At 60.9% G+C, this 57,001-nt stretch carries 49 protein-coding genes, 4 pseudogenes and 1 riboswitch (1 of these 54 cut by a window edge); of the genes and pseudogenes, 29 read left to right on the forward strand and 24 right to left on the reverse strand.

Features of this window, described 5'->3' with window-relative positions:
• The 4 genes and pseudogenes from ASD52_RS40440 to ASD52_RS28615 all read left to right on the forward strand — a co-directional run.
• Positions 1–609: pseudogene (locus ASD52_RS40440) on the forward strand (ISNCY family transposase); the annotation flags it as partial.
• A gap of 1 nt (position 610) precedes the next feature.
• Positions 611–945 (forward strand): annotated as a pseudogene (locus ASD52_RS40445) (ISNCY family transposase); the annotation flags it as partial.
• A gap of 686 nt (positions 946–1,631) precedes the next feature.
• Positions 1,632–2,180, forward strand: a pseudogene (locus ASD52_RS28610) (IS30 family transposase); the annotation flags it as partial.
• Between the two features lie 210 nt (positions 2,181–2,390).
• Positions 2,391–2,813: a DUF4864 domain-containing protein gene (locus tag ASD52_RS28615; protein WP_057208602.1), complete on the forward strand. Its 423-nt coding sequence runs from the start codon at positions 2,391–2,393 to the stop codon at positions 2,811–2,813.
• Positions 2,814–2,826: 13 nt separating this feature from the next.
• Here ASD52_RS28615 and tgt read toward each other — a convergent pair whose 3' ends face one another.
• From tgt to coaD, 5 genes are all read right to left on the reverse strand, one after another.
• Positions 2,827–3,957, reverse strand: a complete 1,131-nt coding sequence (gene tgt / locus ASD52_RS28620) for a tRNA guanosine(34) transglycosylase Tgt (RefSeq protein WP_057208604.1) — start codon at positions 3,955–3,957, stop codon at positions 2,827–2,829.
• Positions 3,958–5,040, reverse strand: a complete 1,083-nt coding sequence (gene queA / locus ASD52_RS28625; protein ID WP_025427067.1) for a tRNA preQ1(34) S-adenosylmethionine ribosyltransferase-isomerase QueA — start codon at positions 5,038–5,040, stop codon at positions 3,958–3,960.
• 78 nt (positions 5,041–5,118) lie between these two features.
• Positions 5,119–5,628: a peptidylprolyl isomerase gene (locus tag ASD52_RS28630; RefSeq protein ID WP_025427068.1), complete on the reverse strand. Its 510-nt coding sequence runs from the start codon at positions 5,626–5,628 to the stop codon at positions 5,119–5,121.
• A 22-nt stretch (positions 5,629–5,650) separates the two neighbouring features.
• A complete protein-coding gene (locus ASD52_RS28635) occupies positions 5,651–6,223 on the reverse strand; it encodes a peptidylprolyl isomerase (protein ID WP_025427069.1) in 573 nt (190 codons plus the stop codon).
• A 35-nt stretch (positions 6,224–6,258) separates the two neighbouring features.
• The gene (coaD, locus tag ASD52_RS28640; protein ID WP_025427070.1) at positions 6,259–6,753 is read right to left on the reverse strand and encodes a pantetheine-phosphate adenylyltransferase; all 495 of its coding nucleotides are present in this window, start codon (positions 6,751–6,753) and stop codon (positions 6,259–6,261) included.
• A 362-nt stretch (positions 6,754–7,115) separates the two neighbouring features.
• On the opposite strand from coaD, the gene ASD52_RS40660 reads away from it, so the two are divergent.
• Complete coding sequence (locus tag ASD52_RS40660) at positions 7,116–7,244, forward strand: hypothetical protein (protein WP_255569870.1); 129 nt, start codon at positions 7,116–7,118, stop codon at positions 7,242–7,244.
• A gap of 122 nt (positions 7,245–7,366) precedes the next feature.
• On the opposite strand, the gene ASD52_RS28645 is transcribed toward ASD52_RS40660, so the two are convergent.
• From ASD52_RS28645 to ASD52_RS28655, 3 genes and pseudogenes are all read right to left on the reverse strand, one after another.
• Entirely contained in the window at positions 7,367–8,764 is a 1,398-nt protein-coding gene (locus tag ASD52_RS28645; protein ID WP_025427072.1) for an MATE family efflux transporter, read from the reverse strand.
• A 149-nt stretch (positions 8,765–8,913) separates the two neighbouring features.
• Positions 8,914–10,206, reverse strand: a complete 1,293-nt coding sequence (locus tag ASD52_RS28650) for a tetracycline resistance MFS efflux pump (RefSeq protein ID WP_025427073.1) — start codon at positions 10,204–10,206, stop codon at positions 8,914–8,916.
• 167 nt (positions 10,207–10,373) lie between these two features.
• A pseudogene (locus ASD52_RS28655) lies at positions 10,374–11,282 on the reverse strand (LysR family transcriptional regulator).
• Between the two features lie 115 nt (positions 11,283–11,397).
• Here ASD52_RS28655 and ASD52_RS28660 point away from each other — a divergent pair.
• The gene (locus ASD52_RS28660) at positions 11,398–12,393 is read left to right on the forward strand and encodes an aldo/keto reductase (RefSeq protein WP_025427074.1); all 996 of its coding nucleotides are present in this window, start codon (positions 11,398–11,400) and stop codon (positions 12,391–12,393) included.
• A gap of 221 nt (positions 12,394–12,614) precedes the next feature.
• On the opposite strand, the gene ASD52_RS28665 is transcribed toward ASD52_RS28660, so the two are convergent.
• Entirely contained in the window at positions 12,615–13,562 is a 948-nt protein-coding gene (locus ASD52_RS28665; protein ID WP_025427075.1) for a neutral zinc metallopeptidase, read from the reverse strand.
• 102 nt (positions 13,563–13,664) lie between these two features.
• Positions 13,665–14,186, reverse strand: coding sequence for a DUF2306 domain-containing protein (locus ASD52_RS28670; protein WP_057214355.1), 522 nt, complete (start codon positions 14,184–14,186; stop codon positions 13,665–13,667).
• A gap of 90 nt (positions 14,187–14,276) precedes the next feature.
• Between ASD52_RS28670 and ASD52_RS28675 the strand changes: the two genes are divergently transcribed.
• From ASD52_RS28675 to ASD52_RS28685, 3 genes are all read left to right on the forward strand, one after another.
• Complete coding sequence (locus tag ASD52_RS28675) at positions 14,277–15,140, forward strand: LytTR family DNA-binding domain-containing protein (protein WP_025427077.1); 864 nt, start codon at positions 14,277–14,279, stop codon at positions 15,138–15,140.
• 521 nt (positions 15,141–15,661) lie between these two features.
• A complete protein-coding gene (gene carB, locus ASD52_RS28680; protein ID WP_025427078.1) occupies positions 15,662–19,153 on the forward strand; it encodes a carbamoyl-phosphate synthase large subunit in 3,492 nt (1,163 codons plus the stop codon).
• Between the two features lie 209 nt (positions 19,154–19,362).
• A complete protein-coding gene (locus ASD52_RS28685) occupies positions 19,363–19,683 on the forward strand; it encodes a hypothetical protein (protein WP_038576103.1) in 321 nt (106 codons plus the stop codon).
• On the opposite strand, the gene ASD52_RS28690 is transcribed toward ASD52_RS28685, so the two are convergent.
• Positions 19,684–21,174, reverse strand: coding sequence for an MFS transporter (locus tag ASD52_RS28690; RefSeq protein ID WP_025427080.1), 1,491 nt, complete (start codon positions 21,172–21,174; stop codon positions 19,684–19,686).
• A 295-nt stretch (positions 21,175–21,469) separates the two neighbouring features.
• Here ASD52_RS28690 and greA point away from each other — a divergent pair, with 295 nt between their 5' ends.
• A complete protein-coding gene (gene greA, locus ASD52_RS28695; protein ID WP_025427081.1) occupies positions 21,470–21,946 on the forward strand; it encodes a transcription elongation factor GreA in 477 nt (158 codons plus the stop codon).
• Positions 21,947–22,033: 87 nt separating this feature from the next.
• Positions 22,034–23,089: a glycosyltransferase family 4 protein gene (locus ASD52_RS28700; protein ID WP_025427082.1), complete on the forward strand. Its 1,056-nt coding sequence runs from the start codon at positions 22,034–22,036 to the stop codon at positions 23,087–23,089.
• 23 nt (positions 23,090–23,112) lie between these two features.
• On the opposite strand, the gene ASD52_RS28705 is transcribed toward ASD52_RS28700, so the two are convergent.
• The 4 genes from ASD52_RS28705 to ASD52_RS28720 form a co-directional block, all read right to left on the reverse strand.
• Entirely contained in the window at positions 23,113–24,135 is a 1,023-nt protein-coding gene (locus ASD52_RS28705; protein ID WP_057214353.1) for a glycosyltransferase, read from the reverse strand.
• A complete protein-coding gene (locus tag ASD52_RS28710; protein ID WP_025427084.1) occupies positions 24,132–25,163 on the reverse strand; it encodes a glycosyltransferase in 1,032 nt (343 codons plus the stop codon). The genes ASD52_RS28705 and ASD52_RS28710 overlap by 4 nt, the downstream gene beginning before the upstream one ends.
• Positions 25,164–25,181: 18 nt before the next feature.
• Positions 25,182–25,991 carry a glycosyltransferase family 2 protein gene (locus tag ASD52_RS28715; RefSeq protein WP_025427085.1) on the reverse strand — a complete coding sequence of 270 codons (810 nt, stop codon included), beginning with the start codon at positions 25,989–25,991 and terminating at the stop codon, positions 25,182–25,184.
• 83 nt (positions 25,992–26,074) lie between these two features.
• Positions 26,075–26,545, reverse strand: coding sequence for an Lrp/AsnC family transcriptional regulator (locus ASD52_RS28720; RefSeq protein WP_025427086.1), 471 nt, complete (start codon positions 26,543–26,545; stop codon positions 26,075–26,077).
• Between the two features lie 847 nt (positions 26,546–27,392).
• Here ASD52_RS28720 and trxB point away from each other — a divergent pair.
• The 5 genes from trxB (at position 27,393) to ASD52_RS28745 (ending at position 32,316) form a co-directional block, all read left to right on the forward strand.
• Complete coding sequence (gene trxB, locus ASD52_RS28725; protein WP_025427087.1) at positions 27,393–28,367, forward strand: thioredoxin-disulfide reductase; 975 nt, start codon at positions 27,393–27,395, stop codon at positions 28,365–28,367.
• Between the two features lie 115 nt (positions 28,368–28,482).
• Positions 28,483–29,379: a LysR family transcriptional regulator VtlR gene (locus ASD52_RS28730; protein WP_038577011.1), complete on the forward strand. Its 897-nt coding sequence runs from the start codon at positions 28,483–28,485 to the stop codon at positions 29,377–29,379.
• A gap of 616 nt (positions 29,380–29,995) precedes the next feature.
• On the forward strand, positions 29,996–30,286 hold the full coding sequence (locus ASD52_RS28735; RefSeq protein WP_025427089.1) for a metalloregulator ArsR/SmtB family transcription factor: 291 nt from the start codon (positions 29,996–29,998) through the stop codon (positions 30,284–30,286).
• Positions 30,287–30,326: 40 nt separating this feature from the next.
• Positions 30,327–31,448 (forward strand): alkene reductase, encoded by a 1,122-nt coding sequence (locus ASD52_RS28740; protein ID WP_025427090.1) that lies wholly within the window; start codon positions 30,327–30,329, stop codon positions 31,446–31,448.
• 67 nt (positions 31,449–31,515) lie between these two features.
• Positions 31,516–32,316, forward strand: a complete 801-nt coding sequence (locus tag ASD52_RS28745) for an aminoglycoside phosphotransferase family protein (protein WP_025427091.1) — start codon at positions 31,516–31,518, stop codon at positions 32,314–32,316.
• Between the two features lie 2 nt (positions 32,317–32,318).
• Here ASD52_RS28745 and ASD52_RS28750 read toward each other — a convergent pair whose 3' ends face one another.
• On the reverse strand, positions 32,319–32,888 hold the full coding sequence (locus ASD52_RS28750) for an XRE family transcriptional regulator (protein WP_025427092.1): 570 nt from the start codon (positions 32,886–32,888) through the stop codon (positions 32,319–32,321).
• Positions 32,889–32,924: 36 nt separating this feature from the next.
• On the opposite strand from ASD52_RS28750, the gene ASD52_RS28755 reads away from it, so the two are divergent.
• Positions 32,925–33,434 (forward strand): GNAT family N-acetyltransferase, encoded by a 510-nt coding sequence (locus ASD52_RS28755; protein ID WP_025427093.1) that lies wholly within the window; start codon positions 32,925–32,927, stop codon positions 33,432–33,434.
• A gap of 151 nt (positions 33,435–33,585) precedes the next feature.
• A complete protein-coding gene (locus ASD52_RS28760; RefSeq protein ID WP_234907880.1) occupies positions 33,586–34,467 on the forward strand; it encodes a lytic transglycosylase domain-containing protein in 882 nt (293 codons plus the stop codon).
• Here the strand turns inward: ASD52_RS28760 and ASD52_RS28765 are convergent.
• The gene (locus ASD52_RS28765; protein WP_025427095.1) at positions 34,457–35,491 is read right to left on the reverse strand and encodes an NAD(P)H-binding protein; all 1,035 of its coding nucleotides are present in this window, start codon (positions 35,489–35,491) and stop codon (positions 34,457–34,459) included. The genes ASD52_RS28760 and ASD52_RS28765 overlap by 11 nt on opposite strands.
• A 94-nt stretch (positions 35,492–35,585) precedes the next feature.
• Between ASD52_RS28765 and ASD52_RS28770 the strand changes: the two genes are divergently transcribed.
• Entirely contained in the window at positions 35,586–36,500 is a 915-nt protein-coding gene (locus ASD52_RS28770) for a LysR family transcriptional regulator (RefSeq protein ID WP_025427096.1), read from the forward strand.
• Between the two features lie 46 nt (positions 36,501–36,546).
• Here the strand turns inward: ASD52_RS28770 and gyrA are convergent, their stop codons facing one another.
• Positions 36,547–39,321 (reverse strand): DNA gyrase subunit A, encoded by a 2,775-nt coding sequence (gyrA, locus tag ASD52_RS28775; RefSeq protein ID WP_025427097.1) that lies wholly within the window; start codon positions 39,319–39,321, stop codon positions 36,547–36,549.
• A 334-nt stretch (positions 39,322–39,655) separates the two neighbouring features.
• Between gyrA and ASD52_RS28780 the strand changes: the two genes are divergently transcribed.
• The gene (locus ASD52_RS28780) at positions 39,656–40,285 is read left to right on the forward strand and encodes a MarC family protein (RefSeq protein ID WP_025427098.1); all 630 of its coding nucleotides are present in this window, start codon (positions 39,656–39,658) and stop codon (positions 40,283–40,285) included.
• A 262-nt stretch (positions 40,286–40,547) separates the two neighbouring features.
• On the opposite strand, the gene ASD52_RS28785 is transcribed toward ASD52_RS28780, so the two are convergent.
• Positions 40,548–41,096, reverse strand: coding sequence for a single-stranded DNA-binding protein (locus ASD52_RS28785; protein WP_025427099.1), 549 nt, complete (start codon positions 41,094–41,096; stop codon positions 40,548–40,550).
• Positions 41,097–41,376: 280 nt separating this feature from the next.
• On the opposite strand from ASD52_RS28785, the gene uvrA reads away from it, so the two are divergent.
• The 5 genes from uvrA (at position 41,377) to ASD52_RS28810 (ending at position 51,294) form a co-directional block, all read left to right on the forward strand.
• Positions 41,377–44,298 carry an excinuclease ABC subunit UvrA gene (gene uvrA, locus ASD52_RS28790; protein WP_025427100.1) on the forward strand — a complete coding sequence of 974 codons (2,922 nt, stop codon included), beginning with the start codon at positions 41,377–41,379 and terminating at the stop codon, positions 44,296–44,298.
• Between the two features lie 44 nt (positions 44,299–44,342).
• Complete coding sequence (locus ASD52_RS28795; RefSeq protein WP_057208748.1) at positions 44,343–44,816, forward strand: GNAT family N-acetyltransferase; 474 nt, start codon at positions 44,343–44,345, stop codon at positions 44,814–44,816.
• Positions 44,817–44,851: 35 nt separating this feature from the next.
• Entirely contained in the window at positions 44,852–45,655 is an 804-nt protein-coding gene (locus tag ASD52_RS28800) for a DUF72 domain-containing protein (RefSeq protein ID WP_025427102.1), read from the forward strand.
• Between the two features lie 684 nt (positions 45,656–46,339).
• Positions 46,340–50,143 (forward strand): vitamin B12-dependent ribonucleotide reductase, encoded by a 3,804-nt coding sequence (locus ASD52_RS28805; protein WP_057208619.1) that lies wholly within the window; start codon positions 46,340–46,342, stop codon positions 50,141–50,143.
• A gap of 716 nt (positions 50,144–50,859) precedes the next feature.
• Positions 50,860–51,294, forward strand: coding sequence for a GNAT family N-acetyltransferase (locus ASD52_RS28810; protein ID WP_025427104.1), 435 nt, complete (start codon positions 50,860–50,862; stop codon positions 51,292–51,294).
• A gap of 225 nt (positions 51,295–51,519) precedes the next feature.
• On the opposite strand, the gene ASD52_RS40665 is transcribed toward ASD52_RS28810, so the two are convergent.
• Together ASD52_RS40665 and ASD52_RS28815 are read right to left on the reverse strand one after the other, a co-directional pair.
• A complete protein-coding gene (locus ASD52_RS40665; protein ID WP_255569869.1) occupies positions 51,520–51,648 on the reverse strand; it encodes a hypothetical protein in 129 nt (42 codons plus the stop codon).
• A 393-nt stretch (positions 51,649–52,041) separates the two neighbouring features.
• Positions 52,042–52,284 carry a hypothetical protein gene (locus ASD52_RS28815; RefSeq protein WP_025427105.1) on the reverse strand — a complete coding sequence of 81 codons (243 nt, stop codon included), beginning with the start codon at positions 52,282–52,284 and terminating at the stop codon, positions 52,042–52,044.
• Positions 52,285–52,537: 253 nt separating this feature from the next.
• On the opposite strand from ASD52_RS28815, the gene ASD52_RS28820 reads away from it, so the two are divergent.
• Together ASD52_RS28820 and ASD52_RS28825 are read left to right on the forward strand one after the other, a co-directional pair.
• Positions 52,538–53,458 carry a J domain-containing protein gene (locus tag ASD52_RS28820; RefSeq protein ID WP_057214350.1) on the forward strand — a complete coding sequence of 307 codons (921 nt, stop codon included), beginning with the start codon at positions 52,538–52,540 and terminating at the stop codon, positions 53,456–53,458.
• Complete coding sequence (locus tag ASD52_RS28825) at positions 53,455–53,769, forward strand: chaperone modulator CbpM (protein ID WP_057208621.1); 315 nt, start codon at positions 53,455–53,457, stop codon at positions 53,767–53,769. Before ASD52_RS28820 ends, ASD52_RS28825 begins: the two co-directional genes overlap by 4 nt.
• Here ASD52_RS28825 and ASD52_RS28830 read toward each other — a convergent pair.
• A complete protein-coding gene (locus tag ASD52_RS28830) occupies positions 53,733–54,200 on the reverse strand; it encodes a nuclear transport factor 2 family protein (protein WP_025427107.1) in 468 nt (155 codons plus the stop codon). The two genes, ASD52_RS28825 and ASD52_RS28830, sit on opposite strands and share 37 nt — an antisense overlap.
• 432 nt (positions 54,201–54,632) lie before the next feature.
• On the opposite strand from ASD52_RS28830, the gene ASD52_RS28835 reads away from it, so the two are divergent.
• Positions 54,633–54,989 carry a hypothetical protein gene (locus ASD52_RS28835; RefSeq protein WP_025427108.1) on the forward strand — a complete coding sequence of 119 codons (357 nt, stop codon included), beginning with the start codon at positions 54,633–54,635 and terminating at the stop codon, positions 54,987–54,989.
• 28 nt (positions 54,990–55,017) lie between these two features.
• Here ASD52_RS28835 and ASD52_RS28840 read toward each other — a convergent pair whose 3' ends face one another.
• Together ASD52_RS28840 and ASD52_RS28845 are read right to left on the reverse strand one after the other, a co-directional pair.
• Positions 55,018–56,004, reverse strand: coding sequence for a DUF1775 domain-containing protein (locus ASD52_RS28840; protein ID WP_057214347.1), 987 nt, complete (start codon positions 56,002–56,004; stop codon positions 55,018–55,020).
• A 95-nt stretch (positions 56,005–56,099) separates the two neighbouring features.
• Positions 56,100–56,483 (reverse strand): hypothetical protein, encoded by a 384-nt coding sequence (locus ASD52_RS28845; protein WP_057208627.1) that lies wholly within the window; start codon positions 56,481–56,483, stop codon positions 56,100–56,102.
• A gap of 161 nt (positions 56,484–56,644) precedes the next feature.
• Positions 56,645–56,732: riboswitch (glycine riboswitch) on the forward strand.
• A 146-nt stretch (positions 56,733–56,878) separates the two neighbouring features.
• Here ASD52_RS28845 and gcvT point away from each other — a divergent pair.
• Positions 56,879–57,001, forward strand: the start of a protein-coding gene (gene gcvT, locus ASD52_RS28850; RefSeq protein WP_025427111.1) for a glycine cleavage system aminomethyltransferase GcvT. Its footprint extends 1,017 nt past the window's final position; the window shows 123 of its 1,140 coding nt (coding positions 1–123); the start codon lies at positions 56,879–56,881; its stop codon lies beyond the right edge, outside the window.

Genomic DNA, 57,001 nt, shown 5'->3' on the forward strand with positions numbered 1-57,001 from the left:
CGGTTTGTACGATCGGAAAGTGCGTTCAGCTACTTCGAGGCGCTGGAACTCTATCTGAAGGCGCATGGTGCTCCAGTCGCCTTCTATTCCGACAAGCAYTCGGTGTTCCGGGTTGCGAAGAAGGAYGCCAAGGGCGGCCAGGGCATGACCCAGTTCGGGCGTGCACTTTGCGAGTTAAACATCGAGATTCTTTGCGCAAACTCGAGCCAGGCCAAGGGCCGCGTCGAGCGGATGAACCGGACGCTRCAGGACCGGTTGATTAAGGATCTGCGCCTGGAGGGCGTCTGCGGCATGGACGACGGCAACGCTTTCCTGCCTCGGTTCATGGAGCGCTATAACCRSCRGTTTGCCATTACCCCTGCCAGATCTGATGATCTGCATCGGCCGCTGAACCTTGCCCCGGATCGGCTGCGCGACGTGCTATGCAAACGTGAGCAGCGTTATGTCGGTGCCCAGTTGACGTTTTCGTTCGAGCGCCAGCGGATCATGCTGGAAGAGAACGAGGTGACGCGCGGGCTGGTCGGTCGCTATGTCGAGACCTACGCGCTTGCCGACGGCAGGCTGGATGTGCGTTGGAAGGGGCATTCCCTACCCTACCGGGTGTTCGACNGCGGGCTGGTCGGTCGCTATGTCGAGACCTACGCGCTTGCCGACGGCAGGCTGGATGTGCGTTGGAAGGGGCATTCCCTACCCTACCGGGTGTTCGACAAGGACCAGCGGGTGACGCATGCGGCGATCACCGAGAACAAGCGGCTCGGTGAACTCCTGACCTACATCAAGGAACGTCAGGAGCAGCAGACGAAGCCCGCCGTGAAGACGAACAGCGAGAAGAACGGCTACGTTCGACGCGCGCGCGGCCCGGGACGTCGGAAGGATTTCATGAACGATCCTGCGGTCATTGCCCGGCGGCGACAGGCGCTCTCTGACCTCGATGCGGCGGAATGACCGGCTGCTTCAACTGTCCAAGCTAAAGCCGAAGGGGAGCGTCNTGCGGTCATTGCCCGGCGGCGACAGGCGCTCTCTGACCTCGATGCGGCGGAATGACCGGCTGCTTCAACTGTCCAAGCTAAAGCCGAAGGGGAGCGTCTCATCCGCCCCCTCCCTTCCCTTGCAACCCGGTCCAGCCGGTCCGGTCGGGGGCTTGCCTCAGCGCCAGTGGAGATGTCGAGTGTCGCATGTCTAAATGGCTGACGACGCGCCGCCCAAAGTGACATTTCTACTTTGCGCCAACGTGGACAGTTCAACCTTGCTGCCACATCTCGTGTAGCCGGGTACATTCTATTTTCAAGTGCGACATGCCAATGATTTCAATGGTTTCCCCTTGGAGATTTTGGAATGACCGGCTGCTTCAACTGTCCAAGCTAAAGCCGAAGGGGAGCGTCTCATCCGCCCCCTCCCTTCCCTTGCAACCCGGTCCAGCCGGTCCGGTCGGKGGCTTGCCTCAGCGCCAGTGGAGATGTCGAGTGTCGCATGTCTAAATGGCTGACGACGCGCCGCCCAAAGTGACATTTCTACTTTGCGCCAACGTGGACAGTTCAACCTTGCTGCCACATCGTGTAGCGGGGTACATTCTAATTCGAAGTGCGACTTGCGATAGATACCAATGGGTTGTCACGCGCAAGGAATGGCTCATGAGACGCACCTACTCCCAGATCGATATGGATGAACGCCGCAAGATTGCCCGCTGGCGATCGGCTGGCATCAGCGTTGACGTAATCGCTGAGAAACTGCACGGACATCGTTCGACGATTTTCCGCGAACTCAGGCGCAATACTTTTGTTGATCCGCAGATGCCAGACCTTAGCGGCTACTATTGCGTCACCGCCAACGCGATGGCGCGTGAGCGCAGAGCCAAGCTACGCAAGCTTGCTCGTTTCTCGCATGTGCGCCAATCGGTGATCGAGCGCATCATGCATGGCTGGTCGCCGCAGCAGAACGCCGGCCGCATGCGGCTGGAGCGCGATCCAGTTTCTGTCAGCCATGAGACGATCTACAAGTACGCCTATTCCGCGGATGGGCACGCGATCAAGCTCTGGCGGCATCTGCCGGAGCACCGCGCCAGACGTCGGCCGCGGCATGCCAGGCGTCGTCATGGCAGGCGGTTCAGCCCGGATGTCAACATTCTCTACCGTCCCGACACCGTCGCCGAGCGCAAACAGTTCGGCCATTGGGAATGCGATTGGGTGCGCTCAGGTGACAATTGCGAATATCACTAAGTTATGATGTTTGAAAGATTAATTTAGAAGTTCCGTTTAAGGCATTGAATATGAACGATATTGTATATATGTGCTTGGTGTGAAGAAGCGCACGGCGCTGTCCGCGCCATTTCCAGAACGTGCAAACGACCTATGCTTTCAGGAGCAGGCAGAAACGTCTGGTGGAGATCGGTGATGATCAGGACATTTGCCATTGCCTTCGGTATCGCAGCGCAACTCGCAGGCGCGGGCCTTTGTCGGGCGGAAGAACCGGTCGATACGGCACGCTCGATCATCCAGGATCAGATCGCGGCTTTCCTCAATGACGATGCGGACGCCGCCTACTCCTTCGCTTCGCCGGCGATACGCGGCAAGTTTCCCGACAAGACGGCCTTCTTCGACATGGTCAGGCGCGGCTACCAGCCGGTCTATCGGCCCGGAAATTTTGCCTTTGGCCGCTCCAAGGTGGTGGGCGATCAGGTCATTCAGGAGGTGCTGATCTCGGCTCCCGATGGTAAGGACTGGACGGCGGTCTACCAGCTGATGAAGCAGCCCGACGGCAGCTACAAGATCAACGGCGTCATGATGCTCCAGTCGGCCCCAGGTCCGGAGATCTGAGCAGGTCTGGTCCTCAGAGTGGCGCCAGATCCCCTCGCCGCCAGGTTTCCTGGGTTTCGGCCATGAAGTCGGCAAAGCGGCCCTCTTCGATTGCCAGGCGAATGCCCGCCATCAGTTCCTGGTAATAGGCAAGGTTGTTCCAACTGAGCAGCATGCCCCCGAGTGACTCATTCGAGCGGATCAGGTGGTGCAAATAGGCGCGCGAATAGTCGCGCGTCGCCGGGCACGAGGATTGTTCGTCTAGCGGCCGCAGGTCTTCGGCATGGCGCGCATTGCGCAGGTTGATGCGGCCATGGCGGGTGAAGGCCAAACCATGTCGTCCGGAGCGGGTCGGCATGACGCAGTCGAACATGTCGATGCCGTGTGCGACCGACCTTAGGATATCGTCGGGCGTGCCGACGCCCATGAGATAGCGCGGCTTTTCGGCAGGTAGCTCGGGGCATGTGATGTCGAGCATTCTGAGCATCACCTCCTGCGGCTCGCCGACCGCAAGTCCACCGACGGCGTAGCCCTTGAGATCCAGCCCCTTCAGGGCTTCCGCCGAGCGCACGCGCAGTGCCGGAATGTCGCCGCCCTGGACGATGCCGAACATCGCCTTGCCCGGTTGGTCACCAAACGCCACCTTGCAGCGTTCCGCCCAGCGCAATGACATTTCCATTGCCCGCTCGATCTCCTTGGGCTCGGCCGGCAAAGCCACGCACTCGTCCAGCTGCATCTGGATATCGCTGCCGAGCAAGCCTTGAATTTCGATCGACCGTTCCGGCGACATGTGGAACAGCGCGCCGTCGACATGGCTCTTGAAGGTGACGCCCTGCTCGTCGAGCTTGCGCAGCCCGGCAAGCGACATCACCTGGAAGCCGCCGCTGTCGGTGAGGATCGGACCCTGCCAGCGGATGAGGTTGTGCAGACCGCCAAGCCGCGCCACGCGTTCAGCACCAGGGCGCAGCATCAGATGGTAGGTGTTGCCGAGGATGATGTCGGCGCCGAGATCCTTGACCTGATCGAGATACATCGCCTTGACCGCGCCGACGGTTCCGACTGGCATGAAGGCAGGCGTACGGATGGTGCCGCGCGGCATGGAAACCTCACCGAGGCGCGCCTTGCCGTCGGTTGCGTGCAGCTTGAACTGGAAGGTTTCGGTCATCTAGTCTTTCCGAAAAAGCAGGCTGGAATCGCCATAGGAATAGAAGCGGTAGCCGCTCTCGATCGCGTAGGTATACGCCGCGCGCATCGTCTCGAGGCCACAGAAGGCCGAAACCAGCATGAACAGCGTCGATTTCGGCAAGTGAAAATTGGTCATCAGCATGTCGACGGCGCGGAAGCGGTAGCCGGGCGTGATGAAGATGCCGGTCGGGCCTGACCAGGGATGGATGATACCGTGTTCGTCCGCCGCACTTTCGATCAGCCGTAGCGACGTCGTACCGACGCAGACCATCCGGCCGCCCCTCGCCTTGACGGCATTGAGGCGTTCGGCGGTTGCGGCATCGACCTGGCCAATCTCCAGGTGCATCACGTGGTCGTCGGTATCATCGGCCTTGACCGGCAGGAATGTCCCGGCGCCGACATGCAGGGTGACGAAATGACGTTCGATGCCGAGTTCGTTCAGCCTGGAAAACAGCCGCTCGGTGAAATGCAGGCCAGCGGTAGGGGCGGCTACGGCGCCCTCCTCACGGGCGTAGACCGTTTGGTAGTCGACGCGGTCCTGAGCATCCTCTGCGCGTTTGGAGGCGATATATGGCGGCAATGGAATGTGCCCGACGGCCATGATCGCTTCGTCGAGCAGCGGTCCGGCGAGATCGAAGCGCAGCGTCACCTCACCGGCGTCGCCCTTTTCCTCGACAGTTGCGTCGAGTGTGCCGAGCATGCAGCTGTTGCCGCCGTGGCCAAAGGCAATGCGGTCGCCGACCTTGAGGCGGCGTGCCGGCCGGGCAAACGCCTTCCAGCGATCCGGCGCGACCCGCATATGCAGGGTCAGCGAGACGGGCGTGGTAATCTCTTCGCCGCGTCGACGAATGCCTTCGAGCTGCGCCGGAATGACCTTGGTGTCGTTGAACACCAGTGCGTCGCCGGGACGCAGGAAGGACGGCAGGTCGAGCACGCCGTGATCCGTCAGGAGTTCCGGCGCCTGCGGGTCGACGACGAGCATGCGGGCGCTGTCGCGCGGATTTACGGGCCGCAACGCAATCGAGGTTTCCGGAAGGTCGAAGTCGAACAGGTCTACGCGCATGGATCGTTTCTGAAAAAAAAGCAAACCCGCCCCAGGGCCTTTCGGCGCGACCGGGGCGGGTTTGTGCATTAGCGCAAATCAGGCGTCGGCGGCAACCCGCATGGACACGATGGTGTCGGGATCACGCACCGGTTCGCCGCGCTTGATCTTGTCGATGTTGTCCATGCCTTCGATGACCTGGCCCCAGACCGAGTACTGCTTGTTCAGCCACGGAGCATCGGTGAAGCAGATGAAGAACTGCGAATTGGCCGAGTTCGGCATCTGGCTGCGCGCCATCGAGCACGTGCCACGAATGTGGCTGACGTTCGAGAATTCAGCGTTCAGGTCCGGCTTGGATGAGCCGCCCATGCCGGCACGCGACGGGTTGAAGTGCTCGCCGCCGGTCTTGCCGTACTGGACGTCGCCGGTCTGTGCCATGAAGTCCTCGATCACGCGGTGAAACACCACGCCGTCATAGGCGCCTTCGCGTGCCAGTTCCTTGATTCGGGCGACATGACCCGGAGCCACGTTCGGCATAAGCTCGATGACGACCTTGCCCTTGGTGGTCTCCATGATGATCGTGTTTTCCGGATCTTTGATCTCGGCCATGGGTTTTCTCCTTCTGTTGACTTTACTTGCCGACCTTGACGCTGATCATGCGGTCGGGATCGGCGACGGAGCCGTTGTTGGCGTCGTCACCGAGTTTGATCTTATCGACGTTCTCCATGCCGGAGACGACCTTGCCGACGACCGTGTACTGGCCGTTGAGGAAGTCGCCCGGGGCAAACATGATGAAGAACTGCGAATTGGCGCTGTTGGGATCCTGCGAACGGGCCATGCCGACCGTGCCGCGCTCGAACGGTACGTCGGAAAATTCGGCCGGCAGGTCCGGCTTGGACGAACCGCCCGTGCCCGCAGCCTGGGGCTGGAAGCCGTTTTCCATGTCGCCGTACTGGACGTCGCCTGTCTGGGCCATGAAGCCCTTGATGACGCGGTGGAAGGCGACGTTGTCGTATTCGCCGGCTGTTGCAAGCGCCTTGATCTGCTCGACGTGCTTCGGCGCGATATCAGGGCGAAGCTCGACGACAACAGGGCCATCCTTCAGCGTGATTGTGAGGAAGTTGTCGGCCGACTGCGCAAGCGCCGTTCCCGTCCAGGACGCAAGCGTGACGGCACCGGCGAAAGCGAGGTGGAGGATTTTCATGGTTTCTCCCTGAGTGGTGAATGGAGTGTGGCGGCTCAGGCCTTGCGTTTGGCCTGCAGCGCCGCGTGAACAGCCTTGGGCACGAAGGCACTGACGTCGCCGCCCATGGCCGCGATCTGGCGGACCAATGTGGCTGTAATGGGCCGCGATGCCGTGCCAGCCGGCAAAAACAAGGTCTGGACATCCGGCGCCATCTGCCGGTTCATGCCAGCCATCTGCATCTCGTAATCGAGGTCAGTGCCATCGCGCAAGCCGCGCACAAGCAGCTTTGCGCCGCTTTGCCGCGCAGCGTCGACCACGAGATTGTCGAAGGAGACGACGTCGATGTCGGCGGCACGCTCGGGCAGAAACTCGAGCAGCGACTGGCGAATGAGGTCCGAGCGCTCGTCGAACGAGAAAAGCGGCGCCTTGCCCGGATGGATGCCAATTGCCACGATGACTTTGCGCGCCACGTTCAGCGCCTGAACAAGTACGTCGAGATGCCCGTTCGTCATCGGATCGAAGGAGCCGGGGTAGAATGCCGTCGTCATCGCACCTGTTTCCGTTTGGTGAAGCCTTTTGTCATGGACGGCGACAGATCGCAAGAGTTGTGCAGGAGCGCGGGCCTGTTCCCTGGGAAACAGTGGCACCAAAGAAATGAATGCTAGATGAATGCCATGTTCAAGAGTGTTTCACGTTGCAATCGGTAATGTGAAGCAAGAAAGAACGGAACCTTTTTGAAGATACTGCCGTTTAGGAACCTGAAAGGATGACGGCTATGGGACTTGCTCTGTTTTCGATGACGATGTTTTTCGCAATGATATTTGCGACGATACATGCACTCCGCGACGAGTCCCGTGAGCAACGTGACCGTTCAAGCAACCGTAAGATCTTCGGCTAAAGGTATCATGTCATGGCGACAGTCTTCATGACCGCCGCGGCGGTAATCAGTTTCGTCTTTCTCGTCGATTTTGCCCGCACGATACGCGACCTCCAGCGCGATCGACTGGGCTCCAATGAGACCGGCGGGTTCAACGTTTAGAGACCTTGAGAAACTTCCTCCAGGAGTTTCGGAATAAGCGACCGACATTCTCCCCTGATGTGGTCGCCTTTTGTAAGCCGGACGGCATCCCCTGCCCGTCCGGCTTTTTCTTTGGTCGATGCTTAAGCCGCCGTCACCTTGTGGTCGCGGATCATCCGGAAGAACCGCCAGTTCAGGAACAATGCTGCAGCGGCAAGTCCCAGCACGAAGCCGAACCACACGCCGATGCCGCCGAACTTGAGCGGGAACGCGAAGGCCCAGGCGCAAAGGAACCCGATCGGCCAATAGGAGATCATCGCCAGGATCATCGGCACCTTTGTGTCCTTGAGCCCGCGAAGCATGCCGGCGGCGATTGCCTGCAATCCGTCCACCAGCTGGAACGCGCCGGCGATCACGATGAGCGGAGCGGCAAAGGCGAGCACTTGCGCGGCATCCGGCCGGTTGGTGTCAAGATAAAGGGCGGCGAGCTGGCTCGGGAAGAGAGCGAAGATGGCGCTGCCGATGATCGCAAAGATGGCTCCGAGCACCAGTGCCGAGATCGCGGCACGCCGGACGCCGAGCATGTCGCCACGGCCGTAGGCAAGGCCGACGCGCACGGTTGCCGCCTGCGCAATTCCGAGCGGGATCATGAAGGCGAGCGAGGCGAACTGCAGCGCGATGCCGTGTGCGGCAAGCTCGATCGTGCCGATGGTTCCCATCAGCAACGAGGCGACGGTGAACAGGCTGACTTCGGCAAGAATGGTCAGCGAGATCGGTATGCCGAGATAGACGACTTCCCTGAAGGCGGGCCAATCCGGGCGCCAGAAACGCACGAACAGCTCATACTGGTTCAGTTCCGGTTTGCTCTTGATATAGGCGATGGTCAGCACCGTGCCGAGCACGGCCACGCCAAGGGCGGCGACGGCCGCGCCGAAGATGCCCAGCTGCGGAAAGCCGTAGTGGCCGTAGATCAGCACGTAGCAAAGCGCTGCATTGAGAACCAGCGTTGCCAGTGTGACATAGAGAATGATCCCCGCCCGCTCCAGACCGCTCAGGAACGCCCGCAGCACCATGAAGATGAGGCCGGGAAAGATCGCCCATTGCGCAATGTGCAGATACTCGGCCGCGAGTGCCGCGACCTCCGGCTGCTGGCCGGCAAGCAGCAGGATCGGTTCCGCCAGCCAGAGCACCGGCGCCGTCAGCACGCCATAGCACAGCACCACCCAGAGACCCATGCGCACGGAGCGACGCACGGAGACCTTGTCGCCCCTGCCCTGGGCTTGCGCGGCCATCGGTACGACCGCGTTGGCGAAGCCGCTGCCGAAGATGTAGATGGTAAAGTACATCTGCGTCGCCAGGATGATTGCCGCAAGCTGCGTTGCGCCAAGCTTGCCCACCATCAAGACGTCGGTTGTGTTGATCGCAAGCTGCGCCAGCTGTGCGCCGATGAAGGGCACCCCGAGATAGAGGCTTGCACGATAATGAGTGCGCCATGAATTGTCGGTTTGCACCGGGGTCGGGCTCGCAGTGGCGGTCAGCATGACGGATTCCTGGATGTCGACGCGGCCGAAATGCGGCAGGTCAGAACGAAGGCAAGGATGACCGAAATAGATCACGGCCGGCAAAAGAACCAGTAACAAAGCTCCGACTGCTCAATTTTTCATCCAAAGATCACGAATATTGATCAATTTCAGTGCATGGCACTGCGATCGGAGTAGCGCGGTTCGGCCATGGACACTGCGGGCTCGATATGTTCAGCCGCGACCGCGAGCCGTTTTGGTGCCTTGAGCCAGAACACCGCGAGCGCACCGACGACGAAGCAACTGGCGAGTGCATAGGGGGCGCCTGAGAAGGAGACCGTGGTCGTCGGGCTCGTGAAGTAGCCGAAGATCTGGGTGAAGATCAGCGGGCCGATGATCGTCGTGATGCTGCCGATACTGGTGAGCGCCCCTTGCAACTCTCCCTGCGCCGACGGCGGCACATGGCCGGCGGCGATGCTGCGCAGCGGCGGATCGGCGAGGCTTTCGAGCGCGGTGGCGATAATCACGGCATAGATCATCCAGCCCTGCCAGGCAGCAGCGTAGCCCGCGGCACCGAGTGCCGTGAAAATCAGGCCGAGGACGGCCGTCCGCCACTCGCCAAGCCGCGGCACGACGCGCGGCAGTACGAACGCCATCACCATGGCACCGCCGATGCCGAAGATGCCGAGCGACAGGCCGATTTCCCCCTCGCTCCAGCCGTACCGGTAAGACGATACGAACGACCAGACGGACGGATAAACCGAATGCGCCATCCAGAACAGGAAGAACACCAGCCCGACCCAGCCGATGCCGGGATAGTTGCGCATCTGCCTGAGCGCGCCGAGTGGATTGGCGCGCCGCCATTCGAAGCGGCGACGATGCGCCTTGTCCAATGTCTCCGGCAGCAGAAAAACGCCGAGCAGGAAGTTGATGAAGGAAAGTGCCGCGGCACCATAGAACGGCACACGCGGACCCAGTTCGCCAAGCAGCCCGCCAATGACCGGCCCCAGTGCAAAGCCGGATCCGAACGCGATTCCGATCAGGCCGAAATTCTTCGCCCGGTTTCCGTCATGGCTGATGTCGGCGATATAGGCCGAAGCGGTGCCGAAGCTGGCGCCGCTGATGCCGGCGAGCACACGGCCGACGAAGAGCATCCAGTAGCTGGTCGCGAGAGCGCAGATCAGATTGTCGATGGCGAAGGTGAGCACGGAGGCAAGCAGGATCGGCCGGCGTCCGAAACGGTCGCTGAGGTTGCCGATGAGGGGCGCGAACAGGAACTGCATCGCGGCATAGACGAGCAGCAGCCAGCCGCCGTCGATCGCCGCGTCGCTGACATTGGCGCCGGTCAGCTCCTCCAGATAGGTGGGCAGCACCGGCACGATGATGGCGATGCCGATGATGTCGAGAAGCAGGATGAGAAAGACGAGGAACAGGCCGCGCCGCACGAACTTTTCGTCGAGCATGAAACTCTCCCTGCGCCATCCGTCGCCAGCGCGGAGACAGAACGTGAACGACGTTACCAATTTAGGTGTAACGCATGATTTTAGTCGAAACAATACGTGAACATCTCAAAGTTTTTTATGAGAACAATCGCGTTTGTTGATCCATTGCTCCCCAAAATGGCCGCCATTCAGCGCACCCCTGACCGTTGCTCGGCCTTGAGAAAGTCGACGAAGGCTCGAAGCGGCGCCGGCATGTGGCGGCGGCTGGCATAGTAGAGAAACGGCCCTGGAAAGGGCGTCACCCATTCGTCGAGGATCGTCACGACGGCGCCGGATTTGAGATGCGGCGCCAGGAACTCCTCGAACGTCCGGATGACGCCGAGACCTTCGACTACAGCGGCAATTTCAAGATCGACCGAGTTCGCGATGACGACAGTCGGAGGGGCGATCGAGATTGCTGCGTCTCCGTCACCGAACTCCCAGGCTAGGCTGACGCCGCTTGCGAAGCGATGCCGGATGCAGGCATGCTTCAGAAGATCGTGCGGGTGTTGCGGCAAGGCCGTGTCGCGCGAGATAGTCCGGCGACGCGGCAGTGATGTAGCGTTGCTGCCGCGGTCCGATCGGAATGGCGATCATGTCGCGCTCGACCCGCTCTTCGTAGCGGATGCCGGCGTCGAAGCCGGCGGCAAGGACGTCGATGAAGCCGTCGTCTGCCGTCACCTCCAGCAAATGGCAGGATTTACCTTCAGAAAGCGCCCAATGATCGAGGGCAGGATCACGCGCGCGACGACCGTGGGCACGTTCAGTTTCAGGGTTCCTGCGGGACTGTCGCGCAATTCGCTCACCTGGTCGAGCGCGCCGGCAATCTCCCCGAGTGCCGGCTGCAGGCGCTCGAGTAGCCGCATGCCGGCTTCCGTCGGTGTTACACTGCGGGTCGTGCGGTTGAGGAGCCGCACATCGAGTTTGGCTTCGAGCCGCCGCAGCGCTTCGCTCAGCGACGAAGCGGAAACGCCCCGCTTCTCGGCGGCAGCGCGAAAGCTGCGCTCGCGCGCAACGGCGGTGAAGGCATCGAGGTCGGCGAGAGGAAGATCGTTCATTGTGCGAAATGCCGTACGGCTTGTTCTGACTGTACGGGATTATCGCACGATAGGACCGGGCGTAACAATGGGGACGAAGAAGGGCGCAAAGGCGCGCCGCCGAAGGAGAACGAGAATGGATCAGGTTTCGCTCGGAAAAGTCGGCCCTATGGTTTCCAACATCGGCCTTGGCTGCATGGGCATGTCGGGCATGTATGGCCCGTCGGATCGTACGGAAAGCATCGCCACGTTCCATGCGGCGCTCGATGCGGGAATTACGCTCATCGATACCGGCGACTTCTATGGCATGGGCCACAACGAGATGCTGATTGGCGAAGCGCTCAAGGGCCAGGACCGCGATCGGGTCGTTCTCAGCGTGAAGTTCGGTGCCTTGAGAGACGCTGGTGGCAGTTGGGTGGGCTATGATTGCCGACCGAAGGCGGTGCGCAACTTTCTCGCCTATACCCTGCAGCGGTTGGGCGTCGACCATATCGACATCTACCGCCCTGCCCGTCTCGACCCGGACGTGCCGATCGAAGAAACAGTGGGCGCAATCGCTGATCTGGTGCAGGCAGGTTATGTCAGGCATATCGGGCTTTCGGAAGTCGGATCCGAGACCATCCGAAGGGCAGCGGCCGTCCATCCCATCGCGGATCTGCAGATCGAATATTCGCTGATCTCGCGCGGCATCGAGGACGATATCCTGCCCACGTGCCGTGCGCTCGGTATCGGCATTACCGCCTATGGCGTGCTGTCGCGCGGCCTGATCAGCGGCCATTGGCAGAAGGATGCGGTCGCACGTGGCGACTTCCGCGCGGCCAGCCCACGTTTTCAGGCGGGCAATGTCGACACAAATCTGGCCCTTGTCGACGCGCTGAAGCGCGTGGCGGATGCGAAGGGCGCCACCGTGGCACAGATTGCGATCGCCTGGGTCGCAGCCCAAGGCAAGGATATCGTGCCGCTCATCGGTGCACGTCGTCGCGACCGGCTGGCCGAAGCGCTGGCATCGCAAGCGGTACATCTGACACCGGAAGATCTGGCCGCGATCGAGCGGGCGGTGCCGAGGGATGCGGCCGCAGGCGCGCGCTATCCCGAGGCGCAGCTCGCCCATATGGACAGCGAGCGCCATTAGAGCATTTCCAGGAAAAGTGCGAAGCGGTTTTCCGTCAGGAAATGCGTGAAAACATGCAGCAATTCAAAGTGCTACAGCGATCTTTGCGCGTCGAATAAGACGCGCAGCGCTGTAGAGTGTTCTCTGCAACTTTGTCTAACCCAGAGCGCTCTAATCCCGGGTAACGAAAGGGGCCGACAGTTCTCGCCGGCCCCTTTGCTTTTTCCCTGGACGGTCTGGAATCAGACCTGGCCGGAGAAGGTGTCGCAGGCCGCCATCTTGCCGCTGTCGAAGCCGCGCTTGAACCAGCGCATGCGCTGCTCCGATGTGCCGTGGTTGAAGCTTTCCGGGACGACGTAGCCCTGCATGCGTTTCTGCAGCGTGTCGTCGCCGATCTGGGTGGCGGCGTTCAGCGCCTCTTCCAGATCGCCCTGCTCCAACAGGCCCTTCTGCTGGGTATACTTGCCCCAGACGCCGGCGAAGCAATCAGCCTGCAGTTCGACGCGAACCGACATCTGGTTGGCTTCGGCTTCACCCATCGACTGGCGCATCTGGTTGAACTTCGGCAGCACGCCGATCAGGTTCTGAACATGGTGGCCAACTTCATGCGCAACGACATAGGCCTGCGCGAAGTCGCCAGATGCGCCGAACTTCTGCTCAAGCTCGTCGAAGAAACCCATGTCGAGATAGACCTTGCGGTCACCAGGGCAGTAGAACGGGCCGGACGCTGCCGAGGCAAAGCCGCAGGCGGAGCGCACGGAGCCGCTGAACAGCACCATCTTCGGCTCTTGATATTGTTCGCCGCTCGCCTGGAAGATGCCGTTCCAGGTGTCTTCGGTTTCGGCCAGCACCGTCGACATGAAGGCTTTCATCTCTTCTTCCTGCGCCGATCCGCGGGGTACCGGCGAGCCATCGCTCTGCTCGAAGCCCGGCTGCGCGACCGGACCGCCGCCGCCGTTCAGCACCTGCAGCATGTCGATGCCCAAGGCCTTCAGGATGAAATAGAGCACGACCAGAAAGATGATGGTGCCGAAGCTCATGCCGCCGCCGGCGCCACGCATGCCTCCGCCACCGCCGGGCATGCGGAAGCCACCACCGCGGCCGAATGGATTACCGCCCAGACCGCCGCCGGGGCTCGCCCCGCGCTGGTCCTCAACGTTTCCGGATTGGCGGCGGCCTTTCCATTCCATGATCTGTCCTCCCGGCATGGATCGATACGCAATATCGGTCAGACCTTTTATATGCCGGGCCGAATGCCGTTGTAAAACGCAATCAGGCCCGTAAGGTTGCGATCAAGCTAATCTTTTCGAGGACTTGCGGCGACCGAAGAGACGACCCTGTCGGATCGACAGGACGGCTGCGGAAATGAGCAGCGCAGCCAGCAGAGCCGCCATCACCGCTGACTGCCAGATCGAAAGCTCGGAGAACAGGCTCGCATGCAGCAGCCTTCCGGGCAGCAGTGTGAAGAGGCCGGCAACGACAATGCCGCCGAGATACATGCCAGCCACATGCCCGCGATGCGCGGGGATGTCGTGCCGCCGGGCGGCCGCAATCGTCTGCCAGCTGCCGAAGAGCACATAGATCGACAACAGGTGAATGGGGTTGAAACCGCCGACCAGCTTGATTTCATGGATGAAGAACGTGGAGAATGCGGTCACGACCATGAGTGCGAGCCAGATTTTGCCGAGCAGCCTATGCAGGCGTGTGCCCTTCGGACGGGCAAGCAGGAAAGCACCAAGGATGGCAGCCGGGATGACGGTCGCGACGTGCAGCTGCACTGCGAACGATGCATGGAGAAGAGGTGAAAATGTCATGAAAAATTTCTATGCTGTTGATTTTCCCCGAACTTGCGGCAGGCTCCGGGCTGCGCTCAAACGCTTTGACTGGAACGGACGGAAAACTTCGTGAAACGCCCATTTCTGCAATCCACGCTTCGTGAGCTGCATCTTGTCGTCAAGGCGCCACGCCTCTGGGCAACCTTTGCTGCAGTCGTGCTGATCTTTTGGGTCACGGGGCCCTATGGCACTGCCGAACGCCTGGCTGTCGTGCCGCGGCTCGGGTTCTGGCTCGTGCTGCACGCCGTCACCTGGGCGATCGCAATCGTTTCGGCCGTGCTTGCCAATGGCCTGCTGCGCGAAAAGGTTGCCTCCGGTTTCGTTCGCATGATGATCGGTGCAGCCGTTGCCAGCATACCGATCGGCCTCGTGACCACCGCGATCGGCTCGGCGACCTTTTCGGCCATTCCAACAGTCGCTGACGTCATGACGGACATCGCGACCGGCCTGTTCCTGTCGCTCTTGTTCTGCACCTTGACCTGGATGACGATGAACACTGAATTCGCCTTGGAGCTGAATGACGCCGGCACCACCGCAATCGCGTCCGACGAGGCCGGGCAACAGACGTCCCGCAACCCGGCTCTTCTCAAGGAGACGGGCCGGGTACCGCTGCTTCTGCGCCTGAAACCCGCCAATCGCGGCCTGCCGCTGCACGTGACGGTTAGCGATCACTACACGGAAGTGACGACCACTCTCGGCCGTGAACTCGTCCTGTTGCGCTTCGCCGATGCGCTCGGTGAACTCGGCCCGGTGGCGGGCCTGCAGGTCCATCGTTCCCATTGGGTGGCGGACGCGCATGTTGCACGCCTCGTCCGTGATAACGGTCGCATGACGATCCTGCTTTGCGATGGAACCGAAGTGCCGGTGAGCCGCACCTATGCTGCGGCCGTGCGGCAGCGCTGGGGTTATCGCCTTCCTCGATCGCGTCCTTGACCGTCCCGCTTTGACAATCCTATTGGCACCAGGGAAATTGTGGAGGGAGGCATGGTCATGAAGGCGTTGCGGCTCGAGGCGATTGACGACCTGTTCCTGGGTGAAGTGAACTTCCTGCGTAAGGTGGACGCCTGCTCCCGGCCCTGGTGACCTGCTGGTGCGCGTCGAGGCGTGTGGCACCGACAGGCACCTCTTGCACGGAGGATCGCGCGGCACGTTTCGCTCGATGAAGCCGCCAGCGTGATTGCCCATCCGCCTGCTGCCGGCGAGGTCGAGGTTCTGGTGGTACCGGGCGTGATTTGACGGCCCGCATGCGGCTTTGGGACCGCCGTCCGACACGTTGCAAAAGCCCATGCCGAAATATGTCGGCTTTCCTGTCGATTCCGGAATTTTCGGGGTTTCGCTTGCAGATACATTTGCCTATAAGCCGCTTCTAGCCTGAAAAGACCATCAATGCGTGCCCGGCCGGTGACCTCCCACTTTGGCCGGTTTTTCGCGCAGCTAGAAACGGATGACCGACCATGCCGAAGCGCCAAGATATCAAATCGATCCTCATCATCGGCGCGGGGCCGATCGTCATCGGTCAGGCATGCGAATTCGACTATTCCGGCACCCAGGCCTGCAAGGCGCTGAAGGAGGAAGGCTACCGCGTCATCCTCGTCAACTCCAACCCGGCAACGATCATGACCGACCCGGGTCTGGCGGACGCAACATACGTCGAGCCGATCACCCCGGAAGTCGTTGCCAAGATCATTGCCAAGGAGCGCCCAGACGCACTGCTGCCGACCATGGGCGGCCAGACCGCGCTCAACACCGCGCTGTCGCTGCGCCGCATGGGCGTTCTCGACCGCTACAATGTCGAGATGATCGGCGCCAAGCCGGACGCGATCGACAAGGCAGAAGACCGCGCGCTCTTCCGCGAGGCGATGGCCAAGATCGGCCTGGAGACGCCGAAGTCGCGCCTGGCGAACGCCACCGACATCAAGGACCACGACCGCAAGGTGCATGAGGCCGAACGCGCCGAACTGAAGGGCCGCCTTTCCGGGCCGGAACTCGACACGGCGCTCGACGAACTGGAAAACCAGTGGAACCTCGGCGAAGGCGATCGCAAGCAGCGCTACATGAACCATGCGATGGCCATCGCCGCGCAGGCGCTCGACGATGTCGGCCTGCCGGCGATCATCCGCCCGTCGTTCACACTCGGCGGCACCGGCGGCGGCATCGCCTATAACCGCACCGAATTCTTCGACATCGTCGGCAGCGGCCTCGACGCATCGCCGACCACCGAAGTGCTGATCGAAGAATCGGTTCTCGGCTGGAAGGAATACGAGATGGAAGTCGTCCGCGACACGGCGGACAACTGCATCATCATCTGCTCGATCGAAAACATCGACCCGATGGGCGTGCACACCGGCGATTCGATCACCGTTGCTCCGGCGCTGACGCTGACGGACAAGGAATACCAGATCATGCGCAACGCCTCGATCGCGGTGCTGCGCGAGATCGGCGTCGAGACCGGGGGCTCGAATGTGCAGTTCGCCGTCAACCCCAAGGATGGTCGTCTCGTCGTCATCGAGATGAACCCGCGCGTTTCGCGCTCCTCGGCTCTCGCTTCCAAGGCAACCGGCTTCCCGATCGCCAAGATCGCGGCCAAGCTCGCCATCGGCTACACGCTCGACGAACTCGAGAACGACATCACCGGCGGCGCGACGCCGGCATCCTTCGAGCCGTCGATCGACTACGTCGTCACCAAGATCCCGCGCTTTGCCTTCGAGAAATTCCCAGGCGCCTCGCCGGTCCTGACCACTGCGATGAAGTCGGTCGGTGAAGTCATGGCGATCGGCCGTACCTTTGCCGAATCGCTGCAGAAAGCGCTGCGTGGCCTTGAGACCGGGCTCACCGGTCTCGATGAAATCGAAATCCCTGACATGGACGAGAACGGCGATGGCCGTAACGCTATCCGTGCCGCGATCGGTACGCCGACGCCGGACCGTCTGCGCATGGTTGCCCAGGCGCTGCGTCTCGGCATGAGCGAGGCCGAAGTTCACGAGGCAAGCAAGATCGACCCGTGGTTCATCGCCCAGTTCAAGGCGATCGTCGACATGGAAGCGCGCGTCCGCGAGCACGGCCTGCCTCAGGATGCTGAGAACCTGCGCATGCTGAAGGCCATGGGCTTCTCCGATGCCCGGCTGGCAACGCTCGGCGGCAAGCGCCCGAAGGAAGTGGCAGAACTTCGAAACGCGCTCAACGTCCGCCCGGTCTATAAGCGCATCGACACCTGCGCCGCCGAATTCGCCTCGCCGACCGCCTACATGTACTCGACCTACGAGACGCCTTTCGTTGGTGCGGCCCGCTCTGAGGCTGATGTCTCCGACCGCAAGAAGGTCGTCATCCTCGGCGGTGGTCCGAACCGGATCGGCCAGGGCATCGAGTTCGACTATTGCTGCTGCCATGCCGCCTTCGCTTTGAAGGACGCTGGCTATGAAGCGATCATGATCAACTGCAACCCCGAGACCGTTTCGACCGACTACGACACGTCGGACCGGCTCTACTTCGAGTCGCTGACCGCTGAAGACGTGATCGAGATCATGCGCGCCGAGCAGGAAAAGGGCGAACTGGTCGGCGTCATCGTGCAGTTCGGCGGCCAGACGCCGCTGAAGCTGGCGGAAGCACTGGAAAAGAACGGCATCCCGATCCTCGGCACCGCACCCGACATGATCGACCTTGCCGAAGACCGCGACCGCTTCCAGAAGCTGCTGATGAAGCTCGATCTCAACCAGCCGAACAACGGCATCGCCTATTCGGTCGAACAGGCACGCCTCGTTGCCGCCGAAATCGGCTTCCCGCTGGTCGTGCGTCCGTCCTACGTTCTCGGTGGCCGGGCCATGCAGATCATCCATTCGGAAAGCATGCTGCAGACATATCTGCTCGATACAGTTCCGGGCCTCGTTCCGGAAGACATCAAGCAGCGTTACCCGAACGACAAGACCGGCCAGATCAACACGCTTCTCGGCAAGAACCCGCTGCTGTTCGACAGCTACCTGAGCAACGCCACGGAAGTCGACGTCGACTGCCTCTGTGACGGCAAGGATGTGTTCGTCTCGGGTATCATGGAGCACATCGAGGAGGCCGGCATTCACTCCGGCGACAGTGCCTGCTCGCTGCCGGTTCACACGCTCGACAACGCGATGGTCGACGAGCTGGAACGCCAGACGACGGCGCTGGCCAAAGCACTCAATGTCGGTGGTCTGATGAACGTCCAGTTCGCGATCAAGGACGGCACGATCTACGTGCTCGAAGTCAACCCGCGCGCCTCGCGCACCGTGCCCTTCGTCGCCAAGACCATCGGTGCGCCGATCGCCAAGATCGCTGCCCGCGTGATGGCCGGTGAAGCGCTGGATGTGGCGATCGCCGCCTACGGCGAAAAGCCCGACCCGCGCAACCTGAAGCACATCGCCGTCAAGGAAGCCGTGTTCCCGTTCGCCCGCTTCCCCGGTGTCGACACGCTGCTCGGCCCGGAAATGCGCTCGACTGGCGAAGTCATCGGCCTTGATACCGACTACGCGCTTGCTTTTGCCAAGTCGCAGCTCGGTGCCGGCGTCGATCTGCCGCGCGACGGAACGGTGTTCGTATCCGTCCGCGACGAAGACAAAACCCGCGTCCTACCGGCGATCCGCATTCTCGTCGACATCGGCTTCAAGGTGATGGCGACCGGCGGCACCGCCCGCTTCCTCGGTGAAAACGGCATTGCCGCCGTCAAGGTCAACAAGGTCCAGGAAGGTCGTCCGCATGTCGAGGACGCGATCCGCAACCGGCAGGTCCAGCTTGTCATCAACACGACGGATGGCAACAAAGCGATCTCGGATTCCAAGTCGCTTCGCCGCGCGACATTGATGCAGAAGGTGCCCTACTACACCACCATGGCAGGTGCAGAGGCGGCAGCGCGCGCGATCAAGGCGCTCAAGGCCGGCAACCTCGAGGTTCGCCCGCTCCAGAGCTACTTCAAGGCCTGATCGAACGACGGCTGCGCGCATCTTTGGGTGCGCGCAGTTGGGCCGCTGACGAGCGGCGGCTCGATGCTCAGCCGAAATCGCTCTACGAGTGCGCAATCTCCCCCTCATTGTTGTGAACGCCACCTGAACGCCGGGTTCAGCCTAGGTTCGGTCGCCGGGTGCTTACATGCCCACATGCGCTCCCAAGTCGGAAAGATCCGGCACTGCGCATGGGATGGGGCAACATCGTGCAGGTCTATTTCTTCGATTTGTATTGGGGCGACGAGCGCTTTGTCGACGAGGACGGCATCAGCCACTTCGACGAAGGTTCCGCCCTGTATTACGGCCAGCGAATTGCCGACAAGATTGGCCGCGATGCCGACTATGGATCGCTGAGGGTCCATGTGCGCTCGGGCAGCGGCGAGATTCTGGCGACGATTGCGCCGTCAGACGGTCGTGGCCGTGAACAGGACGCTTTGATCGGTCGAGGCAGCCTTGGCGTATTCCGCCGCCCCACCGAAACCGCCGCCGCCCTGCCCACGGCCTGGTGATCAATCGACCGTCACGGGCCGCTGTGCCCGAGCCTCGCTGCGTGTTGGCCTTCGGCTGCGCGCAAGCCGGACAGTCCTGATGCCGAAGAACAACGACGCAACCGAGATCACGCAACTCAAGGCAAACACCGCTAACAGCGCGTCGCGCATGACGGCCAACCGTGCGCCTTCATCGAAGCCGCGTATGTTGGCGGTCAGCCCGAAGACGGCTGCGCCGACTGCGTAACCTGCGGATTGCAGCGTCGGCAGCAGTGCCGAAGTCTTGTCTCGCTCAGGGGGCGGCGACACATCCATCAGCAATTGGCTGAGCGTGCCCCAGCAGACGCCGAAGCCGGCACCAATGGCAATTTGACCTGCGAAAACCAACCGAAACTCCGCTGTCGCGATCGCGACCGTCAGGCCGATGAGCCCGAGGCAAAGCAGCAGTGGCCCGACCCAGATCAATCGTACACGCAGATCATGCGAGCGCAGGCTCGCCACCAGAATGGCGGTCAAGCTCCACGACATCGCCATCAGCGCGCTCGAGAATCCGGCGGCCGTCGGGCCGAAATTCCAGAGGTGTTGCAAGCCGTAGACGAGATAGACGGAGCCGGAAGCCTGCGCCAACGGCATCAGCAGAATGATCCAGAGGCCGGTGCCGAGCGGGCGCCCGATCGAAAATGCGCCAAGCGGGAGAATTGAGTGCCTGGAGCGACGGTCGAGATGCACAGTGTTGACGAGAACGGCGATCGCTACGACCACGAGCGCCGCCATGGCAAATCCGTTCTGGAGCATATTCGAAACCGAGATCAGCAGTATGCCCAGGCCAAATGCGATCAGGCGAAAAAGCGGAATGGGTTGCACGATCTGCGCCGAAGCCGACCGTCTGGGTACGATGGCAAGGACCAGCGCAATAAAGATGGCGGCGGCGGGAATGTTGACGAAGAAGGCCGCACGCCATGACCAGTGTTCGGTGAGAAATCCTGAAATGAGCGGACCGGCAAAGGCAGCACTTGCCCAGACGATGGCCTCTGCACCGAAGACCTTCGGCACGAGCCGAGGCGGGAAAAGCTCCGGGATCAGTGCATAGCAAATAGCGGCAATGATGCCCTCGCCCAGCCCTTGAAACAGCCTTCCGACCAGGACCTGCGGCATGCTCGTCGCCAGCGTCGCAATCACTGTGCCGGTGACGAAGACAAGCGCTGCTGCGATCAACGCATTGCGGGCGCCGAAGCGCGCCTTGAGATTGGCAGCCAATGCCCCGCCGATGATTGCAAAGACGAGATAGAGGGTGAAGGCCCAGGAGAGCAGTGCCGCACCGCCAAATTCCTCGACTGCCGTCGGGAGCGCGGTCGAGATGAAGAACTCGTTGAAGGCAAAGAGCGCGACACCGAGGCAAAGCGTCACGGTCGCCGCCAGATGGTTGGGTTGCAACAACTCGGCCCAACGCCCTTCCGCTTCTGAATGGCCCTCGGCTTTCCCTGCGTCGCGGTCGTCTTTTGTCGTGCTCATCCTGTCATTTCCGTGTGTTCGTCGTTTCGGAAACAGAACTGTTACGACCTCAACCGCGGTTGAGGTAAAGCCCATTATCGAGGATGTCAAATTGGTAGGAGCGTCTGCAAGTTGCGCCCCCCAAGTGAAGGACGCGGTGGATCATGGCGAAAAATCTGGCATTGGCAGTTTCCTTTCTGCTATAAGAACGGTTCGGATATTTCGGACGGTTCCGGTGCTTGCGCGCCGGAGACCGTTTTCTTTTGCGTTGGCGCCGCCCCCAAGCGGCGCCTCGTGCTTGATGAAGGACATTGAAATGGTCGACAAAGTGCCGATGACACAGGGTGGATTCGTCAACCTGCAGGAGGAGCTGCGCTGGCGCCAGCAGGAAGAGCGACCACGAATCATCGAGGCCATCGCCGAAGCACGCGCGCATGGCGACTTGTCGGAAAATGCCGAGTACCATGCCGCCAAAGAGGCTCAGAGCCACAACGAGGGTCGCGTCGGCGAACTCGAAGACCTGATCGCGCGCGCCGAAGTCATCGACCTGTCGAAGATGTCCGGCTCCAAGATCAAGTTCGGTGCCAAGGTGAAGCTCGTCGACGAGGACACCGAGGAAGAAAAAACCTACCAGATCGTTGGCGATCAGGAAGCGGACGTTAAGGCTGGACGCATCTCCATCTCGTCGCCGATCGCCCGCGCGCTGATCGGCAAGGAAGTCGGCGATTCCATCGAAGTGAACGCACCCGGCGGTTCCAAGGCCTACGAAATCCTCGCGGTAAACTGGGGCTGATCGCCCCTTTGGGGCGACGGTTCCGCTTCGCCCCGATCCCCCTGCCTCCAAGACATTGACTGTCGCATGCGCAAGGAGAGCGATTCCGTGGCTGACATCCGGGACGTCGAGGTGATCGCTCCCAATTTCAAGCGGCGCCTCTCGGGCGTTACCTCGACAATCATCCAACTCATCCCGATCCAGCGCGCGCTGGGTCAGAAGATCGCGGTGCTCGGTCCGGGTCTTCCCGACAGTCTGCCTTCGATCAGGTTTCTCGATCTCCTGCATCTCTGGAAAGCGCCCGACGGCCGGCGCTGCCGCGTCTGGCACGCTCGGCGCAACGTCGAGATGTTGCCGGCGATCATCCTGCGCGATCTCCTGCGCATGAAGTTGAAGATTGCCTTCACCTCGGCGTCCCAGCGCCGCCATACGGGCTGGAGTAAATTTCTGATCGGCCGTATGGATGCGGTGATCGCGACAAGCGGCAAGACAGCCGCCTATCTCGAAGTGCCGAACGACGTCATCCTGCACGGGATCGATACCATACGGTTCCAGCCGCCCGTCGATCAGCATCAGGCGAAGGCCGCACTTGGCGTCGATCCGGCCCAGAAATTCGTCGGCTGCTTCGGGCGGGTCCGCCGTCAGAAGGGCACCGATCTCTTCGTTGATAGCATGATCGCCCTCCTGCCCTGCCGTCCAAGCTGGAGCGCGATCGTTGCCGGTCGGGCGACGGGTCCGCATGTGGCATTTGAAAACGAGCTCAAGGAGCGCGTCGCCAAAGCCGGGCTTGCCGAGCGTATCCTGTTTGTCGGTGAACACACCAACATTCCCGACTGGTACCGGGCGCTCGATCTTTTCGTCGCGCCGCAGCGCTGGGAAGGATTCGGTCTGACACCGCTCGAAGCCATGGCAACGGGCGTTCCCGTCGTGGCGACCGATGTCGGCGCATTTTCCGAACTGGTTGTGAGCGGTGCAGGCGAAACCGGGACGATCGTCCCGGCCGATAACCTTCAAGCCATGGTCGAGGCGACGGCCGCGTTCATGGATGGTGACCGGCGGCGCACAGCAGCGGGTGCGAATGGCCTTGTCCGCACCGCCACTTCGTTTGCGATCGAAGGCGAAGCGGCCGCCATCAATTCAGTGTACGAACGGCTGATGCGCTGACCGGCCTAGTGGCCGACTGCCGCCTATTTCTTCGAGGCGAACAGCTTCAAATAGGCGTTGGTGATGGCCTGTTTGGAAAACTGGTTCATCAGCGTTTCGTAGCCGCGTTCTGCCAAACGCGACCCGATCTGTCGGTCGTTTGCTATGCGCTCGATGGCGTGGCCGAAACCCTCGGCATCGCCGATATCGACCATCAGGCCGTTTTCACCGTCGCGCATGAACCATTGCGGTCCTTCAGAGCGGCTTGAAACGACTGGCGTGCCCTGCGCCCAGGATTCGAGAATAACGTTGCCGAGTGGTTCATGGCTTGACGCCATGACGAAGATGTCTGCGGCGGCCAGGAACGCACGCGTGTCCTTTTGCCAGCCGGCAAATCGCACCCGGCCCGAAACACCGAGATCGATGGCAAGCTTTTCGAGGTTTTCGCGCTCTTCCCCATCTCCGACAAGCCAGAGATACGCACCCGGCACCTTGGCGATCGCTTCGATCAGCGTATGGAAGCCCTTGCGCTCAACGAAGCGGCCCATCGACATGACGACCGGCGCGTCGTTCGGCGTATCCAGCGTGGCGCGGCTGACGGCAGCGACGCGTTCGGTATTGGTGAAATTGGAGATAACCTCGACGTCGCGCTTCCAACCGATTTCGCGCACATGCGCGGCGATGCCAGGAGTGTTGCAGACGAGGCAGTCGGTGTTGCGGAAGTAGTCGAGCCGCGGCGGGTAGTCGCCGAGCCGCGAGATCTTGATGCAACCCTTGTAGTTCGGCATCAATTCGCTGGCACGGGGCGCCCATGCCATAAGAGCATCCGGCTTCCACGTCTTGGCGAGCCGTGCTGTCTTCCATGGAAGAAGGATGCGGTCGACCGACAGGTTCCGGAAATGGCTCTCTTTGATTCCGACGGAAGGGCTGATGTCCTTGCGCCAGATCCGATCCGGTCGAATGATCGCCTTCTGTTCAACGCCGCGCTCGGCAAAGGCATTGACGAGATGGACGAAGAAACGCTCGGCGCCACCATCCTTGCCGAAGTGAAAATGGACGAGTTTCATGTTTGCTTCGAACCCCGGGCAAACAGCTCGAGGTAGGTCTCTGAGATCACCTGCTCCGAAAAACGCTTGGCAAGCGTATCGCGCCCACCTTCGCAGAGGCGCGTGCGAAGCGCCGGGTCGTCGCGCAGCCGTTCGATAGCGATTGCCAGACCCTCCGCATCGGCACAATCAACCATCAGTGCGTCCTGGCCATCCGTCATGACCCAGGACGGCCCCTCGGCGCGAGACGCAATAGTGGCTACTCCCGCACCCCACCCCTCAAAGCAGACGTTGCCCAAAGGCTCATGCAATGATGTGATCGCGAAGGCATCGCCCGCCGACAGGTAGCCATAGGCGTTCGTCTTCCAGCCAGGAAAGCGCACACGGTCCCTTATGCCGAGTTCTTCTGCAAGCCGTTCGAGGTTGGCGCGTTCGGGACCATCGCCCAGCAGCCAAAGATAGGCGCCATTGACCTTGGCGACGGCGCGCAGCAGATGATCGAAGCCCTTTCGCGGCACGAACCGCCCCATGCCGACGACGACAAAGGCATCCTCCGGCGTTTCGAGGTCTCGGCGCTCTATCGCGGCCGCCGGCGTTGCCCGTGTGAAGTTGGCGATCACTTCGACCCCACGCTTCCAGCCGAGCTTTCTGACGCGATCGGCGATATCGGGTGTTATGCAGACGAGCGTCTCGACATTCGTGTAGTAACCGAGGTGCTCCGGATAATCGCCAAGTCGGGAAATGCGGAAGGCCTTGTTGTAGACAGGCATGAAACGGCTTGCGCGAAGCTGCCAGGCCATGATCACGTCGGGTTGGAACTCCCGCAATATCCGCTGCATGCGTGCCTGAAGGACAAAGCGCGAGAGCGAAATTCGGCGAAAGACGCCTTCGTAGATCTTGCCGCAATGCTCCAGCTCTTGACGCCAGCTTCTGTCGGGCCTGATCAGCATGCGCTGCTCGACACCACGATCATGCAATGCGTTGACGAGATTGACGAAGAACCGTTCCGCTCCACCGTCCTTGCCAAAATGGATATGCATCACTTTCATAAAATCACCTGGATGCTTTCAATGCAGAGCGGCATCATCGTTGTTGGGACGCTTACTGAGTGCGTGCCTCTGATAGATTTTTGCGGCGGTCAAGAATGCGTATACGGCGCCCGTCATGGCTTCGATGAAGCCCGGAAAGCCACAGCGCCAAAGCCCGTTTCGGAAATAGAGACGATAAAAGTAAAGCGGTGGGCTGAACAGCATCTTGTATGGCCGCGGTGGTTTTCCGGCCGCTGCCTGCTGATCCGCCTTCAGCGTGGAGTACTTGTTTTCCTTCAGGATCTGTTCGTCGATAACAAGCGGACGATAATGAAGCAGGCTGCCTTTGCTGGCGGCGCCAACATGACCATCGGGTACGATACCCTCGTGCACTTTCTGACTGAGGTCGTAGCGTCCCCTGCCCTTGCGGATCAGGCGCAGATTTCGCCTCTCATGCACGCGCACCGGCGTATAACCGTAACCGATCAAATAGGGGCGGCGCGCCACGCGCCAGCCGACCGTCTCGGCCGGCCCGTCAAGCAGCGACGGCAGAAGCGCCTTCAGCGGTTCATCAAGGCGTTCGTCGGAGTCGATGTTGAAGCACCAGGGTTGCGTGCACTGGTCCAGCGCGAACTGTTTCTGGCCCGCATAGCCCCGCCAGGGCTCGTGCATGAAGCGGATCGGCCATCCATTATCGATGAAGGATTGCACGAGCGCGGCAGTGCCATCCGTCGATCCCGAATCGACGATGACGATCTCGGCGCACTGCTCGAGGCTCTCGATGCAGTTGCCGAGGTAGGCCTCTTCATTCTGGCAAATGATGAAGGCGGAAAGCGGAAGTTTGCTCATGGATGACGCCACTCAACTTCGGTCGTGTCTGCGTTCTCCAAGGGAGCCTCGCTGCCGTTGCGGATCCGCAAGTGTTCCGGATCCTAGATCTGGACCAGCCCGATATCCTTGACCTGACGAATGGTCAACATCGTGCGAACCGTATCGACGCGCTCGTTGGCGGTCAAAACCTCGATGACGAAATCCTGGAACGCGGTCAGGTTCTCGGCGACGCAATGAAGCAGAAAGTCGCTTTCGCCCGAGACTGTCCATGCCTGGCGCACGATCTGCCATTCCGCGGTTGCCGCGGCGAATGCCTTGAGATCCGCCTCCGACTGCCGCTTGAGACCCACCATGCAGAAACCCACCAGATCGAAGCCGAGCGCCGGTGCGTTCAGCAGCGCGTGGTAGCCCTTGATAACGCCGGTTTCCTCGAGTTTGCGCACCCGTCGCAGACAGGGGGGCGCCGAAATGCCAACACGCTGGGCGAGATCCACATTGGTCATCCTGCCGTCACGCTGGAGCTCGCGAAGGATCTTGAGATCGATTGCGTCGAGCTCGACTTGTTTCGTCATGAAGGTTCGTCCTTTTCACAAAGCGACTTTGATGCATGGGGCAAAGCCGAAGAGGAGTATCTTTGCTTGGATTGCCCGGTAGGTTGTCGTCACCGAGCCGATTTTATCAGGTTGGCCATAGAGAATTGATCGACAGTCGACCGTCCGTTCGACCTGCACGTAGTGACGGACCCTGCGTGTGCAGTTCTCGCTCGTAGCGCGTGAGCCTTGTGTTATCGGCGGGCGATCTTGGAGGCGTGGAGGCGTATGTTTGCGATCCGGTTCCCGCACTGAAGGCGAGGCTACTCTCCGGTCGTGAATTGCCGAACGCGGCGAGTTCGCGGTCGAGCCAAACGCGGCTTGCATTCAACCCCATATGCCTCTCCAGCAAAGTGAATCCGCGTGAAATATCGCCAAACCGATCCGACAACAAGCATCTGCGCCGACTATTCGCGGGAAAACCGGCGTTCAGAGGCGGTCGCGCCCGGTTGACGTCGATTCTTTTGGGGGCGTTCGTCGAAAAACCTGTGGCGATCCACGCCTTCGCGCCCGTCCTAGGTCTTCCGTCAGGCGTGTAAGGGGGCAATGTCGTGTTGCCCTCGATCCCTGTATCTCATGTTCCGTTCGCTGGATCCGGTTCTCATGCGATGTCATCACGGGCTTGTGACGTGAAGAAGGGGGACGCAAGCGGTGCAAAAATGCCTGATCTGGTGTCAAATCGGCGCCTTGGGCTCAAGCACTTGTGTGTATCACCGCGACCGCCCTTGAAAGTCCCGGGGGGGAATACCTAAAGTATGGCACTATTTGCCTGTGATGTAACGGAACCGGACAGGGCCCTTCGGCCATTCGGTGAGCGAAGGACAAGACCATGACTGCCCGCCACGTAAAAGCGCTGATCATCGGCTCCGGCCCGGCCGGTTATACCGCCGCCATCTACACGGCGCGCGCGATGCTGGAACCGGTCCTGATCGCCGGCATGGAACAAGGCGGCCAGTTGATGATCACCACCGATGTGGAGAACTATCCGGGCTATGCCGATCCGGTTCAGGGTCCGTGGATGATGGAGCAGATGCTGAAGCAGGCGACGCATGTTGGCGCCGAGATCGTCAATGATCTGGTCACGGATGTTGACCTTTCCGTTCGCCCCTTCCGCGTCAAGACCGACAGCGGCAACGATTGGACGGCTGACGCCTTGATCATTGCCACCGGCGCCAAGGCAAAGTGGCTCGGCATCGAAACCGAGCCGACTTTCATGGGCTTCGGCGTTTCGGCCTGCGCCACCTGCGACGGGTTCTTCTATCGCAACAAGGACGTCATCGTCGTCGGCGGCGGCAATTCGGCCGTTGAAGAGGCTCTTTACCTCTCCAATCTCGCAAAGACCGTCACCGTCGTTCATCGCCGCGATTCGTTCCGCGCCGAAAAGATCCTGCAGGAGCGCCTGTTCGCCAAGCCCAACGTCAAGATCATCTGGGACCACGAGGTCGTCGAATATCTTGGTGCCGCCCCCAAGCCGCCGATGCCTGCATCGGTCAATGGCGTGAAGCTGCGCAACACCAAGACGGGCGAAACGAGCGACATGGTGACCGACGGCGTCTTCGTCGCAATCGGTCATGCGCCGGCTGTCGAACTGTTCAAGGGCAAGCTCCGGCAGAAGTCCAATGGCTATCTCTGGACGGCCGCTGATTCGACGGCGACCGATATACCCGGCGTTTTTGCCGCAGGTGACGTCACCGACGACATCTACCGCCAGGCCGTGACGGCTGCAGGCATGGGATGCATGGCGGCGCTCGAGGCCGAGAAATACCTGGCGGGTCATATGCCCGTCGCAATTGCAGCCGAATAGAAGCTGCGAATCGGGAAGCTCCAGGCAAGGAGCCTTCCCGTATGGGAACAGATGCATCAGCCGCACGCGGAGGACATGATCCCGTCCCCCGGGGTGGTTTCATATGGGGGACTTCATGTCGCTGGATTGGGACAAACTGCGCATTTTTCACGCGGCGGCCGAGGCTGGGTCGTTCACGCATGCGGCAGACAAGCTCCATCTCTCTCAGTCGGCGATCAGCCGTCAGGTGAGCTCGCTTGAGCAGGATGTCGGCATCAAGCTGTTCCACCGCCACGCGCGCGGCCTGATCCTGACCGAGCAGGGCGAGATCCTCTACCGGACTGCGCACGAAGTGCTGATGAAGCTCGAAAGCGTCAAGGTTCAGCTGAGCGAGACGACCGACAAGCCGAGCGGCAAGCTGCGCATCACGACGACCGTAGGCCTTGGCCAGGGCTGGCTGACCGACAAGATCCAGGAGTTCATGTCGCTGCACCCTGATGTCCAGGTACAGTTGATCCTCGATAACGAGGAGCTCGACGTGAACATGCGCCATGCCGACTGCGCCATACGCCTGCGCCAGCCGCAGCAATCCGACCTGATCCAGCGCAAGCTCTTCACCGTGCATATGCACGTCTATGCGGCGCCCTCCTACATCAACAAGCACGGCGAACCGCAGTCGCTCGACGATCTCGACAACCACCGCATCATTACCTTCGGCGAACCTGCGCCAAACTACCTGCTCGACGTCAACTGGCTCGAAATCGCCGGCCGCGATTCCGACAACCCGCGGACCTCGCATCTGCAGATCAACAGCCAGACCTCGATCAAGCGCGCCTGCCTGCTCGGCATCGGCATAGCGATGCTGCCTGACTATATCGTCGGCCGCGATCCAGGCCTGATACAACTTCCGATCAGTGCCGACATTCCGTCGTTCGACACCTACTTCTGCTATCCCGACGAGATGAAGAATGCTGCCAAGCTCAAGGTCTTCCGCGATTACATCGTCGCCAAGGCCAGGAACTGGAGCTTCTGACGCCAAAGGCGCCATTGCTCGATTTGTGAGCATTTGCCGGATGGCTGATTAGCTCGTTGTTTTATAATCGTAATTTAGATCGTGCGGCGCATTTGGTGCGCCGCATTTTGTTTGTGCGGTGCAAAAATGAGCAGTGATGCGCACATGGCATGGCTGACATGCATATTAAATGATTGCTGCTCGCCCAAAAAAGCAGCATACCACCCTCAGCTGATGCATCTTTGGTGGCTTCTCCTCCCAGTGCCACCGCAGCAGCTGTTCCCCTCTGGAGGTTTAATTACCTTCACAACTATAAGGGCCCAAGTCATCTTGTGGCCCTCTTTTTTTGTCTACTGTGTGGACACGGGCGAGCCGTGACGAAATTCACAGCCGGCTATTGAAAGCTGGTACTTCGCTTCCCATATCAAAATGTAGCTGATGCATTCTTGGTGGCTTTCTCCTCCCCGCCACCGCAGCAGCTGTTCCCCTCTGGAGGTTCTAATTACCTTCACAACTACAAGGGCCCAAGTTTTCTTGCGGCCCTCTTTTTTTGCTCATTTCCTCCTCACGCTCTTGTGATTTGAATATCGAGTGTAGCCGATACATCTATCGATAAAACACGATATGGCGATAGACGATGGATCGAGACGAAATCTTCAAGGCCCTGGCACACCCGGCAAGAGTGAGCATCCTTGCTTGGTTGAAGGAGCCCGAGGTGCACTTTCCGACCCAGGAGCATCCGTTTGAGATGGGCGTTTGCGCGGGGCAGTTCGAGCGCTGCGGCCTGTCGCAATCGACCGTATCCTCCCATCTCGCCATTCTCCAGCGCGCTGGCCTGGTGACAACCCGCCGTCTCGGCCAATGGGTTTTCTACAGGCGCAACGAAGAGACGATTGCCGCGTTCCTGAAGGACATCGGCAGTCTCTGACACCCCCCCCAAGACCAAACTGAAACCGAAAGGACCTGCAATGGCTACCCTATTCGATCCCATCACCATTGGTGACATCACCCTGAAGAACCGCATCGTCATGGCGCCGTTGACGCGCAATCGTTCGCCGAAGGCCGTGCCGAACACACTCAACGCCACCTATTACGAACAGCGCGCATCGGCTGGCCTGCTGATCACCGAGGCAACTGCGATCACCCAGCAGGGCCAGGGTTATGCCGATGTGCCCGGGCTCTACACATCCGAAGCCCTCGAGGGCTGGCGCAAGGTCACCGATGCCGTGCATGCCAGGGGTGGCCGGATTGTCGTACAGATGTGGCATGTCGGCCGGATCTCACATGATTCGCTGCAGCCGGACGGTGGCAAGCCGGTTGCACCTTCAGCGATAAGGGCAAAGTCCAAGACCTATCTGATCAATCCCGATGGCACGGGTTCGTTTGCCGAAACCTCCGAACCGCGTGCGCTCGACATCAGCGAACTCGACGGGATCGTTGAGGACTATCGCAAGGCTGCCCGCGCCGCGATCGATGCCGGCTTCGACGGTGTCGAGATCCACGCCGCCAATGGCTATCTCATCGATCAGTTCCTGCGCTCCGGTTCGAACCAGCGCACCGACGCCTATGGCGGTTCGATCGAGAACCGCGCCCGCTTCCTGTTCCAGGTAGTTGATGCCATCACCTCGGAGATCGGCGCCGGCCGTGTCGGCATCCGTCTCTCGCCGGTGACGCCCGCCAACGACGCCTTCGATCCGGAGCCGCAGGCGCTGTTCAGCTATGTCGTCAAGAACCTGGCCCGTTATCCCCTCGCCTATCTCCACATCATCGAGGGTGCGACCGGCGGTCCGCGCGATCACCAACAGGGCGAGCGTCCGTTCGACTACCACGCTCTACGCGCCGTCTATGCCGCTGCCGGCGGCAAGGCTGCCTGGATGACCAACAACGGATATGATCGCGATCTGGCGGCAAAGACAGTTGAAAGTCGCGAGGCCGATCTGGTCGCCTTCGGTAAGCCGTTCATTGCCAATCCTGACCTTGTCGAGCGCCTGCAGGAGAACGCTCCGTTGAATGCGCCGGATCAAGCGACGTTCTATGGCGGCGGCGCAAAGGGCTATACCGACTACCCGTCTCTTGAACAGGTCGCCTGATACCACCACATCCCTCAAGCCCCGCCGGTCGGCGGGGCTTGATCGCCAACGGACCATCCCTCCTTGTATGTTTGCTCCCTACCTCGAAAAATGGTCGCTGCAGCCGGACGGTGACCGGGTCTCAACGCGATCGAGCCAACTGCTGCCGGTGCGCTGGCGCGGCCTGCCGGCAATGCTGAAGGTCGCTCACGAAGTGGAAGAGAAGCTCGGCCGGTTGCCGATGCTCTGGTGGGCCGGCCAGGGTGCTGCCGAAGTCTATGCCGACGACGAGGATGCGCTTGTGATGGAGCGTACCGACAGCCGGCGATCGCTGTTTCATATGGCGATGACGGGAAGCGACGAGGTGGCGACACGGATCATCTGCGGGACGGTGGCTGCGCTCCATGCGCCCCGCGATGCGGCCATTCCCGATCTCGTCCCGCTTGAGAGATGGTTTGCGGCACTGGCGCCGGCAGCACGAACCCATGGCGGCGTGCTGGCGCGTTCGCTTGCGGCGGCCGAGGCCTTGTTTTCCGATCCGCATCCGCCGGTCGTGCTGCATGGCGATGTTCACCACGGCAACATTCTCGACTTCAGTGCCCGTGGCTGGTTGGCGATCGACCCGAAGCCGGTCTATGGCGATCCGGGTTACGACTATGCCAATCTCTTCTGCAATCCGGAACTGGCTGTGGTGAGCGAGCCCGGTCGCCTGCAACGCCATCTCGCTATTGTCGCAGAGGCGACTCGACTGGCGCCGCGCCGTATCCTTTCCTGGATTCTGGCCTATGCGGGTCTCTCTGCCGCATGGTTTCTGGAGGATGATGACGACTTCGATGTCGAGGGCGAAATGCTGGTCGCGCGGATCGCTGCAGCCGAAATCGACAGGTAGCGTCAGCGGCTGCTTAAGAGGATCACCGCATAGACACATAACGTATCGTTGCCATTGCGGAAGATGCAGTCCGTGGGTGGTCCGAGCTCAAGGCAATCGCCTGCTGCCAGCGCATGCGTCTCCTCGCCTTCCGTGAAGGTCAAGGCGCCCTGCTTCACCCAGATCAACTGGCGAAACATTGCATAGGCGGCCGCCGGCATAGGCACGTCCGCACCCGCTGGCAGTTCGACCTCGATCAGTTCCAGCGGCAGCTCGGAGTTCGGTGAGACATGCCGCCTGAGATATCCGCTTTGCGGATCGCGCCAGACCGGCTGGTGCTCGCGCCGCGACAGGCGACCCTCCTGAATTTCCGCGCGGGCGATCAGCGTCGACATGGTCAGGCCGAAGGCACCGGAAAGCCGCGCAAGCAATGTTGCCGTCGGACTGCTATCTGCGCGCTCGATCTTGTGGATCATCGTGCGGGAGACGCCGGAGCGTTCCGCAAGCTCGCTCAGTGACCAGCCGCGGATTTCCCGCTCGAGACGAATGCGATCACTGATGCGTTGATCAAGGCTGTACACTTTAGTATCCATGACGTAGTCATATGGTGTACGAACATGCGGGGCAACATGCTGACCAGGCAAGCAACGAAAGATGACCTGCCGGTCATCTGCGACATCTACAACGACGCGGTGGCCAATACGACCGCCATCTGGAACGACACGATCGTCGATGTCGCCAATCGAGCTGCCTGGCTCAGGGCGCGAAGCGATGCCGGATACCCGGTCCTGGTCGCGGTGGCAGACAGCGGCGATATCGTCGGCTATGCCTCCTTCGGCGACTGGCGTGCGTTTGACGGTTACCGGCACACGGTCGAGCATTCCGTGTATGTCCACCGCAAAAGCCGTGGCGGCGGCATCGGCCGCGAGCTGATGGTTGCCTTGATCGCCGAGGCCGAACGTCTCAACAAGCATGTGATGGTGGCGGGGATCGAGTCGGAGAATGCCGCCTCGATCCGGCTTCACCAACGGCTGGGTTTCACAGAGACCGGTCGAATGCGCGAAGTTGGAACGAAGTTCGGCCGTTGGCTCGACTTGACCTTCATGCAACTGGTGCTCTCCACCGGCTCACCCGCCTGAAGGACCTGTTTTTCCTGACCTCGCGAGATGCTATGTATAAAGCCGGTCTGTTTCGATGAGGCATTGCGGGCGGTACGGCATGGGGAACGGCAGCTCAAAAGGTCTTGCGTTTGCCGCCAGAGGGCTGCTGGCGCTTTTGATGGCCGTGAGCATGGGGTCGCCGGATATCGCTCAGGCTCGCATCGACGAGCTGCCGGTGCGCGCCAAGTGCATCTATGTCGGCCGGTCGGTGACGGACCCGGTTAAATCGCTGTGCATCAGCAAGGAAAGCTTCGAGCGCGATGTTTGCGGCGTCATCGATCATTATGCCGCCGCCAATGACTTGCCTTCAGCCTTCTTTGCGCGCCTTATCTGGCGCGAAAGCCTGTTTCGGCCGAATGCGGTCAGCCCGAAAGGGGCGGAAGGCATCGCGCAGTTCATGCCGGGAACGGCGAAAATGCGTGGCCTTTCCAACAGTTTCGATGTCGTTGCCGCTCTGGGAAAATCAGCCGAATATCTTGGTGAGCTGAAGTCGCGCTACGGCAATCTCGGTTTTGCCGCCGCCGCCTACAATGCCGGTGAAAATGGGCTGGAGCGTTTCCTCGAAGTGGACTGGCTGCCGACGGAGACACGCAACTATGTGCTGGCGATCACCGCCTACAGCGTCGAGGACTGGCGGGACAATCCGCCAAAGACACTCGATCTGACGCTCGACAAGAGCAAGAATTTTCTCGACGGCTGCGTGGCGCTGGCCAGCACCCGCCAACTGCGCGAGATCGACGTGATCGATGAGGCGGAGTGGGCGCCCTGGGGCGTACAGCTTGCGGCGCATTTTCAGAAATCGGTGGCGCAGCGGCTCTTCGTCAACGCTGTCAAACGTCTGCCGGCCCCGATCCGTAGCGAGAAGGCCCTGCTCCTGCGCGAACGCAATGCCAGCTTCGGCCGCCGCATTCGTTATGCCGCCCGAATCGGCCGCGATAGCCAGGTGGAAGCCAATGCGCTTTGCGCCACCATTCGGAAAAATGGTGGCGCTTGCTTGGTCTTCAGGAACTGATCGCCATTTTGGCTGGGGTGAGTCCCTCGCCGGCGCCGATTTGTCCGGCACTCTGCGGCAAGCAGCCGAGCGCCTTGAGGGTTTTGGCCACCGCTTCATCGATCGGTGTACGCGGCTCCTCGCCGAGCAAGTCCAGCAATCGATTGTTCGGCATCCGTAGCGGTTGGCGCCAGAGGTAGCGCATCTTGCGCAACTCCCGAAAGAGCGGGACGAAGGGGGAAGCCAGCGTCACCAGCCACCATGGAAAGGCACGTGCCGGAAGCCTTTGCTGTCCCGCTGCGCGCCGGATGGCGGCGATCATCTTCGTGCCGTCATCATCGACGAAACCGCCCATATGGTAGACGGCAAAGGCCGGCAGATCCTCGGCACGCTCGACCAGACGGATCATCGTCTCGGCCACATCGGGCAGATAGGCCCATTGGTGGGCGACGCCCTTCTTTCCGGGATAGCTGATCGCGGTCAGCGGCTTGCCCGGCTTGACCAGCCCTTGCGAAAACCAGTTGTTGGCGGCATCGGGGCCGAAGAAATCTCCAGCCCGCAGGATGATCACGCCGACACCGGCGTCTGACGCAGCTTTCAATCGAAGTTCCATCTCCTTGCGGATCATGCCCTTGTCCGTATGCGGGTTCTGCGGGCTGTCTTCGGTCAGAAGCGGGAAGGCATCCTGACCGAAATTGTAGATCGTGCCCGGCAGCAAAATGCGCGCGCCTTCCGCTTTCGCGGCGGCAATGGTGTTGTCGAGCATCGGCAGTACCAGCTTGCCCCAGTTGCGGTAACCGGGCGGATTGACGGCATGAACGATCAGTTCGACGCCTTCTGCGGCGGCGCGAACGTCCAGCCGCTTCATCGCATCGCCCTCCACCCATTCGTACGCGGGCGCCTTCTGCGCGGCCTTGGCGATATTGCGATTGAGTGCGCGCACTTTCCATCCCCGCTGGCTGAGGCCGCGGGCGACGGCACCACCGATGCCGCCGGTCGCGCCCAATACCAGGACTGTTCTTGCCTTTTCCAGATTGTCGGTCATTGCGTCTGCTCCATCGGTTCTGATGGAGGAAATGTCGTGCAATTCCGGGATAAACGGAATTGTCGTTTTCTGTTTCATTGCTATACTTTTATGTATGAGCAAGATCGAGCCGAGCTGGGACTACTACCGGACTTTCCTGAAGGTGCTGAAAGAAGGCTCGCTGTCGGCGGCGGCGCGCGAGCTCGGCCTGACGCAACCGACGGTCGGGCGCCATGTCGATGCAATGGAGGAGATGCTCGGCTTTCCGCTCTTCACTCGCTCGCCGCAGGGACTGTTGCCGACCGATGCCGCCCGCGCGCTTCAACCCTATGCCGAAGCGCTCGCAGCAACATCAGCGGCCCTGCTTCGCGCTGCCTCCGGCCAGCAGGATACGGTCAGCGGAACGGTGCGCATCAGTGCCAGCGAAGTGATCGGTATCGAGGTGTTGCCGCCGATCCTTGCCGAGCTGCATGTGCAATATCCGGATCTGACCATCGAGCTGTCGGCTTCCGATGCGATCGAGGACATCCTGCGGCAGGAGGCGGACATCGCCGTGCGCATGGCGGTGCCCAGTCAGGATGCGCTGGTGGCGCTTCATATCGGCGCGGTGCCGCTCGGTTTTCACGCCCACCGGCGATACCTCGACCGGCGCGGCACCCCGGCCACGCTTGCCGATCTGAGCCGCCACAGCCTGATCGGCTATGACCGCGAGACGGCGGCGATCCGGGCAATCATCGCCCGCACACCCGGCCTGCCGGACGTGCGCTTTGCGCTGAAGGCAGACAGCAACCTCGCGCAGCTTGCCGCCATTCGCGCCGGTTTCGGCATCGGTATCTGTCAGAATGCGCTTGCTGCCCGCGACCCCGATATTCTCCCGGTACTGGCAGACGGGTTCGTAATGAAGCTCGAGACATGGCTCGTCATGCACGAAAACCTGAAGGCGGCGCCGCGTTGCCGGGTGGTCTTCGATGCGCTGGCCAAGGGCCTGAGAACCTACATTCGCCCGCCGGAAATCATGGCTGCCCAATAAAAAAGCCCGCCGATCGGCGGGCTTTTCAGTCGGTTGGAGCCGCCTATCAGGCTTCGGCTTCCGGCGTTTCCGGTGCGCCGTTTTCGGCTGCCACCAGGTCCTCGCCTTCTTCGTCACCTTCCGGTTCGCTGATGCGCTCGACCGAGACGACCTTTTCGTCCTTGGCCGTCGAGAAGATCGTCACGCCCTTGGTGGCGCGGCTGGCAAGCCGGACGCCATTGATCGGCACGCGGATCAACTGGCCGCCATCGGAAACGAGCATGATCTGATCGTTGTCTTCGATTGGGAAGGCCGCGACGAGTACGCCGATCTCCGTCGTCTTCGAGGTGTCGGTGGCGCGGATGCCCTTGCCGCCACGACCCGAGGTGCGGAAATCGTAGGACGACGAACGTTTGCCAAAGCCCTTCTCCGAAACCGTCAGAACGAACTGTTCGCGCGCCTTCAGCTCTTCGTAGCGCTCGTTGGTGAGTTCGCCACCTTCGGTGACTTCCTCGCCGACCAGAGCGATTTCTTCTTCCTCGCCGTTCGTGCGCCGCTCGGCGGCTGCGCGCTTCAGGTAGGCCGCCCGTTCCCATGGCTCAGCATCCACATGGCCGAGGATCGCCATCGAGATGATGCGGTCGCCGTCACCAAGGTTGATGCCGCGGACGCCGATCGAGTTGCGGCCGGCAAAAACGCGCACGTCGTCGACCGGGAAGCGAATGCACTGGCCGAGCGCCGTCGTCAGCATGACGTCGTCATGCTCGGTGCAGGTGTCGACCGAGAGGATCTCGTCGCCATCCTCCTCCAGTTTCATCGCGATCTTGCCGTTGCGGTTGACCTGGACGAAGTCGGACAGTTTGTTACGGCGCACCGTGCCGCGCGTCGTCGAGAACATGACGTCGAGGTTTTCCCACGTCGTTTCGTCCTCGGGCAGCGGCATGATCGTCGTGATGCGTTCGCCGGGTTCAAGCGGCAGCATGTTGATCAGTGCCTTGCCGCGCGATTGCGGCGTGCCGATAGGCAGGCGCCAGACCTTCTCCTTGTAGACGATGCCACGGGAGGAGAAGAACAGAACCGGCGTATGAGTGTTGGCAACAAATAGCCGGGTAACGAAATCCTCGTCCCTGGTTGCCATGCCGGAGCGGCCCTTGCCGCCGCGGCGCTGCGCGCGATAGGTGGTCAGCGGCACGCGCTTGATGTAGCCGAGATGCGAGACGGTCACGACCATGTCTTCGCGGGCGATCAGGTCCTCGTCGTCCATGTCGGGACCGCCTTCGGCGATCTCGCTGCGACGCGGCGTGCCGAACTCCTCGCGAACGGCGGTGAGTTCGTCCTTGACGATGGTCATGATGCGGAGACGCGACGACAGGATATCGAGGTAATCCTTGATTTCCTCGCCGATCTTGTTGAGTTCGTCGCCGATTTCGTCACGACCAAGCGCAGTCAGGCGCTGCAGGCGCAGGTCGAGAATGGCGCGCGCCTGCTCTTCCGACAGGTTGTAGGTATTGTCTTCGTTGATCCGGTGACGCGGGTCGTCGATCAGCCGGATGAGGCTGTCGACGTCATGCGCCGGCCAACGGCGCTCCATCAACTGTTCGCGCGCGGTCTGCGGATCGGGCGCATGCCGGATCAGCTTGATCACTTCGTCGATGTTGGCAACCGCGATGGCGAGACCGACCAGGACATGCGCACGGTCGCGCGCCTTGCGCAGCAGGTACTTCGTTCTCCGGCTAACGACTTCCTCGCGGAACGAGACGAAGGCGCGCAGCATGTCGAGCAGCGTCATCTGCTCCGGCTTGCCGCCGTTGAGCGCCACCATGTTGCAGCCGAAAGACGACTGCAGCGGCGTGTAACGGTAAAGCTGGTTCAGGATGACGTCGGCATTGGCGTCGCGCTTGAGTTCGACGACGACGCGGTAGCCCTGACGGTCCGATTCGTCGCGCAGATCCGAGATGCCTTCGATGCGCTTATCGCGCACCAGTTCGGCCATCTTCTCGATCATCGTCGCCTTGTTCACCTGGAAGGGAATCTCGGTGATGATGATCTGCTCGCGGTCACCGCGCATCGGTTCGATATGGGCACGACCGCGCATGATGACCGAACCGCGGCCGGTCTCGTAGGCCGAGCGGATACCCGAGCGGCCGAGGATGAGCGCACCGGTCGGGAAGTCCGGCCCCGGGATGATTTCCATCAGCTCCGGCAATTCGATCGCCGGGTTGTCGATCAGCGCCATACAGCCGTTGATGACTTCGACGAGGTTGTGCGGCGGAATGTTGGTCGCCATGCCGACCGCGATGCCGCCGGCGCCGTTGACGAGCAGGTTCGGGAACTTCGCGGGCACCACCACCGGCTCGCTCATCGTGCCGTCGTAGTTGTCGCGGAAATCGACCGTTTCCTTGTCGAGGTCGTCGAGCAGCGAGTGCGCTGCCTTCTGCAGGCGGCACTCGGTGTAGCGTTCTGCCGCCGGCGGGTCGCCGTCGACCGAGCCGAAGTTGCCCTGGCCGTCGATCAGCGGCAGCCGCAGCGACCAATCCTGGGCCATACGTGCCAGCGCATCGTAGATCGCCGAATTGCCGTGCGGGTGGTATTTGCCCATCACGTCCCCGGTGACACGGGCGCATTTGACGTACTTCTTGTTCCAGTCGATGCCGAGTTCGCTCATCCCGTAGAGGATGCGGCGATGAACGGGTTTCAGGCCGTCACGCACGTCTGGAAGCGCGCGGCTGACGATGACGCTCATGGCGTAATCGAGATAGGACCGCTGCATTTCCTCGATGATGGAAATCGGCTCGATGCCTGGCGGAGTCTTTCCGCCGCCGGGAGTGCTTTGCTCAGTCAATTGTGATCACGATCTTTGTTCAGAATCAGTCGGATATTTATAGCCGAATGCGCCTGGAAGCGCCAATTTTGGCCCGTGGTTGTGAACAGTCTTTTGCCGTCGGAACAGGCTTTTCTAGGGCATTGCAGCGGAAATCGGAAGTGCTGGCGACAAAGTCGGCTGCCCGGCCTGAACGGCTGTGAGAAGGTTCCGTCACATCCTCATTAAGCTATTGCTCAAGCTTTGGCCACCGACCCCTTCCCAAGCCCCCTCCGCTTGCCTAACAATGCCGATCTGCCACCGGGAAAACTCGGGGCGCGCGCGCACGCACGCGACAATCCGGAAGGGGAAACGGATGTTCAATGTCGACCTCCTGGTCAACGCACTCACCACCCTGCTCGTCACGCTCGATCCGCCGGGGCTCGCCCCGATCTTCCTGAGCCTCACCGTCGGCCTCAGCCGGCAGGAACGCTTTCAGGTCGCCACACGCGGCTCGCTGATCGCCTTCTTCATCCTTGCCGCCTTCGCCGTCTTCGGTAACGGCATTCTCGGCCTGCTCGGCATATCCATCGGTGCCTTCCGCATCGCCGGCGGTCTGCTGCTGTTCTGGATTTCCTTCGAGATGATCTTCGAGAAGCGTCAGGAGCGAAAGGAAAAGACCGGCGAAAACGCCACCACCAAGGACCACATCCACAATATCGCGGTGTTCCCGCTTGCCCTGCCGCTGATTGCCGGGCCGGGCGCGATCTCCGCGACGATCCTGCTTGCCGGCTCGTTCCCGACGGCGGTCGAGCGCACGCAGCTGTTGATCGTCATCGCGCTGTCGATGGTCAGTCTTTTCCTGGCGCTTGTCATCGCCGAACGCATCGACCGTTTTCTCGGCGTCACCGGCCGGGCAATCCTCACGCGCCTGCTTGGGGTCATCCTGGCGGCACTTGCAGTCCAGTTCGTCGTCGACGGCGTGAAATCGGCAATGGCGGTCTGAGGCCATCGGGACGTTTGAGCGCTTCCGCTTTGGATAGAGTTGCGGAAGCGTCCCGTCTCCTGGTCATACGCACTTCCGGACGGAAAACCGCTTCGCACTTTTCCTGGAAATGCTCCAACCGACAGAAACGTTCATTCGAACGCAAAAAGGGCCGGTTTCCCGGCCCTTTTTCAATGTCACGATATTGCCATTAAAGGCCCGTGCCGTTCCAGTCTGCTCACCAAAGGGCGTCCGCAACTGAAAATCGCCGTGTTCGCGTGGCTCAGAACGGGATGTCGTCGTCGAGATCGCGCGAGAAGTTGCCGCCACTCTGGCTGCCCTGACCACCCTGGCCGCCGCCGGAGCGACCGCCGCCGGAGGACTGGCGCGGCTGCTGATCGTAGTCGTCGTAGCCGCCGCCAGCGCCGCCACCGAAATCGCTGGAGCCGCCACGGCCGGCGCCGGAGCCGCCGCCCTCGCCGCGACCATCAAGCATGGTCAGCGTCGAGTTGAAGCCCTGCAGCACGATTTCGGTCGAGTAACGATCATTGCCCGTCTGGTCCTGCCATTTGCGGGTCTGCAGCGCGCCTTCGATATAGAGCTTCGCGCCCTTCTTGACGTATTGCTCGACGACCTTGCACAGGCCTTCGTTGAAGACGACGACGGTGTGCCATTCGGTCTTTTCCTTGCGCTCGCCGCTGTTGCGGTCACGCCAGGTTTCCGATGTGGCAATGCGCAGGTTGGCGATCGGCCGGCCGTCCTGCGTGCGCCGGATTTCCGGGTCCGCCCCGACGTTTCCGACCAAGATCACCTTGTTGACGCTACCAGCCATATTGCTTTTCCCGTGGTTTTGCCGCGCCGCCGGCACGGCTTTCGAATTTCAAGAACGCGTATCTTAGCGGTCCGCTGCCGCGGATACGCCCCGCATCGTACATAATCCACAACAGATTTAGTCGATTTGCGTGTTGTTTGTTCTTTCTTTGTTCTAATATTTCCCTATGATCCTGTCAACCGAATCGAAATGGCCACCAGTTTTGCCGATTGCGCCTCGACATGGGCGTTAGCGTCATTACATAGGGGGCTTTCAACCGACATGCAAAAGCTGGCTTCCGATGAGCGAACTCAAGACCATCTCCATTCGTGGCGCGCGCGAGCACAATCTCAAGGGCATCGATCTCGATCTGCCGCGCAACAAGCTGATCGTGATGACAGGGCTTTCCGGCTCCGGCAAGTCGTCGCTCGCCTTCGATACGATCTATGCCGAAGGCCAGCGTCGCTACGTTGAGAGCCTGTCTGCCTATGCGCGCCAGTTCCTCGAGATGATGCAGAAGCCGGATGTCGACCAGATCGACGGCCTGTCGCCGGCAATCTCGATCGAGCAGAAGACGACCTCGCGCAACCCGCGCTCGACGGTCGGCACCGTGACCGAGATCTACGACTACATGCGCCTGCTGTTTGCGCGCGTCGGTGTGCCCTATTCGCCGGCGACCGGCCTGCCGATCGAAAGCCAGACAGTCAGCCAGATGGTCGACCGTGTGCTCGCCTTCGGCGAAGGCACGCGTCTTTATATTCTTGCGCCGCTCGTGCGCGGCCGTAAGGGCGAGTACAAGAAGGAACTCGCCGAACTGATGAAGAAGGGCTTTCAGCGCGTTAAGGTCGACGGCACCTTCTACGAGATCGCCGAGGTTCCTGCCCTCGACAAGAAGTACAAGCATGACATCGACGTCGTCGTCGACCGTGTCGTCGTGCGGCCCGATCTCGCCTCGCGGCTTGCTGACAGCTTGGAAACATGCCTGACGCTGGCCGACGGTCTCGCCGTTGCCGAATTCGCCGACAAGCCGCTGCCGCCGGAAGAAACCGCGGCCGGTGGCTCGGCCAACAAGTCGCTCAACGAAACCCATGAGCGCGTGCTGTTTTCGGAAAAGTTCGCCTGCCCGGTCTCCGGCTTTACGATTTCCGAGATCGAGCCGCGCCTGTTCTCATTCAACAATCCCTTCGGTGCCTGCCCGACCTGCGATGGCCTCGGCAGCCAGCAGAAGATCGACGAGGCGCTGATCGTACCAGAGCATAACAGGACGCTGCGTGATGGCGCGATCGCGCCTTGGGCCAAATCGTCGTCGCCCTATTACAACCAGACGCTGGAAGCGCTCGGCAAGGTTTTCGGATTCAAGCTCGGCAATCGCTGGAGCGAACTGTCCGTCGACGCGCAGAAAGCCATCCTGCACGGCACCGAAGAGAAGATCGTCTTTCATTATGAAGACGGCGCTCGCTCCTACAACACCACCAAGAATTTCGAAGGCATCGTGCCCAACCTCGAGCGCCGCTGGAAGGAAACCGACAGCGCCTGGGCGCGCGAGGAGATCGAGCGCTATATGTCGGCTGCCCCCTGCCCGGCCTGCGCTGGCTTCCGCCTGAAGCCGGAGGCGCTCGCCGTCAAGATCGACACGCTGCATATCGGCCAGGTCACCGAGATGTCGATCCGCATCGCACGGGACTGGTTCGAGGCATTGCCGGGACATCTCAACACCAAGCAGAACGAGATCGCCGTTCGCATCCTCAAGGAGATCCGCGACCGCCTGCGGTTCCTCAACGATGTCGGTCTCGAATATCTCAGCCTGTCGCGCAACTCCGGCACGCTGTCGGGTGGTGAAAGCCAGCGTATTCGCTTGGCATCGCAGATCGGCTCTGGTCTGACGGGCGTGCTCTACGTGCTCGACGAACCGTCGATCGGCCTGCACCAGCGCGACAACGCCCGCCTGCTCGAGACGCTGCGCCATTTGCGCGACATCGGCAACACGGTCATCGTCGTCGAGCATGACGAGGACGCTATCCTGACGGCCGACTATGTCGTCGACATCGGCCCGGCCGCCGGCATCCATGGCGGCGAGGTCATCGCCCAGGGTTCGCCTGCCGACGTGATGTCCAATCCGAAGTCGCTGACCGGCAAGTATCTCTCCGGTGAACTGTCGGTTGCCGTCCCGAGCGAACGCCGCAAGGCGAAAAAGAAAAAGGAAATCACCGTCGTCGGTGCACGCGCCAACAACCTGAAGAACGTCACGGCGTCCATTCCGCTCGGCATTTTCACCGCGGTTACGGGCGTGTCCGGTGGCGGCAAGTCCACCTTCCTGATCGAGACGCTCTACAAGGCCGCCGCCCGCCGTATCATGGGCGCGCGCGAAAACCCGGCCGAACACGATCGCATCGACGGCTTCGAGCACATCGACAAGGTGATCGACATCGACCAGTCGCCGATTGGCCGCACGCCGCGCTCAAACCCGGCGACCTACACCGGTGCCTTCACCCCGATCCGCGACTGGTTTGCCGGTTTGCCGGAAGCCAAGGCCCGCGGTTACCAGCCCGGTCGCTTCTCGTTCAACGTCAAGGGTGGGCGCTGCGAAGCCTGCCAGGGCGACGGCGTCATCAAGATCGAGATGCACTTCCTGCCGGATGTCTACGTCACCTGCGACGTCTGCCACGGCAAGCGCTACAACCGCGAAACGCTGGACGTGCATTTCAAGGGCAAGTCGATCGCCGATGTGCTCGACATGACCGTCGAGGAAGGCGTGGAGTTCTTTGCTGCCGTTCCCGCAGTGCGCGACAAGCTGGTGACGCTGAACCAGGTGGGGCTTGGCTATATCAAGGTCGGTCAGCAGGCAAACACGCTCTCGGGCGGCGAAGCCCAGCGCGTCAAGCTCGCCAAGGAACTGTCGAAGCGCTCCACCGGACGCACGCTCTATATTCTCGACGAACCGACAACCGGCTTGCATTTCCACGATGTGGCAAAGCTTCTTGAAGTTCTGCATGAACTCGTCAACCAGGGCAATTCGGTCGTGGTCATCGAGCACAATCTCGAGGTGATCAAGACGGCCGATTGGGTCATCGACTTCGGTCCCGAAGGTGGCGACGGCGGCGGCGAAGTCATCGCCAAGGGCACGCCGGAGGATGTCGTCAAGGAGCCGCGTTCCTATACCGGCCAGTTCCTGAAGGAGCTTTTGGAGCGTCGTCCGATGAAAAAGGTTGAGGCGGCCGAGTGAGCGTCTCGGGCAATAGGCGGAGCGACACCGTCGCCGGCTTCGCGATGATGCGGCCGGCGACGCTAGATGACCTGCCCGCCGTGCGGGATATCACCGTTGCCGCCTACGCGCCTTATACCGACCTGCTCGGTGGACTGCCTTTGCCGGTTACCGAAGATTACGTGCCTCGCATCGCCCGCGAAGAGGTCTGGATCCGTGACGATGGCGATGCGGTTTCTGCGATTGCCGTTTTCGAACGGCATGCGGATCATCTTTTGATCTTCAGCATTGCCGTTGCGCCCTCCTTCCAGCGTCAGGGGCTAGGGAGCGAGCTGTTGCGGTTTGTTGATGCACAGGCGGAGGAATGCGGCGTGGCAGACGTGCGGCTCTATACCAATGCGCGGATGGAGCGAAACATCGCGCTTTATCGTGCCTATGGTTTTCAAGAAACGGGTCGCCGCCCGAACCCCTATCGGCCAGGGTGGACGCTGGTGGATATGGCCAAGCCCGCGGGGCAGATGGCGTCCGAACGAAACTAGTTGCGGCTTGAATTCGCCGCCATGAGGAGGATGGGATGACGAAATCCGGAAAGATCCGCGTTGGTATCGGCGGTTGGACCTTCGAGCCTTGGGAGGGCACGTTTTATCCCGACAGCCTGTCGAAGAAGCGCCAGCTCGAATTTGCCGGCAAGGAGTTGCGAGCGATCGAGGTCAACGGCACCTATTATTCATCGCAGAAGCCGGAAACTTTCGCCAGGTGGGCAGCCGAAGTCCCTGATGATTTCATCTTCTCGCTGAAGGCCAGCCGCTTCGTCACCAATCGCAAGGTTCTGGCCGAAGCTGGTGAATCCATGCAGAAATTCCTGACGCAGGGGCTGACAGAATTAGGACCCCATCTCGGGCCGATCCTGTGGCAGTTCGCGCCGACGAAGAAGTTCGAGCCGGAAGATTTCGAAGGCTTCCTCAAACTTTTGCCGGAAAAGCAGGACGGTCTGCCGCTGCGCCACGTCGTCGAAGTGCGCAATCCAACGTTCCAGGCGCCCGAGTTCGTCGACCTGCTGGAAAAATACAAGGTGGCCATCGTTCTGGCAGAACATGCGGACTATCCGATGATCGCCGATGTCACTGCCGATTTCGTCTATCTGCGCCTGCAGAAGGGCAGCGACGATATCAAGACCTGCTATGCCGCCGACAAGCTTGATCTCTGGGCGGATCGCGCGAAAACCTTTGCCGCCGGCGGGGAGCCGGGTGATCTCGCCAAGAACGCGCCCGATCGCAAGGCAAAGAAGGAGCCGCGCGATGTCTTTGCCTTCTTCATCACCGAGGGCAAGGTGAACGCGCCGAATGGCGCGCGTGAGCTGCAAAAGCGCGTTGATTGATGTCAAGTTCAGGCGCGGGGGACCTTCCCGCGCCTCTCCACGCGACCCTAATTGCTCACCCCCAAAACCTGAAAACGAATCAATTTGTAGTGCCCCTCACATCGGCGTTGGTTGTGCAATCGCGGTTGCCCCTGGGGATGCTATTTATGTGCTTTTTTACCCTTCAAAAATTTGATTTTTCGCCTGCCGCTGCGGCAGTGTCACAGGCAACCTGCCGAAGTGCCTGATTTACAAGGCATTGGCCGCTGTCCCCGTTTTCCACAGCCGATCCACACAACATCTAGCGCTCAAACTTCCGTCACAAACCACCCCTTGACGCCTTGGGACGATTCACGGTTAATGGATTTCACGTTGCGACGGCGGCGGACCGGATTGTTTTGAGCCCGGTTCATTTCACGAAATCGTCGGTTCTGACATGCGGCAAACGCGGGTTCCCCGCTTGAGCCGCAGTGAGGAATCCTGTGCGCTTTTTCGGGCCCGCTTGAGCAACTTTTGGCTGGCATAAAGAAGCTGTTGATACTATATTTAGTGTTTGCAGGCAGCCTATCTCACAAGATACAGGGTCACCCAGATCTGGGTTTCCCTTCATGGATGGAAGCTGAGACTGGCTGCGGAATGCCTCCGCGGTCGGGCGGGGACACTTGCGCCTGTGGCGGGCGCTCGCAACACGAAGGACACGGGATAATGCTGATCGAACGTCGTTTCACCAAGGCTGGGCAATCCGCCTATGCGGAGATCGAATTCCGCAAGGCTACGAGTGAAATCAAGAATCCCGACGGCTCGATCGTGTTCCGTCTGGCCGATATCGACGTGCCGGCCCAGTTCAGCCAGGTTGCCGCCGATATCCTTGCCCAGAAGTATTTCCGCAAGGCCGGCGTGCCGGCGAAGCTGAAGCGCGTCGAGGAGAATGATGTCCCCTCCTTCCTCTGGCGCTCGGTTCCCGACACGGATGCGCTGAAGGCGCTGCCGAAGGACGAACAGTACGGTTCCGAAACCGATGCCCGTCAGGTTTTCGATCGCCTGGCCGGTACCTGGGCCTACTGGGGCTGGAAGGGCGGCTATTTCGCCAGCGAAGAAGACGCCTCCGCCTTCCGTGACGAACTTGCTTATATGCTCGCCACCCAGCGCGTTGCGCCGAACTCCCCGCAATGGTTCAACACCGGCCTGCATTGGGCCTATGGCATCGACGGCCCCGGCCAGGGCCACTTCTATGTCGATCCCTTTACCGGCAAGCTGACCAAGTCCAAGTCGGCTTACGAACACCCGCAGCCGCACGCCTGCTTCATCCAGTCGGTTGCCGACGACCTCGTCAACGAGGGCGGCATCATGGACCTGTGGGTGCGTGAAGCGCGCCTGTTCAAGTATGGCTCCGGCACCGGCTCCAACTTCTCGCATCTGCGCAGCGAAGGCGAAAAGCTCTCGGGCGGCGGCAAGTCCTCGGGCCTGATGTCCTTCCTGAAGATCGGCGACCGCGCAGCCGGCGCCATCAAGTCGGGCGGCACCACCCGTCGCGCCGCCAAGATGGTCGTTGTCGATATCGATCACCCGGATATCGAGGAATACATCAACTGGAAGGTCAAGGAAGAGCAGAAGGTTGCAGCGCTCGTCACCGGCTCGAAGGTCGTCGCCAAGCATCTGAAGGCGATCATGAAGGCCTGCGTCAACTGCGACGGCACGGACGACGCCTGCTACGACCCGAAGCAGAACCCGGCGCTCAAGCGCGAGATCCGCGCTGCCAAGCAGTCGCTGGTGCCTGAAAACTACGTCCAGCGCGTCATCCAGTTCGCCAAGCAGGGTTACAAGGACCTTGAGTTCAAGACCTACGACACCGACTGGGATTCGGAAGCCTATCTCACGGTTTCGGGCCAGAACTCGAACAACTCCGTCTCGATCAAGGACGACTTCCTGCGCGCCGTCGAAGCTGATGGCGACTGGCACCTGACCGCCCGCAAGGACGGCCGGGTGATGAAGACGCTGAAGGCACGCGACCTCTGGGAGTCGATTTCCTACGCCGCATGGGCGTCGGCCGATCCGGGCCTGCACTTCAACACGACGATGAACGACTGGCACACCAGCCCCGCCGCCGGTCCGATCCGCGCGTCGAACCCGTGCTCGGAATACATGTTCCTCGACGACACCGCCTGCAACCTCGCCTCGCTGAACCTGATGATGTTCAAGGACGCGGCGACGAAGCGCATCAACATCGCCGATTACGAGCACGCCGTGCGTCTGTGGACCGTCGTTCTCGAAGTTTCGGTGATGATGGCGCAGTTCCCGTCCCGCGAGATTGCCGAACTGTCCTACGAATACCGCACGCTCGGCCTTGGCTATGCCAATATCGGCGGCCTTCTGATGTCGTCGGGCATTCCCTATGACTCGACCGAGGGCCGCGCCATTGCCGGTGCGTTGACGGCGATCATGACCGGCGTTTCCTACGCCACGTCGGCGGAAATGGCGGCCAAGCTCGGTCCGTTCCCGGGCTTCGCGCCGAACCGCGACAACATGCTGCGCGTCATCCGCAACCACCGCCGCGCCGCTTACGGCGAGACGACGGGCTATGAAGGCCTCTCGGTCAACCCGGTTGCGCTGATCCATGGCGAAAACCCCGACCAGGACCTCGTCATTCACGCCATGAGCGCCTGGGACAAGGCGCTGGAACTCGGCGAGAAGCACGGCTACCGCAATGCCCAGGCAACCGTCATCGCGCCGACCGGCACGATCGGTCTTGTCATGGACTGCGACACGACTGGAATCGAGCCCGATTTCGCGCTGGTGAAGTTCAAGAAGCTCGCCGGTGGCGGCTACTTCAAGATCATCAACCGCGCCGTTCCCGAGGCTCTGCGTTCGCTCGGTTACTCCGAGAGCCAGCTTGCCGAGATGGAGGCCTATGCCGTCGGCCATGGCAACCTCAACCAGGCGCCTGCCATCAACCCCTCGACGCTGAAGGCCAAGGGCTTCACCGATGAGAAGGTCGAGGCCGTCAACGCTGCCCTGAAGTCGGCCTTCGATATCAAGTTCGTCTTCAACCAGTGGACGCTCGGTGCGGACTTCCTCAAGGGTGCGCTGAAGGTTACCGACGAGCAGCTCGCCCAGATGGACTTCAACCTCCTGGAGCACATGGGCTTCTCGAAGAAGGACATAGAAGCGGCCAACATCCACGTCTGCGGTGCGATGACGCTCGAAGGTGCGCCGTTCCTCAAGAACGAACACCTGCCTGTCTTCGATTGCGCCAACCCCTGCGGCAAGATCGGCAAGCGTTACCTCTCGGTCGAAAGCCACATCCGCATGATGGCTGCCGCCCAGCCGTTCATCTCGGGCGCCATCTCCAAGACGATCAACATGCCGAACGAGGCGACCGTCGAGGATTGCAAGAACGCCTACATGCTGTCGTGGAAGCTGGCGCTGAAGGCCAATGCGCTCTATCGCGATGGTTCCAAGCTGTCGCAGCCGCTCAATGCCTCGCTGATCGAAGACGAGAATGACGAGGATGCGCTGGAGGATCTGATCCAGGCGCCGGCCGCTGCCCAGGCCGTGACCATCACGGAGAAGATCGTCGAGCGCGTCATCGAGAAGGTGATCCGCGCCCGCGAAAAGCTGCCGAACCGCCGCCAGGGTTACACCCAGAAGGCTGTCGTCGGCGGTCACAAGGTCTACCTGCGCACCGGCGAATTCGGCGATGGCCGCATCGGCGAGATCTTCATCGACATGCACAAGGAAGGCGCTGCCTTCCGGGCGATGATGAACAACTTCGCCATCGCCATCTCGCTCGGCCTACAATATGGCGTGCCGCTCGAAGAATATGTGGAGGCCTTCACCTTCACCAAGTTCGAGCCGGCCGGCATGGTGCAGGGCAACGACGCGATCAAGAACGCGACGTCGATCCTAGACTACGTCTTCCGCGAACTGGCCGTGTCCTACCTCGGCCGTCACGATCTGGCCCATGTCGACACGTCCGACTTCAGCAACACGGCGCTCGGCAAGGGTATCCAGGAAGGCAAGACGAACCTGATCTCCACCGGCTGGACCCGCGGCTACAAGCCGACCATCGTCGGCGGCACGGCTGATCGCACCAGTGAGCCGAAGGGTTCGGCGACAGCAGCCCCTGCCCGCGCCTCCTCCAGTGCAACGGTAACCTCGATTGCCGGCAACACCGTCCGCAAGATCGAACAGACAACGTCGATCGCAACTTCTGAAATCGTTGCCTTCAAGCGCGACTACGAAGAGCGCGCCGCCGAACTTGCCGAAGAGATCCCCGAGGAAACAGTCGAGACGGTAACGGAAGTGACGGCTCTGTTCTCCGACAAGGCGGCCGCAGAAGCGGCATCGGCCAAGTCGGACGCCAAGAAGCTCGAAGCCGAACGCCGCGCCCGCTCGATCATGCAGGGTTACACCGGCAACATGTGCTCCGAGTGCCAGAACTTCACAATGGTGCGCAACGGCACCTGCGAGAAGTGCGACACCTGCGGCGCCACCAGCGGCTGCAGCTGATCAGCTACGACACTGAAGCCACGTGGTGTAAGATGCGTGCAGTGAGACATTGAAGAAACAAAAGGCGCTCCTTAGAGCGCCTTTTGTGTTGGGGCAGGCTCCGGATTTCTGCCTGACCTTGCTTCCCGCATTTGAAACGTTACGGATTTGGTTTCTCTCTGACAGGAGAGGCAGGTGTAATGAGTGCATTCCGTCTATTGCTACTGCTGCCGCTTGTCTTGCCGGCTAGCTGCGCCTACCCGATTTGCAAGCAACTGAAGCCGGCAGCTCGTGTCTCCGTCCACGACACCAGCGAGGTCCCGATTGCGGGCGCGAAGGTGCATCTTTGGACAATTGTTCATCCTCATAATCGCCGCGGACTTGCCGAGGTGACGGAGACGGACGCATCAGGAATCGCACGCTTTCATAAGAAGGTGAATGGCGTGTTGAGGCGCTGGTCGTGCATGGCTACGACGTGTTCTCTTGGCGGTGGTGTGTCGCCAAACCCGGCTACGAGACGCGCCATCTCAGTTACGATGAGTGGCTCAGCACCAAATCGCCGATCGTCCTACGAGAAGGCGTATCGCAACCGTGTAAGGCGCCAGAGCCGTCGGGATGAAACACTTGGCAGCCAGCACAGATTATGTATCTGTTGCGGCTAGAGAGGCACCGCCGACCGTCGCAATTGTGCATCCGCAGTCTTTACCCATTCGCCCCGCTTATCTGGCTCGTTCCAAATGACAGCCCCCATCATCGACATCACCCTCGAAGATCCGAGCAAGGATGATCTGCGTGCGATCGTCACGACGCTTGACGCCTATAACGATGCGCATAGCGGCATGGTCGATCAGCCCGGTTTTGCCGTCTTCATTCGGGATCCCGAAACGAAGGCGGCAATCGGCGGGCTCTATGCGACCGATGGCTATGGCTGGGCTTTCATCCGCTATCTCGCCATACCGGAAAACCTTCGCGGCCAAGGTCTGGGACAGCGACTGATCGCCGAGGCGGAGAAGATCGCGCGGGATCGCGGCTACATCGGCCTATGGCTCGATACGTTCGAATTCCAGGCGCGGCCTTTTTACGAAAAGCTGGGTTTTGTGGTTTTCGGCCAGCTGGAGGGCGCGCCGGGCGCAATAGCGCGTTACTTCCTGAAGAAGCGGTTTGAGAATTAGCCGACAGCCAAAGACAGGTGGCATGCAGCTTCGCTGCGTATGATCAATGCGGGATGGATCAGTTACGGAGAGCGCCGCAGAGTTGTGGCGCGTCGACAAGAGTTCTGCCGTTCTTGGTGCGAGTGTTGCTTCGGTTGATCGGTGCGTGGGAGAGCGCAACCGTGCAACCGAAGCCTTTTTGGTGAAAAGCCCACTTCCATGGGATTTCAGGCTGCCTTCACCGGATTATTTCGGTGTAACGATGCCCTGGTAATAGTCGCCGTCGCCGCTGACATAATTCACACCACCGCCGCCCGTGGTTTGCGCACAGGCCGCCAAGGTGGAGAGAACGAGTAGCAACATCGCAGTTTTCATAGGCATTTGCTCCTTCAGCGTCGTTTGATCTTCGGCCGTGCGCTACGCCGAAGCGACGCATGACGATTTGACCCGCCAATTCTATGATACTCAACCGGGCATCTATCAAGGGCATTGATTGTTTAAAGCTAATTTGTGCTTGCCTGTGATGTGTTCAACGTCTGCGCGCATATTGGGCGCGGCAAATCGTTGGCGCTTTTGCACTCACAAGGGTGAGCGGGGCAAACAGCAGCACGCTTCTTTCAGCTTCTACAGCGCCGCGCGTCTTAGACGCGCAAAGGTCGCTGTAGCACTTTGAATTGCTGCAGGTTTTTATCCTTAAAACGAATAGGATTTAAGGAAACATGCAGTAGAACTCAGCCGCCTGCCCCTGGGAAAAGCCGAGGCGAAGGTTCACGTCGACAGGTGTTTGCCCGGCTGCTCGCGCTCCCGCCAGTAACGCAGCCTGAGGCGTGGAGCCATCAGCCAGGCGATGAAAGGCGTGAGGATGAAACATGTGACGACCACGACTGGCAGAGAATACTTGGCGTTGTCGGCGAGCACCGGGATGGAAAGCACGATCACCGCACCGATGCCGAAGAGCACGGCGTTGATCATCAGTCCAACCATGATGGCAAGTTGCAGGCGCACGGACATGTCGGCCTCCGTTGAAAAACCACCCAATGGGAACGCTGCCTTTTTCGAATGGTTCCGAAATCCCGATTGTAGCAGAAACGGCCTACTCGCGAAATGAGAGCACAAACCGGCCGCGGTTCGTTTTCTCCCTGTCGTTTCCGCACGGGTGCCCTATGCTTGTAGTCAAGCGACCGATCACCCGATTGGATTGGGATATGTGAGCTGTACCGCACAGCCCGATCCACTGCCGATCGCTTCAGTTTGAGGGAGACCCATGCCGAGCAGTCCATACGAAACCCTGGGCGTCAGCCGGGACGCCAAGCAGAAAGATATTCAGAGCGCCTACCGCAAGCTTGCCAAGAAACTACATCCCGATCTCAACCCCGGGGACAAGGGAGCCGAGGATCGCTTCAAGTCAGTTTCGGCCGCTTATGCGCTCTTAAGCGACGAGGAGAAGCGCGGCAAATACGATCGCGGCGAGATCGACGAAACCGGCGCGGAAACGGCGCCTCGGAACTTCTACCGCGATTATGCCGGCGCCAACGACACCGCCGGTCGCTACGAAAGCGCTCACGGCTTTTCGGATTTCGGCGATTCGGACGATATTTTCTCCAACTTCTTTTCTCGTCGTGGTCGGGGCCAACAATCGATGCGCGGGCGCGATGCACATTTCTCGATGGAGATCAGTCTGCTCGAGGCGGTCAATGGTGCCAAGAAGCAGATCAGCCTGCCGGGGGGCGGGCCGGCCCTTGATCTGACGATTCCGCCGGGCACACGCGACGGCCAGACGTTGCGCCTGCGCGGCAAGGGAGAGCCCGGCTCCAACGGCGCGGCTGCCGGTGACGCGCTGATCGACATCCGTGTGCGGCCGCATCCGCTGTTCCAGGTGGATGGTGAGGATGTGCGCTATGAGATCCCGATTTCGCTGAGCGAAGCCGTGCTTGGCGGCAAGATGCGCGTTCCGACCATGGATGGCGCCGTCAACGTCACGATCCCGCCGAACTCCAACACCGGCAAGGTCTTGCGGTTGAAGGGTAAGGGCATGCGCAAGCCGGGCGGTGGCCACGGCGATGCCTATGTGACGCTGAAGATCACGCTTGCGCCGCAGGCCGATCCGGCGCTCGCCGCCTTCGTCGAGGGCTGGGCAGCCGGAAAGGCGGAGGATCCACGCAAGAACCTGGGAGGCAACGCATGAACGACAGCGAGTTTTGCGAACACCTCGAAATCGAGGTCACGGTGCTACGGGTCTGGGTCGAGCAGCGCTGGCTTGTGCCGCGCCATGCCGACAGAGGTTGGATATTCGAAGACGATGATCTTGCCCGCGCCCGCCTGATCCAGGACCTGACTGGCCCCATGGGCGTCAACGACGACGGCGTCGACGTCGCCATGCAACTGCTCGATCAGATTCACGGCCTACGCGGCCGGTTGAGTGCGTTGATGACGGCAATCCGCAGCCAGGATCCGGATATTCAGAGGCTGATACTGTCTCGTGTGGACGACGAATAATCCACCGCGATCGCCGGCATCGCGACAAGACCGACGGTTTCGGCAACAAGCAAGGTGTCGACGAATTCCGTCAGGTCAGCCATCCGGTCGTCGCTGAAGCTGAACCTGTCCAGGATTTCCGTATCGAACCATGTGTCGGAAGGAACGAAGCGGATGGGCCCAACCCGATGGGCGTAAACCGTGTTACCGTCGACGTCGAGCTGAACCGTCTTCATCTGGCTCAAATCCCAGGCGTCGACCAGGCCGCGAAAAGCGGAGCGCACTGCTTCCGGATTGCTGACCTTCTGGGTCATGGCCCCAAGACGGCCGCTACCGACGATACGGAAGCTGAAGGTTGGATGCAGACAGGCCAGCATGGCCTCAAGGTCGTTGGCATCGCGCGCTGCATAGAGCGAGTGCACGGTTTGCTCGAGCGCGGTGCGATCTGGCATCAAATTGCTCCCTTGTGAAATCTGGGCACGCCTTTTGTATCCGGGGTGAGTGTGCGCGTATTTAAGGCATGTCGCAAGTATATGCGAAGGCTGCAGTACAACCTCAGCCTGGCGTTCGTCTTTGCTGGCCTGTGGTGGCAACGCCTGCCGTCGCCCGGGCGACTGACCCAAGCGTCGAGGCAAAGAGAGCAATCAGGGTGGTCTTCAACCTGTGCGTTCCCCCGTCGGGGATGCCCGAAGTGTCCGGCCTTCATGCCCGAGGGATGGATCGCATGGGCGCATCCCGACATAGACTCTTCGAAAACCGATCCGCACCGCCCTTAGAAGCAATCGTTAGGATTCGACTAAAAGGCGACCGCCAATTTTCACCCAGCTTCAAGCGAAACAGCGCAAAAAGGAAAGGATTAATAGCAAGGAAGGCAGGGGAACAAGGTGGTACAGGTCGTCACGGTATCCGCGACCACAGCGGCTTATGCGGCGGAAGCCGTCAAGCCGAAGGCGCGCGTGTCCGGCGATGGCCCGGCCGATGAGGCGATCACCTTGCTTTCGACCCGCCGTTCCAGCGAGCCGACGATCACCCAGGCATCTATTCCCAAGATGAAGGGCGCCCTGCCCCTGTCGTTGATGCTGATGAGCGCCGATGGCCGCCTGCCGCAGCAGAGCGAGGCGGAAACGCTACGCCGATATCTCGAATACATGCGCGACGACGGGGACATGCCAGAATGGCGCGAAAACGAAAGCCGGCAGGAAGATCCCGCCGGCCAAGAGGATGAGAACGGCGCCGCCTGAGGCAAAGCCCTTCGTCTCATCAGGTCCTTCAGTGGTGCTTGTGCCCGCCGGTTGCCGCAGCGCCGCCGGCCGCCGTTCCCACGGCAAGCGTGGCATCGACCTTGCCAGCCTTCTCGAAGACCAGCGTAACCGGCACGGTTTCACCCTCGGCAAACGGCTTCGACACCTGCATGAACATCAGATGCAGGCCGCCGGACTTGAGCTCGACGGTCTCGCCGGCCGGGATGGCAACGCCGTCATCGAGCTTGCGCATCTTCATCACGTCGTTTTGCATCGCCATTTCGTGGATCTCGACGCGACCCGCGACCGGGCTCTCGACTGCGACCAGGCGATCGTCGGCGCCGCCGCCGTTCTTGATCGTCAGGAAGCCGCCGCCAACCTTGGCGCCCGGCAGCATCGCCTTGGCCGCGCCGCCAAAGATTTCAAGGTCGCCCAGCTTGACCGGGCCGTCCGTGGCCATCTGCCCGCCGTGTCCGGCATGCTCGTCGCCACCGGCGGCAAGCGTCACCGTCACCGTGGGCGCCGGGCTCTTCAGGTCATGGGCGCTCTGCCCCTCGGCTGCTACCTCGTCCCACACCACCTTGCCGTCCGTGCCGCACAGCTGAACCGTCGGGAAGGCAAGCACGGTTTCCTTGTCGAAGCCCGAGATCTTACCTTTGACGACGAAGGTATCGTAGAACTCTTCGGGCAGATTGCCGCCCTTCCAGCGGATCTCGATTGGGCCGGAAGAGACCTTCTCGCCGTGATTGTCATAGGTCTTCTGGTAGTCGCCCTTGATGATCTCCAGCTCCCAACCCGGTTTCGGCTGCGGCTTGGCGAAGACGAAGCCTTCCGGCAGCTTCATCTGCACCTCGGTCGTTGCCTTGCCATCGCAACCGTGCGGAACCTGCAGCACCGCCTTGAAGCTCTTTTCGGATTGCGCGCTGTCGGTTTCGAACGTCGCATGGGCGTGGGCGACGCCAGCGGTTGAAAGCGCCAGGCCGAGGGAAAATATAGTCAGTGCGGTCTTGTTCATGTCGTACACTCCTGACCACGTGCCGGTCAGAGCCCGGTTCTGTCGTGGTCGATGCCGCCATCGCGGCGCATTGAAATTGAATGCGTGGGGAAGCGTTACGACTGGTGGGGAGGTCCGCGCGGCGGCGGCAGAAGGCGCAGATGCCGGACGGTAATTTCGTCTTGCGCGCGGTGCAAATCGGCAAGCCAGTTGCCGGTCTCGGCGCGTTCGCTATGTTGCGGCGGCGTCGGCAGCAGGGCAGCCACCGCAAGCCGGCAGGCCTCGCAGACCGGCGCCATCGATGGCGATTTGCCGTTGTCGATGCCATCCATGCCGAAGCAGATATCGGCGATGGTGCCATCGGGTAGCTGATAGGCTGCGATCTCTGCAGGCGTCAGGCTTTTTGCCATCGCCGGCTTGTGGGCGAAGGACAGGAAAACAAGCGCGAAAGCGGCGACGATGCGCACAGCGATCCGCAAATGTCCCTTACACCTAGTCATTGTCGTCCCCGGTATCGATCCTGAGTTATCCTCAAGCGGAGGAGAATGCAAAGACAGAATTGACGCACCCCCAGTCCGGCGATGGGAAGTGCTGCGACAAAAATGTGTTTGACCGCGACACCGCCCCCTTGCCAAGTTCACAGGTTCGCCGTTATTTGGAGGCGATCTTGTTGGGAGAAACCGGTTCGTTCCGGTGCCGAAGGAGCAACCGCCCCGGAAACTCTCAGGCCAAAGGACCAGCAAGGTGCCGGTAGGACTCTGGAGAGAAGCGTTTTTTTGCGCTCGCCGAAGGGATAACAATCTCAGGCAAAGGGACAGAGGGGGCTCGAATTTGACGGCGTTTGACGCCGGAAGTGTGAGCCGGCGCGCGTGCGCGCCAGACCTGGAGGCCGGAGTTGGAAGAGATTTCCCATTTGAAACATACGCCGCTGCATGCGTTGCATCTGTCGCTGGGTGCCCGCATGGTGCCCTTTGCCGGCTACGACATGCCGGTCCAGTACCCTGACGGCGTGATGAAG

Origin of the sequence: Ensifer sp. Root142, assembly GCF_001426785.1 — a bacterium.
In the GTDB taxonomy this organism is placed as follows: Bacteria; Pseudomonadota; Alphaproteobacteria; order Rhizobiales; family Rhizobiaceae; genus Ensifer; species Ensifer canadensis.

Bases quoted from the DNA above. Each gene is read 5' to 3' on its own strand.
- ASD52_RS28810 (WP_025427104.1), top strand. From the start codon at position 50,860: ATGACAGCCCCCATCATCGACATCACCCTCGAAGATCCGAGCAAGGAT.
- ASD52_RS28750 (WP_025427092.1), bottom strand. From the start codon at position 32,888: ATGGATACTAAAGTGTACAGCCTTGATCAACGCATCAGTGATCGCATT.
- ASD52_RS28705 (WP_057214353.1), bottom strand. From the start codon at position 24,135: ATGAAACTCGTCCATTTTCACTTCGGCAAGGATGGTGGCGCCGAGCGT.
- ASD52_RS28715 (WP_025427085.1), bottom strand. From the start codon at position 25,991: ATGAGCAAACTTCCGCTTTCCGCCTTCATCATTTGCCAGAATGAAGAG.
- ASD52_RS28665 (WP_025427075.1), bottom strand. From the start codon at position 13,562: ATGGAATGGAAAGGCCGCCGCCAATCCGGAAACGTTGAGGACCAGCGC.
- ASD52_RS28735 (WP_025427089.1), top strand. From the start codon at position 29,996: ATGGATCGAGACGAAATCTTCAAGGCCCTGGCACACCCGGCAAGAGTG.
- ASD52_RS28845 (WP_057208627.1), bottom strand. From the start codon at position 56,483: ATGACTAGGTGTAAGGGACATTTGCGGATCGCTGTGCGCATCGTCGCC.
- ASD52_RS28740 (WP_025427090.1), top strand. From the start codon at position 30,327: ATGGCTACCCTATTCGATCCCATCACCATTGGTGACATCACCCTGAAG.
- ASD52_RS28660 (WP_025427074.1), top strand. From the start codon at position 11,398: ATGGATCAGGTTTCGCTCGGAAAAGTCGGCCCTATGGTTTCCAACATC.
- ASD52_RS28635 (WP_025427069.1), bottom strand. From the start codon at position 6,223: ATGAAAATCCTCCACCTCGCTTTCGCCGGTGCCGTCACGCTTGCGTCC.
- ASD52_RS28820 (WP_057214350.1), top strand. From the start codon at position 52,538: ATGCCGAGCAGTCCATACGAAACCCTGGGCGTCAGCCGGGACGCCAAG.
- ASD52_RS40665 (WP_255569869.1), bottom strand. From the start codon at position 51,648: ATGAAAACTGCGATGTTGCTACTCGTTCTCTCCACCTTGGCGGCCTGT.
- uvrA (WP_025427100.1), top strand. From the start codon at position 41,377: ATGAGCGAACTCAAGACCATCTCCATTCGTGGCGCGCGCGAGCACAAT.
- ASD52_RS28785 (WP_025427099.1), bottom strand. From the start codon at position 41,096: ATGGCTGGTAGCGTCAACAAGGTGATCTTGGTCGGAAACGTCGGGGCG.
- ASD52_RS28780 (WP_025427098.1), top strand. From the start codon at position 39,656: ATGTTCAATGTCGACCTCCTGGTCAACGCACTCACCACCCTGCTCGTC.
- coaD (WP_025427070.1), bottom strand. From the start codon at position 6,753: ATGACGACGGCATTCTACCCCGGCTCCTTCGATCCGATGACGAACGGG.
- ASD52_RS28685 (WP_038576103.1), top strand. From the start codon at position 19,363: ATGGGATGGGGCAACATCGTGCAGGTCTATTTCTTCGATTTGTATTGG.
- ASD52_RS28760 (WP_234907880.1), top strand. From the start codon at position 33,586: ATGGGGTCGCCGGATATCGCTCAGGCTCGCATCGACGAGCTGCCGGTG.
- ASD52_RS28670 (WP_057214355.1), bottom strand. From the start codon at position 14,186: ATGACATTTTCACCTCTTCTCCATGCATCGTTCGCAGTGCAGCTGCAC.
- ASD52_RS28770 (WP_025427096.1), top strand. From the start codon at position 35,586: ATGAGCAAGATCGAGCCGAGCTGGGACTACTACCGGACTTTCCTGAAG.
- carB (WP_025427078.1), top strand. From the start codon at position 15,662: ATGCCGAAGCGCCAAGATATCAAATCGATCCTCATCATCGGCGCGGGG.
- greA (WP_025427081.1), top strand. From the start codon at position 21,470: ATGGTCGACAAAGTGCCGATGACACAGGGTGGATTCGTCAACCTGCAG.
- ASD52_RS28755 (WP_025427093.1), top strand. From the start codon at position 32,925: ATGCTGACCAGGCAAGCAACGAAAGATGACCTGCCGGTCATCTGCGAC.
- ASD52_RS28710 (WP_025427084.1), bottom strand. From the start codon at position 25,163: ATGAAAGTGATGCATATCCATTTTGGCAAGGACGGTGGAGCGGAACGG.
- queA (WP_025427067.1), bottom strand. From the start codon at position 5,040: ATGCGCGTAGACCTGTTCGACTTCGACCTTCCGGAAACCTCGATTGCG.
- ASD52_RS28805 (WP_057208619.1), top strand. From the start codon at position 46,340: ATGCTGATCGAACGTCGTTTCACCAAGGCTGGGCAATCCGCCTATGCG.
- ASD52_RS40660 (WP_255569870.1), top strand. From the start codon at position 7,116: ATGGCGACAGTCTTCATGACCGCCGCGGCGGTAATCAGTTTCGTCTTT.
- ASD52_RS28650 (WP_025427073.1), bottom strand. From the start codon at position 10,206: ATGCTCGACGAAAAGTTCGTGCGGCGCGGCCTGTTCCTCGTCTTTCTC.
- ASD52_RS28645 (WP_025427072.1), bottom strand. From the start codon at position 8,764: ATGCTGACCGCCACTGCGAGCCCGACCCCGGTGCAAACCGACAATTCA.
- ASD52_RS28840 (WP_057214347.1), bottom strand. From the start codon at position 56,004: ATGAACAAGACCGCACTGACTATATTTTCCCTCGGCCTGGCGCTTTCA.
- ASD52_RS28795 (WP_057208748.1), top strand. From the start codon at position 44,343: ATGATGCGGCCGGCGACGCTAGATGACCTGCCCGCCGTGCGGGATATC.
- ASD52_RS28815 (WP_025427105.1), bottom strand. From the start codon at position 52,284: ATGTCCGTGCGCCTGCAACTTGCCATCATGGTTGGACTGATGATCAAC.
- ASD52_RS28800 (WP_025427102.1), top strand. From the start codon at position 44,852: ATGACGAAATCCGGAAAGATCCGCGTTGGTATCGGCGGTTGGACCTTC.
- ASD52_RS28720 (WP_025427086.1), bottom strand. From the start codon at position 26,545: ATGACGAAACAAGTCGAGCTCGACGCAATCGATCTCAAGATCCTTCGC.
- ASD52_RS28765 (WP_025427095.1), bottom strand. From the start codon at position 35,491: ATGACCGACAATCTGGAAAAGGCAAGAACAGTCCTGGTATTGGGCGCG.
- ASD52_RS28690 (WP_025427080.1), bottom strand. From the start codon at position 21,174: ATGAGCACGACAAAAGACGACCGCGACGCAGGGAAAGCCGAGGGCCAT.
- ASD52_RS28630 (WP_025427068.1), bottom strand. From the start codon at position 5,628: ATGGCCGAGATCAAAGATCCGGAAAACACGATCATCATGGAGACCACC.
- ASD52_RS28745 (WP_025427091.1), top strand. From the start codon at position 31,516: ATGTTTGCTCCCTACCTCGAAAAATGGTCGCTGCAGCCGGACGGTGAC.
- ASD52_RS28615 (WP_057208602.1), top strand. From the start codon at position 2,391: ATGATCAGGACATTTGCCATTGCCTTCGGTATCGCAGCGCAACTCGCA.
- ASD52_RS28730 (WP_038577011.1), top strand. From the start codon at position 28,483: ATGTCGCTGGATTGGGACAAACTGCGCATTTTTCACGCGGCGGCCGAG.
- trxB (WP_025427087.1), top strand. From the start codon at position 27,393: ATGACTGCCCGCCACGTAAAAGCGCTGATCATCGGCTCCGGCCCGGCC.
- ASD52_RS28825 (WP_057208621.1), top strand. From the start codon at position 53,455: ATGAACGACAGCGAGTTTTGCGAACACCTCGAAATCGAGGTCACGGTG.
- ASD52_RS28830 (WP_025427107.1), bottom strand. From the start codon at position 54,200: ATGCCAGATCGCACCGCGCTCGAGCAAACCGTGCACTCGCTCTATGCA.
- tgt (WP_057208604.1), bottom strand. From the start codon at position 3,957: ATGACCGAAACCTTCCAGTTCAAGCTGCACGCAACCGACGGCAAGGCG.